This window comes from Pseudomonas sp. 1L-E-NC-VB-C3, from assembly GCF_057291535.1.
This window is the reverse complement of record NZ_JBXAWD010000015.1, coordinates 1-57,273: the sequence shown is the minus strand read 5'-3', so window position 1 is coordinate 57,273 and position 57,273 is coordinate 1. Positions and strand designations below refer to the sequence as shown.

Annotated in this window: 55 protein-coding genes and 1 pseudogene; 41 read left to right on the top strand and 15 right to left on the bottom strand. The window is 58.5% G+C overall.

The annotated features are described in order from the left end of the window. Window positions 1–354 precede the first annotated feature (354 nt). The 5 genes from AC0Z5Z_RS22180 to AC0Z5Z_RS22160 form a co-directional block, all read right to left on the bottom strand. A complete protein-coding gene (locus AC0Z5Z_RS22180) occupies window positions 355–714 on the bottom strand; it encodes a PA0613 family protein (protein WP_485611645.1) in 360 nt (119 codons plus the stop codon). Then, the gene (locus AC0Z5Z_RS22175; RefSeq protein WP_485611644.1) at window positions 707–2,926 is read right to left on the bottom strand and encodes a VapE domain-containing protein; all 2,220 of its coding nucleotides are present in this window, start codon (window positions 2,924–2,926) and stop codon (window positions 707–709) included. Before AC0Z5Z_RS22175 ends, AC0Z5Z_RS22180 begins: the two co-directional genes overlap by 8 nt. Further along, complete coding sequence (locus AC0Z5Z_RS22170; protein WP_008080171.1) at window positions 2,916–3,140, bottom strand: TraR/DksA family transcriptional regulator; 225 nt, start codon at window positions 3,138–3,140, stop codon at window positions 2,916–2,918. The genes AC0Z5Z_RS22175 and AC0Z5Z_RS22170 overlap by 11 nt, the downstream gene beginning before the upstream one ends. Next, window positions 3,133–3,651, bottom strand: coding sequence for a phage regulatory CII family protein (locus AC0Z5Z_RS22165; RefSeq protein WP_108224732.1), 519 nt, complete (start codon window positions 3,649–3,651; stop codon window positions 3,133–3,135). The genes AC0Z5Z_RS22170 and AC0Z5Z_RS22165 overlap by 8 nt, the downstream gene beginning before the upstream one ends. A gap of 319 nt (window positions 3,652–3,970) precedes the next feature. After that, complete coding sequence (locus tag AC0Z5Z_RS22160; RefSeq protein ID WP_485611643.1) at window positions 3,971–4,195, bottom strand: helix-turn-helix transcriptional regulator; 225 nt, start codon at window positions 4,193–4,195, stop codon at window positions 3,971–3,973. A gap of 100 nt (window positions 4,196–4,295) precedes the next feature. Between AC0Z5Z_RS22160 and AC0Z5Z_RS22155 the strand changes: the two genes are divergently transcribed. The 10 genes and pseudogenes from AC0Z5Z_RS22155 (at window position 4,296) to AC0Z5Z_RS22110 (ending at window position 9,867) form a co-directional block, all read left to right on the top strand. Then, window positions 4,296–5,045 (top strand): XRE family transcriptional regulator, encoded by a 750-nt coding sequence (locus AC0Z5Z_RS22155; RefSeq protein ID WP_485611642.1) that lies wholly within the window; start codon window positions 4,296–4,298, stop codon window positions 5,043–5,045. Window positions 5,046–5,122: 77 nt separating this feature from the next. Continuing rightward, window positions 5,123–5,302 (top strand): hypothetical protein, encoded by a 180-nt coding sequence (locus AC0Z5Z_RS22150; protein ID WP_485611641.1) that lies wholly within the window; start codon window positions 5,123–5,125, stop codon window positions 5,300–5,302. Continuing rightward, a complete protein-coding gene (locus AC0Z5Z_RS22145) occupies window positions 5,299–5,889 on the top strand; it encodes a hypothetical protein (protein WP_485611640.1) in 591 nt (196 codons plus the stop codon). The genes AC0Z5Z_RS22150 and AC0Z5Z_RS22145 overlap by 4 nt, the downstream gene beginning before the upstream one ends. A 10-nt stretch (window positions 5,890–5,899) precedes the next feature. Beyond that, window positions 5,900–6,179: pseudogene (locus tag AC0Z5Z_RS22140) on the top strand (phage antirepressor KilAC domain-containing protein). 158 nt (window positions 6,180–6,337) lie between these two features. Next, window positions 6,338–6,718 (top strand): pyocin activator PrtN family protein, encoded by a 381-nt coding sequence (locus tag AC0Z5Z_RS22135; protein WP_485611639.1) that lies wholly within the window; start codon window positions 6,338–6,340, stop codon window positions 6,716–6,718. Continuing rightward, window positions 6,715–7,137 carry a hypothetical protein gene (locus AC0Z5Z_RS22130; RefSeq protein ID WP_485611638.1) on the top strand — a complete coding sequence of 141 codons (423 nt, stop codon included), beginning with the start codon at window positions 6,715–6,717 and terminating at the stop codon, window positions 7,135–7,137. The genes AC0Z5Z_RS22135 and AC0Z5Z_RS22130 overlap by 4 nt, the downstream gene beginning before the upstream one ends. Beyond that, the gene (locus AC0Z5Z_RS22125) at window positions 7,134–7,775 is read left to right on the top strand and encodes a hypothetical protein (protein WP_485611637.1); all 642 of its coding nucleotides are present in this window, start codon (window positions 7,134–7,136) and stop codon (window positions 7,773–7,775) included. Before AC0Z5Z_RS22130 ends, AC0Z5Z_RS22125 begins: the two co-directional genes overlap by 4 nt. Next, window positions 7,676–8,824 carry a tyrosine-type recombinase/integrase gene (locus AC0Z5Z_RS22120; RefSeq protein ID WP_485611667.1) on the top strand — a complete coding sequence of 383 codons (1,149 nt, stop codon included), beginning with the start codon at window positions 7,676–7,678 and terminating at the stop codon, window positions 8,822–8,824. Before AC0Z5Z_RS22125 ends, AC0Z5Z_RS22120 begins: the two co-directional genes overlap by 100 nt. 22 nt (window positions 8,825–8,846) lie before the next feature. Beyond that, window positions 8,847–9,392 carry a GTP cyclohydrolase I FolE gene (gene folE / locus AC0Z5Z_RS22115; protein ID WP_205970537.1) on the top strand — a complete coding sequence of 182 codons (546 nt, stop codon included), beginning with the start codon at window positions 8,847–8,849 and terminating at the stop codon, window positions 9,390–9,392. A gap of 103 nt (window positions 9,393–9,495) precedes the next feature. Further along, window positions 9,496–9,867 carry a glutathione S-transferase N-terminal domain-containing protein gene (locus AC0Z5Z_RS22110; protein WP_076566801.1) on the top strand — a complete coding sequence of 124 codons (372 nt, stop codon included), beginning with the start codon at window positions 9,496–9,498 and terminating at the stop codon, window positions 9,865–9,867. Between the two features lie 167 nt (window positions 9,868–10,034). On the opposite strand, the gene AC0Z5Z_RS22105 is transcribed toward AC0Z5Z_RS22110, so the two are convergent. Continuing rightward, a complete protein-coding gene (locus AC0Z5Z_RS22105) occupies window positions 10,035–11,201 on the bottom strand; it encodes an aminotransferase-like domain-containing protein (RefSeq protein ID WP_485611636.1) in 1,167 nt (388 codons plus the stop codon). Window positions 11,202–11,282: 81 nt separating this feature from the next. Here AC0Z5Z_RS22105 and AC0Z5Z_RS22100 point away from each other — a divergent pair, with 81 nt between their 5' ends. From AC0Z5Z_RS22100 to AC0Z5Z_RS22080, 5 genes are all read left to right on the top strand, one after another. Then, complete coding sequence (locus tag AC0Z5Z_RS22100; RefSeq protein WP_041479388.1) at window positions 11,283–11,729, top strand: MarR family winged helix-turn-helix transcriptional regulator; 447 nt, start codon at window positions 11,283–11,285, stop codon at window positions 11,727–11,729. A 289-nt stretch (window positions 11,730–12,018) separates the two neighbouring features. Next, a complete protein-coding gene (locus AC0Z5Z_RS22095; protein WP_024012217.1) occupies window positions 12,019–13,368 on the top strand; it encodes an NCS2 family permease in 1,350 nt (449 codons plus the stop codon). A gap of 85 nt (window positions 13,369–13,453) precedes the next feature. Next, window positions 13,454–14,083, top strand: coding sequence for a LysE family translocator (locus tag AC0Z5Z_RS22090; protein WP_041479336.1), 630 nt, complete (start codon window positions 13,454–13,456; stop codon window positions 14,081–14,083). A 193-nt stretch (window positions 14,084–14,276) separates the two neighbouring features. After that, window positions 14,277–17,798, top strand: coding sequence for a calcium-binding protein (locus tag AC0Z5Z_RS22085; protein WP_485611635.1), 3,522 nt, complete (start codon window positions 14,277–14,279; stop codon window positions 17,796–17,798). A 96-nt stretch (window positions 17,799–17,894) separates the two neighbouring features. Then, window positions 17,895–19,733 (top strand): hypothetical protein, encoded by a 1,839-nt coding sequence (locus AC0Z5Z_RS22080; RefSeq protein ID WP_485611634.1) that lies wholly within the window; start codon window positions 17,895–17,897, stop codon window positions 19,731–19,733. Between the two features lie 127 nt (window positions 19,734–19,860). On the opposite strand, the gene uraH is transcribed toward AC0Z5Z_RS22080, so the two are convergent. Beyond that, on the bottom strand, window positions 19,861–20,214 hold the full coding sequence (gene uraH / locus AC0Z5Z_RS22075) for a hydroxyisourate hydrolase (protein ID WP_041479332.1): 354 nt from the start codon (window positions 20,212–20,214) through the stop codon (window positions 19,861–19,863). Window positions 20,215–20,634: 420 nt separating this feature from the next. Between uraH and puuE the strand changes: the two genes are divergently transcribed. From puuE to AC0Z5Z_RS22035, 8 genes are all read left to right on the top strand, one after another. Then, window positions 20,635–21,561, top strand: a complete 927-nt coding sequence (puuE, locus tag AC0Z5Z_RS22070; RefSeq protein WP_042608504.1) for an allantoinase PuuE — start codon at window positions 20,635–20,637, stop codon at window positions 21,559–21,561. Next, a complete protein-coding gene (gene uraD / locus AC0Z5Z_RS22065) occupies window positions 21,558–22,073 on the top strand; it encodes a 2-oxo-4-hydroxy-4-carboxy-5-ureidoimidazoline decarboxylase (protein ID WP_016773760.1) in 516 nt (171 codons plus the stop codon). Before puuE ends, uraD begins: the two co-directional genes overlap by 4 nt. Before the next feature lie 87 nt (window positions 22,074–22,160). Next, window positions 22,161–23,162 (top strand): allantoicase, encoded by a 1,002-nt coding sequence (gene alc, locus AC0Z5Z_RS22060; RefSeq protein WP_122611965.1) that lies wholly within the window; start codon window positions 22,161–22,163, stop codon window positions 23,160–23,162. Between the two features lie 120 nt (window positions 23,163–23,282). Then, on the top strand, window positions 23,283–23,786 hold the full coding sequence (locus AC0Z5Z_RS22055) for an ureidoglycolate lyase (RefSeq protein WP_016773758.1): 504 nt from the start codon (window positions 23,283–23,285) through the stop codon (window positions 23,784–23,786). Between the two features lie 51 nt (window positions 23,787–23,837). Then, the gene (locus AC0Z5Z_RS22050; protein ID WP_212615652.1) at window positions 23,838–25,151 is read left to right on the top strand and encodes a urate hydroxylase PuuD; all 1,314 of its coding nucleotides are present in this window, start codon (window positions 23,838–23,840) and stop codon (window positions 25,149–25,151) included. Between the two features lie 168 nt (window positions 25,152–25,319). Next, a complete protein-coding gene (locus AC0Z5Z_RS22045) occupies window positions 25,320–26,672 on the top strand; it encodes a nucleobase:cation symporter-2 family protein (protein WP_095180786.1) in 1,353 nt (450 codons plus the stop codon). A 162-nt stretch (window positions 26,673–26,834) separates the two neighbouring features. Beyond that, a complete protein-coding gene (locus AC0Z5Z_RS22040; protein WP_485611633.1) occupies window positions 26,835–27,620 on the top strand; it encodes an outer membrane protein OmpK in 786 nt (261 codons plus the stop codon). 371 nt (window positions 27,621–27,991) lie between these two features. Then, a complete protein-coding gene (locus AC0Z5Z_RS22035) occupies window positions 27,992–28,777 on the top strand; it encodes an outer membrane protein OmpK (RefSeq protein WP_056784020.1) in 786 nt (261 codons plus the stop codon). A 91-nt stretch (window positions 28,778–28,868) separates the two neighbouring features. Here the strand turns inward: AC0Z5Z_RS22035 and AC0Z5Z_RS22030 are convergent, their stop codons facing one another. Both AC0Z5Z_RS22030 and AC0Z5Z_RS22025 read right to left on the bottom strand, forming a co-directional pair. Next, window positions 28,869–30,041, bottom strand: coding sequence for a patatin-like phospholipase family protein (locus tag AC0Z5Z_RS22030; RefSeq protein ID WP_041479321.1), 1,173 nt, complete (start codon window positions 30,039–30,041; stop codon window positions 28,869–28,871). Window positions 30,042–30,076: 35 nt separating this feature from the next. Next, on the bottom strand, window positions 30,077–31,009 hold the full coding sequence (locus AC0Z5Z_RS22025; protein WP_041479319.1) for a lipid A biosynthesis lauroyl acyltransferase: 933 nt from the start codon (window positions 31,007–31,009) through the stop codon (window positions 30,077–30,079). Between the two features lie 117 nt (window positions 31,010–31,126). On the opposite strand from AC0Z5Z_RS22025, the gene minC reads away from it, so the two are divergent. From minC to AC0Z5Z_RS21980, 9 genes are all read left to right on the top strand, one after another. Then, entirely contained in the window at window positions 31,127–31,864 is a 738-nt protein-coding gene (gene minC, locus AC0Z5Z_RS22020; protein WP_041479318.1) for a septum site-determining protein MinC, read from the top strand. 169 nt (window positions 31,865–32,033) lie between these two features. Beyond that, window positions 32,034–32,846: a septum site-determining protein MinD gene (minD, locus tag AC0Z5Z_RS22015; protein ID WP_007913953.1), complete on the top strand. Its 813-nt coding sequence runs from the start codon at window positions 32,034–32,036 to the stop codon at window positions 32,844–32,846. After that, window positions 32,846–33,100, top strand: a complete 255-nt coding sequence (gene minE, locus AC0Z5Z_RS22010; RefSeq protein ID WP_003223146.1) for a cell division topological specificity factor MinE — start codon at window positions 32,846–32,848, stop codon at window positions 33,098–33,100. Before minD ends, minE begins: the two co-directional genes overlap by 1 nt. 169 nt (window positions 33,101–33,269) lie before the next feature. Beyond that, a complete protein-coding gene (locus tag AC0Z5Z_RS22005; protein ID WP_024012204.1) occupies window positions 33,270–33,905 on the top strand; it encodes an RluA family pseudouridine synthase in 636 nt (211 codons plus the stop codon). 152 nt (window positions 33,906–34,057) lie between these two features. Further along, entirely contained in the window at window positions 34,058–34,900 is an 843-nt protein-coding gene (locus AC0Z5Z_RS22000; RefSeq protein ID WP_252879697.1) for a protein kinase family protein, read from the top strand. A gap of 94 nt (window positions 34,901–34,994) precedes the next feature. Further along, window positions 34,995–36,089, top strand: coding sequence for a hypothetical protein (locus AC0Z5Z_RS21995; protein ID WP_485611632.1), 1,095 nt, complete (start codon window positions 34,995–34,997; stop codon window positions 36,087–36,089). Between the two features lie 78 nt (window positions 36,090–36,167). Further along, entirely contained in the window at window positions 36,168–37,457 is a 1,290-nt protein-coding gene (locus AC0Z5Z_RS21990; RefSeq protein WP_016773748.1) for a M18 family aminopeptidase, read from the top strand. A gap of 192 nt (window positions 37,458–37,649) precedes the next feature. Beyond that, on the top strand, window positions 37,650–37,826 hold the full coding sequence (locus AC0Z5Z_RS21985; RefSeq protein ID WP_016773747.1) for a hypothetical protein: 177 nt from the start codon (window positions 37,650–37,652) through the stop codon (window positions 37,824–37,826). A 74-nt stretch (window positions 37,827–37,900) separates the two neighbouring features. Then, window positions 37,901–40,057 carry a mechanosensitive ion channel family protein gene (locus AC0Z5Z_RS21980; protein WP_041479310.1) on the top strand — a complete coding sequence of 719 codons (2,157 nt, stop codon included), beginning with the start codon at window positions 37,901–37,903 and terminating at the stop codon, window positions 40,055–40,057. 47 nt (window positions 40,058–40,104) lie between these two features. Here the strand turns inward: AC0Z5Z_RS21980 and AC0Z5Z_RS21975 are convergent, their stop codons facing one another. Together AC0Z5Z_RS21975 and AC0Z5Z_RS21970 are read right to left on the bottom strand one after the other, a co-directional pair. After that, a complete protein-coding gene (locus AC0Z5Z_RS21975) occupies window positions 40,105–40,380 on the bottom strand; it encodes a bacteriocin immunity protein (protein WP_290127533.1) in 276 nt (91 codons plus the stop codon). Next, window positions 40,355–42,262 carry an S-type pyocin domain-containing protein gene (locus tag AC0Z5Z_RS21970; RefSeq protein WP_485611631.1) on the bottom strand — a complete coding sequence of 636 codons (1,908 nt, stop codon included), beginning with the start codon at window positions 42,260–42,262 and terminating at the stop codon, window positions 40,355–40,357. Before AC0Z5Z_RS21970 ends, AC0Z5Z_RS21975 begins: the two co-directional genes overlap by 26 nt. Window positions 42,263–42,566: 304 nt before the next feature. Between AC0Z5Z_RS21970 and AC0Z5Z_RS21965 the strand changes: the two genes are divergently transcribed. Continuing rightward, the gene (locus tag AC0Z5Z_RS21965; RefSeq protein ID WP_485611630.1) at window positions 42,567–43,901 is read left to right on the top strand and encodes an amidohydrolase; all 1,335 of its coding nucleotides are present in this window, start codon (window positions 42,567–42,569) and stop codon (window positions 43,899–43,901) included. 529 nt (window positions 43,902–44,430) lie between these two features. Here the strand turns inward: AC0Z5Z_RS21965 and phnR are convergent. Beyond that, window positions 44,431–45,144, bottom strand: a complete 714-nt coding sequence (phnR, locus tag AC0Z5Z_RS21960) for a phosphonate utilization transcriptional regulator PhnR (RefSeq protein WP_016773745.1) — start codon at window positions 45,142–45,144, stop codon at window positions 44,431–44,433. Between the two features lie 349 nt (window positions 45,145–45,493). On the opposite strand from phnR, the gene AC0Z5Z_RS21955 reads away from it, so the two are divergent. The 6 genes from AC0Z5Z_RS21955 to AC0Z5Z_RS21930 all read left to right on the top strand — a co-directional run bounded on the left by AC0Z5Z_RS21955 (window position 45,494) and on the right by AC0Z5Z_RS21930 (window position 50,852). Continuing rightward, a complete protein-coding gene (locus tag AC0Z5Z_RS21955; protein WP_041479304.1) occupies window positions 45,494–46,561 on the top strand; it encodes an ABC transporter substrate-binding protein in 1,068 nt (355 codons plus the stop codon). A gap of 181 nt (window positions 46,562–46,742) precedes the next feature. Next, on the top strand, window positions 46,743–47,549 hold the full coding sequence (locus tag AC0Z5Z_RS21950; protein ID WP_252869047.1) for an alkaline phosphatase family protein: 807 nt from the start codon (window positions 46,743–46,745) through the stop codon (window positions 47,547–47,549). A gap of 5 nt (window positions 47,550–47,554) precedes the next feature. Then, entirely contained in the window at window positions 47,555–48,391 is an 837-nt protein-coding gene (locus tag AC0Z5Z_RS21945) for an ABC transporter permease (RefSeq protein WP_162245414.1), read from the top strand. Further along, window positions 48,378–49,178 (top strand): ABC transporter permease, encoded by an 801-nt coding sequence (locus AC0Z5Z_RS21940; protein WP_460093937.1) that lies wholly within the window; start codon window positions 48,378–48,380, stop codon window positions 49,176–49,178. The genes AC0Z5Z_RS21945 and AC0Z5Z_RS21940 overlap by 14 nt, the downstream gene beginning before the upstream one ends. Then, entirely contained in the window at window positions 49,175–50,164 is a 990-nt protein-coding gene (locus AC0Z5Z_RS21935) for an ABC transporter ATP-binding protein (protein ID WP_150638743.1), read from the top strand. Before AC0Z5Z_RS21940 ends, AC0Z5Z_RS21935 begins: the two co-directional genes overlap by 4 nt. A 34-nt stretch (window positions 50,165–50,198) precedes the next feature. Next, window positions 50,199–50,852: an HAD family hydrolase gene (locus tag AC0Z5Z_RS21930; protein ID WP_485611629.1), complete on the top strand. Its 654-nt coding sequence runs from the start codon at window positions 50,199–50,201 to the stop codon at window positions 50,850–50,852. Window positions 50,853–50,948: 96 nt separating this feature from the next. On the opposite strand, the gene AC0Z5Z_RS21925 is transcribed toward AC0Z5Z_RS21930, so the two are convergent. Next, the gene (locus AC0Z5Z_RS21925) at window positions 50,949–51,911 is read right to left on the bottom strand and encodes a zinc-binding dehydrogenase (protein WP_236169465.1); all 963 of its coding nucleotides are present in this window, start codon (window positions 51,909–51,911) and stop codon (window positions 50,949–50,951) included. Window positions 51,912–52,049: 138 nt separating this feature from the next. Between AC0Z5Z_RS21925 and AC0Z5Z_RS21920 the strand changes: the two genes are divergently transcribed. Together AC0Z5Z_RS21920 and AC0Z5Z_RS21915 are read left to right on the top strand one after the other, a co-directional pair. Continuing rightward, a complete protein-coding gene (locus AC0Z5Z_RS21920) occupies window positions 52,050–54,134 on the top strand; it encodes a carboxy terminal-processing peptidase (RefSeq protein ID WP_177434207.1) in 2,085 nt (694 codons plus the stop codon). Between the two features lie 118 nt (window positions 54,135–54,252). Next, window positions 54,253–56,034 (top strand): bifunctional diguanylate cyclase/phosphodiesterase, encoded by a 1,782-nt coding sequence (locus AC0Z5Z_RS21915; RefSeq protein ID WP_236169464.1) that lies wholly within the window; start codon window positions 54,253–54,255, stop codon window positions 56,032–56,034. A gap of 127 nt (window positions 56,035–56,161) precedes the next feature. On the opposite strand, the gene AC0Z5Z_RS21910 is transcribed toward AC0Z5Z_RS21915, so the two are convergent. After that, window positions 56,162–56,548: a hypothetical protein gene (locus tag AC0Z5Z_RS21910; RefSeq protein WP_263469732.1), complete on the bottom strand. Its 387-nt coding sequence runs from the start codon at window positions 56,546–56,548 to the stop codon at window positions 56,162–56,164. After that, on the bottom strand, window positions 56,545–57,273 hold a 729-nt coding region (locus tag AC0Z5Z_RS21905; protein WP_485611628.1), incomplete at its 5' end, for an RHS repeat-associated core domain-containing protein. The genes AC0Z5Z_RS21910 and AC0Z5Z_RS21905, both read right to left, overlap by 4 nt.

Below are 57,273 nucleotides of genomic sequence, written 5' to 3'. Positions count from 1 at the left end.
TCGGTGAATATCTCAACCCGGCTGGCTTTTGCTTCTGCTGTTTTAGCGCCGTCCCATGCGTCCCACCTCTCCAAAACAAGGTGGGACGTCTGAAAGACCCGCAGATTCGGGCTTTGCCCCACCGTCCTACTTTTATCTCTTCTTTCTCGTGTATAGAAAGAAATTTAAAAAAGCACGCGTGCGCGTAAACGCGCGTACCTATACCCGCTATGCACACACGGGCGGGAGGCATGAAAAAGATGGGACGGTGGGACAGCCCAACAACGACGCGGCCTGCGCCCGTCCCACCACTGCAAAAAGCAGTGGGACGGAGGCAGGCCGGTGGGACGGTGTGAGCCAGAGGGATGCCCACGATCAAGCCGCTTCCCCCAGGAGGAAGTGCTCGACCACGATGTGGGCGTCATGCAGGCGCTGGTAGTAAACGTTGCGTGTGCAGCCACTGCGCGTCAGACGTGCCGCCAAGGGCGCATCAGGCTGGAAGTAATGCACCTGCACCACCATCATCAGCTCGGGGTCGAGGCGTTTCTTGACGATGCGCTCAATGTCCAAAGACGCCTCGAGCGGCACCCGGCTCCCGCGTCTACCGCGCACCAGCTGGCCACCACTCTCCATCATCATCGCGACCATATTGCCGCCCGAGTAACCGGCAGCCACCTCGTCGCTGTGCAGCTCCTGCGCCCATTGTTTGAGGGCCATATCGATTGCCTTAATCATCGAAGCATGGCTCCTCGAACTCGTCCCGTTGCAGCGCAGACGCCCTGCCCCAGTGCTCGGGCTTCTTGTACGCCCATGGCCGCTGACCGCTCTTGTTCAACGCGCCCAGACGGAAGCGTCGCCAGCCGAGCCGGTGCAGGATTGCGCCGACGCGCATCTGCTCGGGCTTGCCCCAATGCCCTGGGTCGAGCTTGAGTGCTTGACTCATTACCTCGCTGCCGGTGGTGGTCTCGCCGATCTGCGACTCTTCGAGCCAGGTCAGGATAGGCGTCTCCCATTCGTCCACCACAAAACGTTCGTCCTGCTCCTCGCTGAACATCGGCGCTTCCTCTCGCGTGACCCACCAGAGGTCGCCGGCCTCGAAGCAGAAAACCGCTTCGGCCCACAGCTGGTCGCGGATCTCGCGCAGCAACGGCACGTCGACCTTGGTACAGGCGACCGGCCAATAGCGGCGGTTGCCGGTGGCGTCCTTGAGGTACTCGTCCTGGTTGGTGGTGCCGACGAAGACACACTGGCGTGGCACGTCCAGGGTTCTGCGGCCATAGCTTTCGCGGTAGGTGTCGGTCGACGCCGAGAAGAACTGCTTGGCCTTGGTGCTCTCGGCCTTATTGAAGCTGTCCAGCTCGCCGAGCTCGACAATCCACTTACCGCGAATCGCCTGAAAGCCATCCTTGTCGCCAAGGGCAAACGGCGTGTCCATGAACCACTCACCGCCGAGCACGCTCATGGCGGTGGACTTACCGGCGCCTTGCACACCTTCGAGGATCATTACCGAGTCCGCCTTGCAGCCGGGTTTCATCACCCGTGCCACGGCCGAGATCAGCCAGCGTTTGCCGACCTTGGAGGTGTAGTCGGTTTCCTTCACCCCCATGACATCCGTCAACCAACGCTCTAGGCGCGGCACACGATCCCATTCGAGTTTTTTCAGGTACTCACGCACCGGGTGAAAGGCGTGGTCGTGTGCGACCACACTCACCGCCTCGATCACGTGCGAGGACTTCACGCGCAGGTTGTACTGCTGCGCGAGCCACTTCATCACGCGCACGTCGTCGATGTCGGCCCACTCGCCGGTGCCACCGCCATAAGGCGCAGCACGCAGCTTGACGATCTTCGAGCTGAAGGCGCAGTAGCTGATCACCCCGGCCCAGCGTTCGTCGTGAGCGAGGATCAATTCGACGTTCTGCATGTGCGCGATCAGGGCGCCGCTCTCGCTGCGGGCGAGTTGATCTTTCCAGCCACCGGCAGCGGGTGGACGGACCACGGCCAGCACCTGACGACGCACGGCCTCCAAACCTTCGGCGACGTGCAGGTCGTTGAAGTCGGTCCACTTGTCGTGACGTTCAATCGAGAAGATCGGCGCAACGACCTGGGCACCGACTATCAGCGCGGCGTTGCTAGCCTTCTCTTCACCCGGGTTCCACGCATCGCCGTTGAGCTTGGTGGTCTTCCAGTCATCATCGCGACAGATGATCAGCGGGCAACCGGCGAAGCGCTCGCGCATGACCTTGCACACGGCCAACAGGTTGCCCGCATCGAAGGCTACGGCCACAGCGAGCGAGGTCGCCATGTGCAGGCTGGCGCCGGTGGCGTAACCCTCACAAACCAGCACCGGTTCGCCCGGTACCGGGTGCGGACCAAGCAGGTGGAAGGTGCCCTCCTTCGCCATGCCGTAAGGCCAGTAGGATTTGTCGCGGCCGGTGTCTTCCTGCTTGTTCGGGAAGATCACCTGCAGGCCCATGATCTGATCACGAGCATTGTTCATCGGGACCAGTACCGCACCGGTGCGCGGCGCGTAACGCACCTTGATACCGACGATCTGCTTGCGGTCTAGGTATTCGCTGCGCCCGGTGGTCGGCATGCGCTCAAACAAACCCTGCGCCCTTTTCGCGGCCCGCCGCGCAGCGTTACTCGCGATTTCGGCGGCGCGGCGCTTGGCTTCTTCCTGGCGAGCGCGCATCACTTCGCGCTCTTCCGGCGACATGCGACCGGCCTTGACCTTGACCTTCTGCGTCTCACCCGAACGCCAATCACCGAAGGCGCCGAAGATCAGCGTGTCGCCCTTCTCCGAGCGCTGCTCGTGAACCACGTACCAGCCGTTCTTTTCCTTGCCCTTGTCCTGCGATGTCTTGCAGCGGGTCAGCTTGCCGAACACCAGCGGTTGCGCTGGCTCCAGACCGTAATCGGCGAATTGGCCCAATACCTCATCGAGCATGCTGAATCCCCCGCTCAGAGAGGGACTGGCAGCTGATGCACTGAGAGCAACCCGGCTGAGCCAAACGACGAGCTTCCGGAATCGGATCGTCACACGCTTCACAGAACAGCAAGGAATGGGCAGCACTCTCTGCTTTGGCAGCGCTGCGCGCCGCCATGGCCTGATCGATGCGTTCCTGCACCAGATCGTTGGCGAAATCGGCGATGTCAGCCACGGTCAGCACCTCGCGTCGTCTGGTTGACGTAGGTGGCGCGGTTGAACAACCCGAGCAGCCCTTGAATGCCCCGGAACACCTGCAGGCGAATCGCCGCGAGTTCCTGATCGGTGACGACACCGTCGCCGATGCTCTTGGCCCAGGTCTCGGCCAGATCAGCGACTTGGCGGAAGTATTCGGCGATACCCGTAGTGAGGGTCTCGGGCATGTCGTTGGTGTAGGTGTCGGCTAGCTCCTGCCAGATCGTGTCGCCGACCAGCGCATGCACCGCATCTAGAATGCGGCGATCCTTGGTCAGTTCGAGGATCTCGCCAAACTCCTGAATGTTGATGGAGTGACTCGGGTGGGTCGGCGACAGTTTGTGCTGCAGCGTGGTCGAGTTACGACCGGTCGTCGCCGCGATGGCGGCGGCACCGCCCGGGTAATCGCGAGCGGCGTGGTACAGCGCTAAATCGAGCGGCAGGATTTCCCGCTGCGCCCGTTCCAGAGAACTGAGAGCAATTCGGCTCATGGCATTAATCCTAAAAGTTGCCAGTGCCGCGCGACAGAAGTTGGTGATACATTTGCCGCGTGGTCTGGAGAGGCCCAAAGCCGGCTAGGTTCGTAAGACCAACACCGGCACCGTGCCGGGGCGAACAATCCGTTGTTCCCCCCTGGCGCAACAGCTGCCAGCTCTGTGGTAAGAACGGCAGCAACACCAAGGCTTCCGAGCCTTGGAAACGTGATGAAAGTCGGCGGCATGTGGTGTGCGCACCTACTGACATCGCGACCCGATAGCATTGTGGTGATGCTGTCGGGAGAAACTGGGCGACCCTTGGGTCGCCTTTTTTCTATGCGGCTTGAGACTCTTCCATTTCCGGAGGAAATACGTCATCAAGACTGCACGGCGCTCCTAACTTATTGAGCGCTCTGACTATGGCTCTGCACTCCGTAAGCCCTGCGATTCGACGTCCTGCTTCGTAATTGCTTATACGTGCCTGAGTCCATTCAAGAGCTACAACGAGTTCCTTTTGCTTGATCCCAGCCTTCTCTCGATGTTCAGCGATCAGATTCATGATGCCCTCCAATTAGCCGGAGCCATCTTAATCACGAATTGTAGATATTTCAACACGCAAAGTGATGATAAATAATTTCATAGCGTGGTAAAAAAAGCACATGAACACACTCGGCGAGCGTATTAAGCAATACCGCAAAGCCAAGGGCATGAGCCAACAAGCCCTTGCCTTCGCTTGCGGTTGGGAATCCCAGTCACGTATAGGTAATTACGAGAACGGGGCTCGCCAGCCCAATCTCCACGACTTGCAAAAGATAGCGACAGCACTGGGAGTATCTTTTCCAGACTTGGTAGCAGGAAAAAATCGTTCCGACGTTGAGTCGTACTCAGACGCCATTCAAGGTCGGATTCGGTCTGAAGACCGTCTTGTGAGGGACTACGGAAGATCAAAAGACAAAGACCAACCTGTTAGCAGCCTTGTAGGCTGGGCTAAGGATGGAAAGGTGCCTGTGCTTTCAAACGCGCAGCTTGGGAATGAGGGCTACTTCGACACGGTAGAACCGCCACTAGGGCAAGGTGAAGGCTACCTAAACATACATAGCGATGACCCAGATGCCTATGGCATAAGAGTCATGGGCGATAGCCTGATGCCCCGCATAAAAAATGGCGAGTTCGTTCTTATAGAGCCGAACAAACGCTTCAGTAGCGGTGACGAGGTCATAGTTCGAACGTCCTCCGGCAAAGCGATGATCAAAGAATTTATTTATCTCCGAGACGGAATGTACCGGTTGGATAGCGTCAATACCGATCACGATACTCTTCACATTGCAGAACAAGAGGTGGAGGAAATACATCTCGTAGGCGGAATATTGAAGTCATCACGCTTTCTACACAGTGCTGCGCTATTTTAATCACATTATGTGTTGACACATACAAGCACAGTACGTGATATTTGCCTCACTCTTTACCACAGAGCGAGGCAATACCTATGCGCACCACCGCAACCTTGCATGTCCATCCGGCATGCGTCAGCAATCGCAAACTGATCGAACAGCTGCAGCTCATCACGGGCTGTCTGGTCATCATTCATAACAGCAAACCCAAGCTTGTCGCCAAGTCCTGCCAGCCCTCTCCTAGCGATCCAAACGGTGGAGGGCACGCGGCATGATCAAGTACAAGATCGACAACCGCACCCTGCAGTTGCTCAACGCCCAGGTCAACCTGACCGAGACCTTCAACCATATTCTGCGCACAGCACCGAAGCGTGAATGCCTGGCATTCCGCCTGAAGGCTGAACGCGGCACCGTGGAAAGCACTTTTGTCGTCGAACTGGGCAGCGAACGCCACACTCTGACCCTGCCAAACGCCAAGAAGATGCACCTCAAGCTGGCCGACTTCATTGAAGAGATCGCCAACGGTCCGTTCGACACGAGCAACTCCAGCGATCTGGTGCATCTCCCGCATGCCGATCGTCAATACGGCCGTTTTGATGTCCAGGACAAGCAGCGCGTGTTCGAACTGGTGCACACCGGCGGCGTGCTGAGCCTCGACATGGGTTTTGAACTTCCCCTGCATGTGGCGCTGCATCGCACTCATACACGCCGCGGCGTCACCGCCATCTTGAGCATCGGCAACAAGAGTCCGCATACGCGCTGCTTCACCCTGTACGACCCCGATGCCGAGATCTACGCAAGGCTCATTGAGTCCATCAACCACCTTGCTGCAGCGGCCACTCCTGCTGCGCACGCGGCATGAGGAGGACGATATGGAACGCACCCTCGCCCAAGCAGCCACACAACTCGGCCTCACTCGCCCCAAACTGATCGCTCTCATGCGGGAAAAAGGTTTGCTCAAGGGAAACCTGCCGGCGGACCCGAAGCGCGACAAAGCCTACCTGCGGGTCAAGGACAGCCCCTGGTATGACGAAAAATGCGGAATGCAGTACAGCCAGTCGACCCGCGTCATGCAAGCCGGCATTCACTGGCTGGCAGAGCAATTGGACATCGATCCCTGCCATCCCGGCAGATCGCCGTGACGTGGCCTAGGGAGTACGCCCGCCAGATCGTTGCCATGCGCACACGCGAGGAGCGCAACGCAGCGCTCCTCGAAGTGCCCGAACATCTGCGCGAGCTGACCAGACGACACTGCCTTAACGCCTGGAACCACCCGGCACGACAACAACGCAAGGAGGCTCGACAAGGCCATGAGTAACGCTGCACAGAATCCGCTTCGCCTGCATCCGGCGCCCGAATCAGCCACCGTTGAACTGCTCTACCGAATCTTCGGTGACGTTCTGATCCCGCTGGAAAAAGTCCGCGAGCAGTACTTTCGCAACCTCAACGAGCAGTCGTTCGTGACGGAGATCAACAGCGGGCGGATCCAGCTTCCGATCACTACGCTGGACACCAGCCGCAAGGCCCTGAAGTACGCGCACATCCGTCACGTCGCCTCGCTGATCGACATCCGCGCCTACAAGGCTGATGAAGACATGCAGCGACAGCAGGACGGCCAACGCCATGCCGCCCCCACACCACTGACGGCTGTCACCACCAGCCAACGACAATCCCCGGAGCACACCACATGATTACCCCAATACAAATCGGTGCACTCATCACCCTGATCGCTTTCGCCGGACTACTTATTTGGGCTGGTTACAAGATGGGCCACTGCGACGGCAAATTTGCAGGCCTGAAAGAAAGGGACGAAATTCAGCGCGCCGAAAGCGCCAAGCCCATTCATGAACTACGAGCAAAGCTCGATTTCACCCAGGCAGACCATCAGCGCCTGGTACAGCGATGCAATCAAAAGGATCAGGATCCGCGCCTCGGCGAATTAGAGCGTCAAAAACTGCTGGATATCGCCGAGAAGCTCAGGATCGCAGCCGAGACATTCGCCGCACTCCGTACCGGAAAAAAACTGGAACGCGAAACCAGAGACTTGCGCGAACGAGCTCTCGCCATGGCCTGCCGTCTGCACGCAGCAAGTGAAGGAGAAGCAGCATGAACGGCACGCTTTCGTACTTTGGACCGACTCACTATCGGATCTCACAGCAAAGCGGCGAGCAGACTCGAATAAGAGCGCAATTATCGACCGCTTTGTTCTGCGACAACACTCGTGTCGACACTCCAAAAACAGGCTCTGCTGCGCAGCAGCAGGCATTGCTGCTTCTCCTCAAGCCGCTGCCGAACCACTTCCCCCCCCACCAACACAAGCCGCGCCGCGCAGCGACTCCTCTTGCAGCGCTTACCGCTCATGGACGCCCGCCCGCGCAGCTTGCTGAGGGGGATACGAACCTTGAGGAAGCTGCCGATTCATCACTACCCACCTATCACTTGGACAAGATTCCCGAAGACAAGATGGCCGAATTGGTCGGCACCACCCGCCGAGCGCTGCAAGGCAAGCGCGCTAGGGGCGTCATTCCCAAAGGTGTCTGGAACACCATCGATAGCCGCATTTACTATAGCCTGAGGAGATACGAAGCATGGCTCGAGAGCCAATGGGATTGCCCACCGGAGTTGAATTTGCTGGACAGTCCGTCCGCATTCGCTTCACATGGAACGGGCAACGCCGTTGCGAAACCCTCCCCTATCCCCAAACGCCGAAGGGGATTAAGGCTGCCGCCGACCTACGCGCTAACGTAACCAGCCTGATCAAGCATGGCGTGCTGGATGATCAGCGATACGCTGAACTGTTCCCCAACTCCACCTATGCCAACTACTCGGCGACTCCCCGTTTCGGGGAGTACGCCCAAGAGTGGCTCAACAGTCGCGAGATCGTGGCCGGGACACGCAAGAACTACCTCGGCTCGCTCAATCTGTACTGGATGCCGTATCTGGCAATGCTGCCCATCGACAGCATCACATCGGTGATGCTGCGCAAGGTTGTGGCCAATACCGAATGGCCTACGCCGGGTGTGAAGCGCGCGGCGATCCAGCGCTTGACCACAGTGTTCGGTACCGCGGTAAAAGATGGCCTGATCAACCGTAACCCGGTGGAGTCTATCGAGCTACCGGTAAAAGCCAAAAAGCCCATCGATCCGTTCACGGTTGGCGAGGCCAACCAGATCATTGATCACCTATATAAGACGCTGACCCATTCGATGCGGATCTACGCGGCGTACTTTGAGTTCGCCTTCTACACCGGCATGCGCCCCAGTGAGATCGCGGCGCTGCGCTGGGAAGAGGTCGACAAGGAAAAGCGGCTGGTCAACGTGTGTCGAATCGTCGCGGACTACAAGATCGAGGAGCGTACCAAAACCCGCAATGGGCGCCAGGTCATGCTCAACAGTCGCGCACTGCATGCTATCGAGCAAGCCGAGCTAGTGGCGCAACAACGTGCCTCGCAGAGCCGGCGCAAACGCACCGAATCAGCCTACGTATTCCCACCAACCAAGAACTTCGAGTTCATTCAACAATCGAGCGTGACCGACAAACACTTCCAGGCTGCACTGACCGAATTGGGGATTCGCGCCCGCCGGCAATACAACTGCCGACACACATACGCTACCATGTGCCTCATGGCGGGTATGAACCCTGCGTTTATTGCCACTCAGCTCGGTCATAGCGTTCAGATGTTGCTATCGACTTACGCCCGATGGATCAATTCCAGCACTGACTGGGGTGAACTCGGTAAGCTCGAAAACAGCTTGATTGGTACAAAATTGGTACAGACAGAAACAGTACCCCTCTGAAACCCTTATGGAATCAGCCCCTGTGACACTGGAACAGAACTACACCGCGATTCTCGGCCAATTGGGCGAGGACGTCTCCCGCGAGGGCCTGCTCGACACGCCAAAGCGTGCCGCCAAAGCCATGCAGTACCTCTGCCGCGGTTATGCACAGACGCTCGAAGAGGTCACCAATGGTGCCCTGTTCAGCTCCGACAACAGCGAGATGGTGCTGGTCAAGGACATCGAGCTGTATTCGTTGTGCGAACACCACTTGCTGCCGTTCATCGGCAAGGCGCATGTCGCCTATATCCCGAGCGGCAAAGTGCTGGGCCTGTCGAAGGTTGCGCGGATCGTCGATATGTACGCCCGTCGCCTGCAGATTCAGGAAAACCTCAGCCGCCAGATCGCCGATGCGGTGCAGCAAGTCACCGGCGCGCTGGGCGTGGCCGTGGTGATCGAAGCCAAGCACATGTGCATGATGATGCGCGGCGTCGAAAAGCAGAATTCGTCGATGATCACTTCGGTGATGCTCGGTGAATTCCGTGAAAACGCGGCAACCCGTAGCGAATTCCTCAGCCTCATCAAGTAATTCGCAACAGAAAAGAGCCGGCGTTGATCGCCGGTTTTTTTTCGCCCGTGAAAAATCGGGTAAGCTGCGCGCCTTTCTTCATTTGCACCGTGAGGCTTTCAACGTGTTCGTCAAAGCGCTTCGTGTCGGCCTCGGCCAACTGGTTATCTTCATCGATTTCATCACCCGCCCGGGCAAGACAAAACGCCCCGCTGCTGCTCAGGCACAAGTCGACGCTGCCGCGAAAGATCTGACCCTGTACCAATTTCACGCCTGCCCGTTCTGCGTGAAAACCCGCCGCGCCCTGCATCGCCTGAATGTGCCGGTGGCGCTGAAAGACGCGAAGAACAACGAGCAGGATCGCCAGACCCTGCTGGAACAGGGTGGCCGAATCAAAGTGCCTTGCCTGCGAATTGATGAGAATGGGCAGACAACCTGGATGTATGAATCCAAGGTGATTATTGATTATCTGGATAAGCGGTTTGCTGCAGTCTGACATTGATGTGCTGTGGCTGATGGCGCCATCGCTGGCAAGCCAGCTCCCACATTGATCTCAGGTTGTAGACAAGAATTGTGGGAGCTGGCTTGCCAGCGATGAGGCCCGTCAAATCATCACAAAACTCAGACAATGATAAACCGGCCCTCCAGCCGGTTTATTGCTTATCAGGCCGCCCTCTCCATCTGCGCCCGCCGCACCACCGCCGCCAATCTCTTCAACCCTTCATCCAGCCTCGCCGGATCGATGTGGCTGAAATTCAGGCGCAAATGCCCATGATGCTTGTCCGGCTCGGGAAAGAACGGCTCACCGGGCATGAACGCCACATCATTGGCCAACGCCTCATTGAGCAAAGTGCGCGTATCCAGCGGTTGCTTCAGCGTCAGCCAGAAGAACAGTCCGCCTTGCGGCATGTCCCAGTCAGCCAGATCGGCAAAATGGCTTTCCAGCCCCAATTGAAACGCATCTCGCCGCAGCCGATAGAAATCCCGCAACTCACTTAAATGCTGTTGATACTTTTCCGAGCCGATCCATTGCAGCGCCTGCCACTGACCGATGCGATTGGTGTGCAGATCCGCCGATTGCTTGAGCTTGAGCAGGTGCGGGAACAGATCCGCACTGGCGATCAAGTAGCCAACACGTAAACCCGGGAGCAAGGTTTTCGACACGGTGCCGGTGTAGATCCAGCTGGCTTTGTTCAGGCGCGCCGCAATCGATTTTGCGCTGCCACCATCGAAAGTCAGTTCGCGGTATGGCTCGTCTTCGATCAGGGTGACGCCAAATTCATCGAGCAATGCCGCAACCGCTGCGCGCTTGGCCTCGCTGTAGCGCACGGCGGATGGATTCTGGAACGTCGGGATCAGGTAGATAAACGCCGGGCGATGCTGTTCTAAACGATTACGCAATTGCGCGAGGTTGGGGCCGTCCGCTTCCTGCGGCACGGTCAGGCAGTCGGCGCCGAACAGCTGGAAAATTTGCAGCGCGGCCAGATAAGTCGGCGCCTCCAGCAAAATTTCCGTGCCCTTGTCGATATACAGTTTTGCCGCCAGATCCAGAGTTTGCTGGGAACCACTGACCACCAGCACCTGACTCGCATCGCACTCGAGGCCCAGCGCCCTCGCCTCTGCCGCCAAAGCTTCGCGCAAGGCCGGCTCGCCTTCGCTCATGCCGTACTGACCCAGCGATAACGGCATCTCGTCCCACTCCACCTTCGGCAACATCGCCTCAGCGGGCAAACCGCCGGCGAACGACATGACCTCCGGACGCTGGGCCGCCGCGAGGATTTCTCGGATCAAAGAACTTTTCAGGCGCGAGACACGTTCGGAAAAAGCCATAGAGATCACCGTAGCAAGGCATGCAGGAAATGAGTCAAACTTGTTGACTGAAATTACGACAGCTTGAGCGAGTACGTCAATATGCTTGACCTTAAGAACCCCTCTACTCAGCAACAGGCCATGGAAGCGTTTTTCTTCGGCTATCAGGCATTCACTGCCAAGGCTGATGAAATGCTCGAGCGTCGCGGCCTCTCGCGGGTGCATCAGCGCATCGTGTTTTTCATCGCGCGCTATCCGAACCTCAGCGTGAAAGAGTTGCTCGCTTTACTCGGCGTGAGCAAACAGGCGCTGAACATGCCACTGCGCCAGTTGCAGGAGATGCACCTGGTCGACAGCGTCGCTTCGCAGACGGACAAGCGTAAGCGCCTGCTTGAGTTGACGGCGGAAGGCGCGAAGTTCGAGCAAGCGCTGCGCCGTGAGCAGGTGAAATTGCTCGAGCGGGTATTTGCCGAGGCTGGGGAAGCGGCGGTGAATGGGTGGTTGGCGGTGAATCTGGCGCTTGGGGGGAATCAGCCGCATCTGGATTGACAGGACCGCCCTCTTCGCGAGCAGGCTCGCTCCCACATTGGAACGCATTCTCCTGTGTGAGCGAGCCTGCTCGCGAAGCCATCCTGATAGTCATATATCCCTATCGGCAAAAAAATCGGCAACAAAAACCAAAACAATATTTGCTTTATTTGTACACAAAAGCATAATCCACTGCGTGCGAGTTCCTGACTATACGGTCAACAAATTCGCGTATGCCTCAAAGGGCCGCTGCCACCCCTCATGGGTCCGGCCCTGGAAATAACAATAAAACTCTTGAGGAGTACTCGCTGTGGAAAGCCGCAAATCCGAAGCACCGCCGCTCGAGCTCACGCCGCCATTACGCAATGGCCTGCTGGAGCGTCTGTTCAAACTCAGCTTGCATGGCACCACGGTGAAGACCGAGCTGATTGCCGGTCTGACAACCTTCATCACCATGGCTTACATCATTTTCGTCAACCCGAACATCATGGCCGATGCCGGCATCGACCACGGTGCGGCCTTCGTCGCCACCTGCATCGCCGCCGCGCTCGGTTGCCTGTTGATGGGGCTCTATGCCAATTGGCCGGTCGGCCTGGCGCCGGGCATGGGCCTCAACGCCTTCTTCACCTACACCGTGGTCGGCACCATGGGCTACAACTGGGAAACCGCCCTCGGCGCGGTGTTTGTCTCGGGCGTGCTGTTCATGTTCCTGACCTTTTCGCGGATCCGCGAGTGGCTGCTCAACAGTATCCCGGTCAGCCTGCGGTTCGCGATGGGCGCCGGTGTCGGTCTGTTTCTGGGCCTGATCGGTCTGAAGACGGCCGGTATCGTCGTCGACAGCCCGGCGACGCTGATCAAGCTGGGTTCGCTGCGTGAACCTGGCCCGCTGCTCGCTGCGATCTGCTTCCTGATGATCGCGATCCTCAGTTACCACCGCGTGTTCGGTGCGATCCTGATCAGCATCATCACCGTCACCCTCGCCGGCTGGGGCCTGGGTCTGGTGCACTACGAGGGCATCATGTCCGCGCCGCCGAGCCTGGCACCGACCTGGATGGCAATGAACGTCGCCGGCGTGTTCAACGTCAGCATGATCAGCGTGGTGCTCGCGTTCCTCTTCGTGCACATGTTCGACACCGCCGGTACGCTGATGGGCGTGGCCCAGCGCGCCAACCTTGTCGCCGCTGACGGTCGCATCGAGAATCTTTCCCGAGCCATGAAGGCTGACAGCGCATCCAGCGTATTTGGCGCCGTGGTGGGGGTTCCACCCGTGACAAGTTACGTGGAAAGTGCCGCCGGCGTAGCCGCTGGTGGTCGGACTGGTCTTACCGCCGTCACCGTGGGTGTGCTATTTATAGCGGCCATGTTTTTCGCACCGCTGGCTGGCATGATTCCCGCTTATGCCACGGCAGGTGCACTGATCTACGTGGCGATGTTGATGATGGGCGGTATGGCCCACATCGAATGGGACGAAGCGACCGACGCCATTCCGGCGATCGTCACGGCGATCATGATGCCGCTGACCTTTTCGGTCGCCGACGGCATCGCGCTGGGCTTCATCACTTACGTCGCGTTGAAGGCTGGCACCGGCAAGTACAAGGAAATTTCCGTCAGCCTGTGGGTGCTCTGCGCGATCTTCATCGCCAAGTTCATCTTCCTGTAAACGCTGCGCGGTTCAGGCTTCAAACCAGCCTCACCCTCACCGGTGGGGCTTTTGCACATCCCGATAACAACAAAGGAGCAATACGATGAGTCTGGAAACCTGGCTGCTGTTCAGTGGCGCTGCGCTGGTGGTGATCCTGATCCCGGGACCGCTGTCATTGCTGATGATCAGCAACAGTCTGAATTACGGTTTGCGCCGGTCGTACCCCGCGTTCCTGGGTGGCGTGATCGCCTCGATCTGCCTGCTCAGCGCGTCGGCACTTGGCCTCGGCGCATTGCTAATGGCTTCGGAGCAGTTGTTCAGCGCACTGAAAATAGTCGGTGCGCTGTACCTGTTCTACCTCGCCTGGCAGAGCTGGCAGCAGTCGCGGCAGCCATCGACGGGCGCCGAAGTACCTGAGGCTGCACCGGTGCCGCGCTTTCGCACATTGTTCGGACGCGCCTTTGTACTGGGTGCGAGCAATCCGAAGGACATCCTGTTTTTCGCCGCGTTTCTGCCGCAGTTCCTCCGCGCTGAGCAACCTTTTCTGCCGCAATTGCTGATCATGATCGCGACCTGGGTAGTGCTCGATCTGTGCTGCAAGCTGGCCTATGGCCTGGGCGCCCATGGCGCCGCACGTTATCTGCGCAGCGGCAAGGGCCAGAGTTGGTTCAATCGGGTCAGTGCCGGACTATTTGGTGGTGCTGGCGCCGCGTCGTTGCTTGGCAGCCACTGAAAAGCGCCACTATTGATCATCCTGCCGGAACGGACCTCGGGCGGGATGATGTGTTGTTTTGAATCAATTCAACTCGAACAACATTCAATCTTTGATATGCAATAGATAGCAACAACCCCCCGATATACAGCTCTGGAAAAGCCAACGTAATATTCTTCGCCTTAACGACAATTGCCGGAACAAGGAAGTTCTAATGGCCACACTGATAAGCGAAGCAACAGCACAAACCGACCCTTCAATACATGCGGACCTGCAACCTGTTTCCGATACCGTAATAATCATGGATCTGGGCTATGAAGCCAACGAATACAAGCCCTCAACCATTGATCAGAGCCGAACTAACGAAAAATCGAGTCAGTTGCAAATGGTGGACGAAGTGTTCGGCCCTTTCGAAATTGGCGACATTTCGATTACCCGTACTGCACTCGACGGATTAGGCGCGACCATTGATGGTCATCCGTTGAATGGCGAGAACAGTTTCTTTCGCCGCCCCAAACGCTCTTTTATCAATAGCCTGCAGTTCGACGCCAATAAAGTTGAACACTACCTGAAAACTTCAACGGGCAGCGATAGCTACTTGTTGCCCACGCTCCTGTTTGAAATGGCCAGCCAGCGCCCGCTCACCGCTCCCCGGCTCTTGAGGGAGAGTGCTGCAGATACTGTATCCGGCAATTACCGCGACAAACTTGTCAAACTTCTGAGTGCCGCACAGTCGCTTGATCTGCAACACGTGCACGTCCCCAAACATCATCCCCGCTGGGCCGCATTGACCAAAAGTTACGCGACGCTGGGCTCCAGCGTGGGCATCCAGGGCTTCGGCATCTTTATGGGAATTCGCGGCGTTGTCGATGCGATCAAAGCCGAAAACACTGCTGAAATAGCGATAAACAGCGCAGGCATTGTATCGGAGCTGGGCTCCATCGCGGCCGATGTCGCGGTGAGCAAGATAGCCACGCAGATGCTCACAGCCGGGCAAAGTGCTTATCGGGACTTCGCCAAAACCCGCTTTGCACTCAGATTGGGTCGATCGGGAGGGTTGGTCGGCGGCATGCTGACGCTGCCCTTCGACATCTTTACCGCCGTGAGGTCGATGAACGCCGCTCAGAATGCCACCGGCAAAGAAGCGATGGATCATTACGTCAGCGCTGGCCTGAGCATTACCAGTGCAGCCATGACTGTCATCCTCGGGTCCGCCGCGATGGCCGGGTTCTCGTTTGCCGGCCCTGTCGGACTTGCAGCCGGCGCGATCCTCGCCATCGGCTCACAGGTCTACGGTGCGGTGCGTATCGTTGACGATATAGATGACTACATTGAATTGACTGTCGATGAACGGTGGCGTAGCGGTTGGTTTTCGTTCTGCATGATGGAGGTCGATCAAAGCGTTCAAAACCGCTATATCAAGGCAAAGACGCTGTTGCAGCACTCTCTGCAACTGAAAAAGTCCGCCAGAACGCTGCTCGATGGCCCCTTGAAAGAGACCACCGAAGCCATCGTCAACGGCAAGTTCGATGTGCGCCTGAAACCAACTCGGGCCTGGAAACGAAACTGGTGGACCAAACAGGATGCATGGGAATCGGTCAATGTCCCTGAAGTGGTAGGCACTGATGACATCATTGATGCACGCGCAGGGGTTACAAAAGATACACCCGGCGCGGAGTTGGGGGTCGCCGCAGAGGGCAAGAACGTTCTCTGGTTTATCAGCGAGGGCAACGACTCGATCAGAGGGGTAGAAAAAAAACCCAACACCTTCCATTACAAGTCAGGAAAAAAACAACTTTCGGGCGGCGAAGAAAATGACCAGTTCCTGTTTGAGAACGCAGCGGACTTCCTTGAAAGGGGTCGCCATGTCGCAGATCATTCGACGCTGAGCGGCGGCGCAGGAAATGACACACTGGTACTCGGCGGCAGCTACTCCTCCCGAAATACCAACAGAACTGGCTATGACGTAGATCTGCTGGCTGGAACATTGCAGATCATCACGAGCGATGTCGATGCCGACAATAACCGGATATCTATCCTGCACAGTTTGCTGGACAGCATCGAAAACGTTGAGACAGTCCATCGCGCGGCAAGCGTGGTAACGGGCTCCGCGCAAAACAACATCATCAAATCCCGGGGCAGCGACAGCATTGAAGCTGGCGCTGGGGACGACCAGATATTTCTCTCTCACGAAAGAGCAAAAGCGTCGGGAGGCGCCGGCACCGATCAATATTACATTGCGCATGTGGCTGGCCGTTTTTCCATTGTCGATGATGGTGAACAGACCAGCTACATCGTCATGAACTGGCGCAAGGAGTTGATTGAATCCTTTGATATCGAGGGTAACGACCTGGTCATCCGCTCAGGTTTCGAAACGTCTGACCACCTCAAAAACGTGTTGACCATTCATGACGTTTATACGAACACCGAACACACTAGAAAGCTGAGCAACAAAAACCTGGTTTTCGTAACCAGCGATGATTTCCATTTCAGACTTGATCTGCCAGACACAATCCCGGACGGCCACACCGTAGAAATAACCGAAATTTTCCTCAAACGAGGAAAACCGGTAAACCCGATCATTATTTATGCAGCGGAATGCTGGATCCGCCACCGCAAACCCGCTGCCTATTACGTCCCGAGAACCGGCAAGACAACCACTTTTTACGCAGTTTTACGTTCTGATGTAATCACCCGGATATATCTGGATTTCCGCAGCGACGAGCTGACAAAAGCGGAGGCGCATTTTTTCTCGGACAAACCCAAGTCATATCACCTGACTGTTGGTTGCCATCTCGTCTATCACTTCGGCGCGAAAAGCATCAAGCTCAATTATTACTCCGCTGCGCGTAACGAAGACGATCACGACAATATTACGAAGATCCTGCGCACCATGGCTGTTCGTCCGTTCAGCCGTTACGTATTGATTTTCAAGGACGGTGTCGTTGCAGATGCCGAGCTTACAGCGCAAACCGAAATCGCACCTGCCTTTACGGATTTCACGGTATCGCGGGATTGGGTGACCCAGATGAAACTGCCGCTCGAGGTTCGCTCTCAGCGTTACTTTCACAATCTGGCTGAAAAAGCAGCTGAACCGATGGGCCGTACAAGAGTTTGCGCAACGCCGATTCGACTGGCCGTGCAAACCGACATGGACAACTACGAAGGAGAAGGTTCGAGTTATCTCATCCACGTACTCCCGGACATGACCATCAAACTCTCGACTCCCGGCGCACTTGCCGATGCCAAAGTTCGCCTGCCCTATTCATCCACTTGGGAACTTGATGCAACGCAGCTCGGCAAGGTCGAAATAAGGCTGGAAGAAAACCGACTCTCCATCGGCACAACCACTTTTTATCTGCCGGTCTATGGAAGCGAAGATCTGATAGATCAAATCCGCGTTATTACCACCGGTGGAGTTGTGCACACGGTCGATCTGGTCTTTGATCGCATTTATCTGGATGGGCTTGATGCACGTTTTTTCGAAGAGCCCGACGCCTCAAAAGCGCTCCCGCCATATCTTGCCGCATTGGCCAACGACGAAGTCAAAGTCTGGAACGTTATCTGCGTCAACGACGAAACCGCGCGCGTGGGCTACAACCTGGCCGCCCATGGCTGGGTATTGCGTGCCGACAAATCCCGCATCGAAAAGTCTGCGTTAAGAGTAGTGAATCGCTGCAGTCACCAGACCAACATTTTCCGCCCTGTTTCGCTGATGAAAGTGCCTCCCGCGTAATTCGCGGTAACCCGTCAACAAACACCCTTTTTTTATCAGCGTACTGTCTACGCGGCACCCGCACGCGTCTGCGCGCTCTTTTTCCGAGTATTTCCCATGGCCAAATCACCCAAAAAAATCCCGACCATAAAATCGCCCGATTCGCCCGATGCCACACATCCCGGATCACCGCCCCTCGTCAAAAATGTGGGCCTGGACATGCCTGACGCCCTGCTCCTGGGCATCGATTCGCCGGCGATCAGCCAAGCGCCAGCCACCTCTGCTGCTGCCAACACAATGCCCACGGTCAGCCTTCAAGCGTTGCCAGATGCAGCGCATGATTTCAGCGCCACTCGGAACGCAATCGCCTGGCCGCAAGAGCGTTTCCACGAATTGGTGCCGGTGACGCAGAACGATGGCTTGTTCACTGGACCGGATCAGCGCACCTACGCTCAAATCGCCAATGAAGGCCAGTTTGTCGTCGAGCAGGACGGGCAAGGCAACTACCATGTGCCACTGACCTTCGCGCCCGGCGTGCCCGGCCTGCCTCTGACGCGAACCGAGGGTCAGGCGATCTGGCAAATCCAGCGGCCCGAGAGGCCCTCCAACCGGCCTGCGTCCTCCACACCACACTTGCCCTCATACATATCGCCGGCCGACGCCATGACGTTGACCAAGCCGGAAATGGCGACAGAAGGCCTCCGTTACAACAGACTCAGGCAGACCTTCGTAACCACGGTAGACGGCACAGTCATGGTGCGCAAAAACCAGGACGGTGAATATCAACAAGCGTTTGCCTCAACGACCAATGCACCCGACGTTTTCTTCGAGCAAATCCCCGGCACCGTTTTCTGGCGGCGAAAAACACCCGGGGCGAAGCCATCAGGTACCAAGCCCGAAGCCAGCCAGTCCGACAACGCAGTCCCCGGCCCGAGCAAGCGTCCACGACTTGCCGAGGACACAGAAACGCTACCCGCGTCGAAAGCCACGACTCCGCCTGAGGAGCTGACCCCGTATTTCTGGCTGCCCTGGGGTCACCTGAACAAACCTGTGCACATCGAATCGGTACAGCTTGGCTGGCTGCATTATCCAATCGTCCCTGTCGGCTCGAACACGACACCCAAAGTGTATTTCGTATGTCATCCCGAGTTTGTCCCGACAGATTTCAATACTTTCGAAAGCATGCTGATAAACATGCCCGAGCGACAGCCGGTAGCGACTTTTCGCATCGGCAGTGATCCGGGTGAGGTCCATCCGGGCAAACGCTTTTTTGAAGAGCCGATATCAACGTCCGTCGCTCGCGCGTTCCCCGATTTCTCTGAAGCAACAGCAAGGGCCGTCGCCCGCAGGTTGTTCGAACTCGCCGATCACTCCGAGACGATTACCGGCACCGGATTGATCAATGTCCAGGCCGTTCTGCATCAGTGGAAACAACTGCCGTTTTCCACAGCTCCAGATTTTGCCGACCCGCTGAACATGCTGGCCGTTGCACCGGACATCGACCTGGGAAGCAAACGGCTTATTCCGATGCCTTCCCAGACCGACAGCGAATTGCAACGCCTGAGCTTCGATCCGCAGCATTTCCCCTCTGCCTGGAATCATTACAAGACCTATCCCTCGGATCTGAATCTGCGGCGATTGCTCGGCGCGTTGCTGGTCGGCTGTGGTTACGAGCTGTTTCCACTGACTTATGAGCACAGAATGCCGACGCTGGTCTTCAAACGAGCCGGTCACGATCAGATCTTCTTTTTGAAACTGGGCGCGATCAGTCAGGCCGGCCTGACTCATGTGCCTGGCAACGAACTGGCGGAACCGGGCTTGCCCGCCAGAATCGGTCAGGACGCCTTCAAGGCACTGACCGATGCAGCCGCGCAGAACAAAGTGGTATGGCTGATCGGGGGCGTATTGAAGGTCGCGTCCACGCCAGATTCGGTATTCATTATCCGCGAGCGCTGAGCCGCTACCCGCCTGCACCGGCAGATGAGCTGTAAACAGGCATAAAAAAAGCCCGCAGTGTGAGCGGGCGAAAGACCAAAGAAGCTATATGCGCAGTCGCTTCCCGGTGGGGGCAGCTGCTTGGGGGTCAGCTGCCCCGATACGTGGAATAGCTGTAAGGCGAAATCAGCAGGGGCACGTGATAGTGCTCCTGCTCGGCGGAGATGCCGAAACGCAGCACCACCACGTCCAGGAAGGCCGGCTCGGGCAGTTGCACGCCCCGGGCGCGGTAGTAATCGCCGGCATGGAACTGCACCTGATAAACCCCGGTGCGGTAATCATCGCCTTGCAGCAGCGGCGCATCGACCCGGCCATCACTGTTGGTTGTCGCACTGGCGACCAATTCCAGGTGCGACCCTTCAACGCGGTACAGCTCGACCTTGATCGAGCTGCCCGGGCAACCGTGTGCAGCGTCCAAAACGTGTGTTGTCAAACGTCCCATTGATTCTGCGCGCCTGGCCGCAACAAGCGGTCAGACCTCGCGCCTCCCGAAGTCAGTTGAAAAGGAGACCGCACCGATTCGGAGCACGAAACGCTGCGGCGAGCGACTGATTAAGACACTTTTCAAAAAAATTGTACACAATAAAAACGACATTTTTCGCTTCCCCCCCGCCATCCGGGCCTTAATCGCCAATTCGCAGGCAAAGCGCCTGATCATTGAACCTTCTATTCATTAGCTGACTGGTCAGGCAGGTTTCTTGCAGGCCGGAACCATTAACAGCAAAAGATGACAGCCGGTGAAAAATGCGAAAATTCAGGCTTACAAAATGCAAATAAAGTTGTATACAATCAGCCCATCGCTGTGACGCCAGCCTGCCAGGCCGCCACACCAATCTGTCAACGTACAAGAAGGAAGACTGCAGTGAGCGCTGACTACCCACGCGACCTGATCGGTTACGGCAGTAACCCTCCTCACCCACACTGGCCGGGCAATGCCCGGATCGCCCTGTCCTTCGTGCTCAATTACGAAGAAGGTGGCGAGCGCAATATTCTGCACGGCGACAAGGAATCCGAAGCCTTCCTCTCCGAGATGGTCGCTGCGCAGCCGCTGCAGGGCGCGCGCAACATGAGCATGGAATCGCTTTACGAGTATGGCAGCCGCGCCGGCGTCTGGCGCATTCTGAAGCTGTTCAAGGAATTCGACATTCCGTTGACCATCTTCGCCGTGGCCATGGCCGCCCAGCGTCACCCGGACGTGATCCGTGCGATGGTCGAGGCCGGCCACGAAATCTGCAGCCACGGCTACCGCTGGATCGACTACCAGTACATGGACGAAGCGCAGGAACGCGAGCACATGCTCGAAGCGATCCGCATCCTCACCGAACTGACTGGCGAGCGTCCGCTGGGCTGGTACACCGGCCGTACCGGGCCGAACACCCGTCGCCTGGTCATGGAAGAAGGCGGTTTCCTCTACGACTGCGATACGTACGACGACGACCTGCCCTACTGGGAACCGAACAACCCGACCGGCAAGCCGCATCTGGTGATCCCCTACACCCTCGACACCAACGACATGCGTTTCACGCAAGTGCAGGGTTTCAACAAGGGTGACGATTTCTTCGAATACCTCAAAGACGCGTTCGACGTGCTCTACGCCGAAGGTGCCGAGGCGCCGAAAATGCTTTCGATCGGTCTGCACTGCCGCCTGATCGGCCGTCCTGGTCGCCTCGCTTCGCTCAAGCGCTTTATCGAATACGCCAAAAGTCATGAACAGGTGTGGTTCAGCCGTCGCGTCGACATCGCACGCCACTGGCAGCAAACCCACCCGTACCAAGGGACTGCAAAATGAGCCGCTTTCAAACCCTGCAACCGTCGACCCTGAGCCGCGACGCTTTCGTCAAAGCCTTCGCCGACATCTACGAACATTCGCCATGGGTGGCCGAAAAGGCCTACGACCTCGGTGCGGACGCTTCGATCGACGAGATCGAAACCCTGCACCAGCGCATGAGCGATATCCTGTTGAGCGCCGATCATGCCAGCCAGCTGGCCCTGATCAACGCTCACCCGGACCTGGCCGGCAAAGCTGCCGTCCAGGGCCAACTGACCGAAGCCAGCACCAATGAACAGGCTGGCGCCGGTATTCACCAATGCACGGCCGAAGAGTTCCAGCGCTTCACCGAGCTGAACGACGCCTACAAAGCCAAGTTCAAGTTTCCCTTCATCATGGCGGTAAAAGGCAGCAACCGGCATCAGATCCTCGCGGCGTTCGAAACGCGCATCAACAATTCGGTGGAAGCCGAGTTCAAATGCGCGCTGGCGGAGATCAACAAGATTGCCCTGTTCCGTTTACTGACTCTTTAGCAAGCCTGGCCCGAGCGTGAATGAACGCGCAAACGCCCAGGGCCCTGCGAGCATCCCCAGCCAACTTATCAAAGGCAGACAAGAAGAATGAAAGCTTACGCCGTACCTTTCGAAAAATACGTCAACCTGGCCGACGCCCGTCTGGGCACCAAAATCATCTCGGTCACCGATGACTGGTTCGCAGACGCCAATCGTCTGTTCCAACCGACCCCGGCCGTATGGAAGGAGGGCGTGTTCGATGACAACGGCAAGTGGATGGACGGCTGGGAGTCGCGCCGCAAGCGCTTCGAAGGTTACGACAGCGCGGTGATCCGTCTGGGCGTACCGGGCTCGATCAAAGGCGTGGACATCGACACTTCATTCTTCACCGGCAACTACCCGCCATCGGCCTCGCTGGAAGCGTGCTTCCTGGCCTCGGGCGAGCCGGATGAAAACACCCAGTGGACCGAAGTGCTGTCGGCCGTCGAGTTGCAGGGCAACAGCCACCACTACCACGAAATCAGCAACGACAAAGCGTTCAGCCACCTGCGCTTCAACATCTACCCGGACGGCGGTGTTGCCCGCCTGCGCGTGTACGGCATTCCGTTCCGCGACTGGTCCGCTGTGGGCGACAACGAGCAAGTGGACTTGGCCGCAGCCCTCAATGGTGGCCGCGCCCTCGCCTGCTCCGACGAACACTTCGGCCGCATGAGCAACATCCTCAACCCGGGCCGTGGCATCAACATGGGCGACGGCTGGGAAACCGCGCGTCGTCGCACGCCGGGCAATGACTGGGTGATCGTCGCGCTGGGTCATCCGGGCGAGATCGAGAAGATCGTCGTCGACACCCTGCACTTCAAAGGCAACTACCCGGACACTTGCTCGATCCAGGGCGCGTTCGTCAAGGGCGGCACCGACAGCCAGATCGAAACCCAGTCGCTGTTCTGGCGCGAACTGCTGCCAAGCCAGAAGCTGGAAATGCACGCCGAACACACCTTCGTCGAGCAGATCAAGGCACTCGGCCCGATCACCCACATCCGCCTGAACGTGTTCCCGGATGGTGGCGTGAGTCGCCTGCGTGTATTGGGCAAGGTCGCTAAACAAGGTTGAACCCAATCGCTGGCAAGCCAGCTCCCACAGGTTTTGTGAACGCCACAGTCCACTGTGGGAGCGGGCTTGCCCGCGATGGCGATAGATCTAACAACACAGAATCCGGATAAGAAGAACAGCATGCGCACACTGACGATTGAACCGCTGACCAAAGAAGCCTTCGCCCCTTTCGGTGACGTGATCGAAACCGACGGCAGCGATCACTTCATGATCAACAACGGTTCGACCATGCGCTTCCACAAACTGGCGACGGTCGAAACCGCTACGCCTGAGGACAACGCGATCATCAGCATTTTCCGCGCCGACGCGCAGGACATGCCGCTGACCGTTTGCATGCTGGAACGCCATCCGCTGGGCAGCCAGGCTTTCATACCGCTGCTCGGCAACCCCTTTCTGATCGTGGTCGCGCCAGTTGGCGATGAACCTGTATCAGGCTTGGTCCGCGCCTTCGTCACCAACGGCAGGCAGGGCATTAATTACCATCGCGGCGTTTGGCACCACCCGGTGCTGACGATCGAAAAGCGGGATGACTTCCTGGTGGTTGATCGCAGTGGCACAGGCAATAACTGCGATGAGCATTTTTTCAAAGAGGATGAGCGGTTGATCCTCGCCCCCCACCAATAAGAGAAGGTCTGATCACTCGACAACAAGAGTGACAGGCGAGAGGTAAAGACTGTGGAAGCACATCTGTTGGAATGGCTGAACCTGAGCGTGCGCTGGGTTCACATGATCACCGGCGTGGCCTGGATCGGCGCGTCGTTCTACTTCGTCTGGCTGGAGAACAACCTCAACCGCGTCAACCCGAAAACCGGTCTGGCCGGTGATCTGTGGGCGATCCACGGCGGCGGCATCTACCACCTGGAAAAATACAAACTGGCCCCACCGTCCATGCCGGACAACCTGCACTGGTTCAAGTGGGAAGCCTACTTCACCTGGATGTCGGGGATCGCGCTGCTGTGCGTGGTGTTCTACTCCAATCCGGTGCTCTACCTCGTGGCACCCGGCAGTGGCCTCAGCGGTCCTGAAGGCGTGGCCATCGGTATCGGCTCGCTGATCGTCGGCTGGTTTGTCTACGACTTCCTCTGCGATTCGGCCCTGGGCAAGAAACCCGCCCTGCTCGGCTTCATCTTGTTCGTGCTGATCATTGCCGCCGCCTATGGCTTCAGCAAAGTGTTCAGCGGTCGTGGTGCGTACCTGCACGTTGGCGCGATCATCGGCACCATCATGGTCGGTAACGTGTTCCGCATCATCATGCCGGCGCAACGGGCACTGGTCGCGGCGATCGCCGAGAACCGCACGCCGGATCCGGCGCTGCCGGCCAAAGGCTTGCTGCGTTCGCGACACAACAACTACTTCACCCTGCCAGTGCTGTTCATCATGATCAGCAACCACTTCCCGAGCACTTACGGCAGCCAGTACAACTGGTTGATCCTCGCCGGGATCGCAGTGTTGGCGGTGTTGGTGCGTCACTACTTCAACACCCGTCACGACAGCCACAAGTTTGCCTGGACCCTGCCGGTGGCAGCGGTGGGCATGATCTGTCTGGCCTACGTCACCGGCCCGGCGCCGATGTCGACTGCACCTGAAGTGGCCAAGGCGCCAGCGAAAATCGAGTACCAACCGCTGCCGGAAACGGCGCTGGGCGGTGGCGCGAAACCGGCCGAAGCAGCGCAACCTGCGGCACCCGCAGCTCCTGCGGCGGCACCCGCGCAAGCCTCGAATGCCGGCCCCGGTTTCGACAAGGTGCACAACGTGATTCAAGAGCGTTGCACGGTGTGCCACTCGTCCAAGCCGACCAGCCCGTTGTTCAGCGCAGCCCCGGCCGGTGTGATGTTCGACACCCCCGAGCAGATCCGCCAGAACGCCGCGCGCATTCAGGCGCAAGCCATCACCACGCAGATCATGCCACTGGGCAACATCACCCAGATGACCCAGCAGGAACGTGACCTGATCGGTGCCTGGATTGCCCAGGGAGCACAAACCAATTAATCGTTAAAAGCATCGCTGGCAAGCCAGCTCCCACAGGGTTTTGCATAGCCTGTGTGGGAGCGGGCTTGCCCGCGAATGGCCGCTCCGCGGTCTGCCTGATGCAAAGAAACAGCTGCAAGCAACCCGGCAGCTGTTAATCACAAGAATAAAAAAGATCCGAGGTGTTGCATGTCCGAGCTGTCCAAAGCGCGCATCCCCGACGCACCCGCCATTCAGCGTTTGCCCCTTTTGCAACTGATCCTGGTCGGTCTGCAACATGTTCTGCTGATGTACGGCGGTGCCATCGCGGTGCCGCTGATCATTGGACAGGCCGCTGGCCTGAGTCGTGAAGAAATCGCCTTCCTGATCAACGCCGACCTGCTGGTCGCCGGCATCGCCACCATCGTGCAGTCGCTCGGCATCGGTCCGATGGGCATTCGCATGCCGGTGATGATGGGCGCCAGTTTCGCTGCGGTCGGCAGCATGGTGGCCATGGCCGGCATGCCCGGCATCGGTCTGCAAGGCATCTTCGGTGCGACGATAGCTGCCGGTTTCTTCGGCATGCTGATCGCGCCGTTCATGTCCAAGGTCGTGCGTTTCTTCCCGCCACTGGTGACCGGCACGGTCATCACCTCGATCGGTTTATCGCTGTTCCCCGTGGCCGTGAACTGGGCCGGTGGCGGTGTCGACGCCGCGCAATTCGGTTCGCCGATTTATCTGGCCATCGCTGCGCTGGTGCTGGCGACCATTCTGTTGGTTCACCGCTTCATGCGCGGATTCTGGGTCAATATTTCGGTACTGATCGGCATGTGTCTGGGCTACGTACTGTGCGGCGCGATCGGCATGGTCGACCTCAGCGGCATGGCCAGCGCACCGTGGATTCAGTTCGTCACCCCGCTGCATTTCGGCATGCCGAAATTCGAGCTGGCACCGATTCTGTCGATGTGTCTGGTGGTGGTGATCATCTTCGTCGAGTCCACCGGGATGTTTCTCGCGCTGGGCAAGATCACCGGCCAGGAAGTCTGCCCGCGCATGCTCCGTCGTGGCTTGTTGTGCGATGCCGGCGCGTCGTTCTTCGCCGGTTTCTTCAACACCTTCACCCACTCCTCGTTCGCGCAGAACATCGGCCTGGTGCAGATGACCGGTGTGCGCTGCCGTTCGGTGACCATCGTTGCCGGCGGTCTGCTGATCGTCCTCAGCCTGTTGCCGAAAGCGGCGTTTCTGGTGGCATCGATTCCACCGGCAGTGCTGGGCGGTGCGGCGATTGCGATGTTCGGCATGGTCGCGGCCACTGGCATCAAGATCCTCCAAGAGGCCGACATCGGTGACCGCCGCAATCAGTTGCTGGTCGCGGTAAGCATCGGCATGGGCCTGATCCCGGTGGTACGTCCGGAATTCTTCGCCCACTTGCCCATGTGGATGAGCCCGATCACCCACAGCGGCATCGCCATGGCCACCCTCAGCGCGCTGACGCTGAACCTGCTGTTCAACATCCTCGGCGGCAAGGAGCGTGCGGCGATCAATGATTGCCATGCGCACTGATTGAAACCACCACGCCACCTGTGGGAGCGAGCCTGCTCGCGAAAGCGCTGTGTCATTCAACATTGATGGCGACTGACACAACCGCTTCGCGAGCAGGCTCGCTCCCACAGGGACTACGCAACTGCTTGTGCCTCAAACAATAAAAACAACAGGGAGCAACAGATGATCCGCACGCAAAGCAACGTTCTGTTGAGTGGCGGCCTGCTGGCCGCGAGTCAGGCCATGGCCGGCGATCTGCTGCTGTGGCAGAGCAACAGCCTCAGCTATCTGTACGGCAAGAATTTCGCGATCAACCCCTCGTATCAGCAGACGGTCACCTTCGAGCACGCCGACAAGTGGAAGTACGGCGACAACTTTCTGTTCGTCGACAAGATCTTCTACAACGGCAAGGAAGACCCGAACAAAGGGCCGCATACTTTCTACGGCGAGTTCACCCCGCGTCTGTCCTTCGGCAAGATCCTCGACCGCAAGATCGAGTTCGGCCCGATCAAGGATGTGCTGTTGGCGATGACCTACGAGTACGGCGAAGGCGAAACCGAGGCCTATCTGATCGGCCCCGGCTTCGACCTGAAAGTGCACGGCTTCAACTACGTCACCCTGAACATTTTCCGCCGCCAGACCGAAGGCCCGCGGCCCGGCGATGGTGTCTGGCAGATCACCCCCGCATGGTCCTACAGCTTTCCGTTGGGCAATTCCGATGTGCTGATCGACGGCTACCTCGACTGGGTCGTCGACAACGACGAAAACTCGCGCGGCACCTACCACGCCAACCTGCACATCAATCCGCAGATCAAATACGACCTCGGCAAAGCCATGGGCTGGAGCCAGAAACAGCTGTACGTCGGCACCGAGTACAGCTACTGGAAGAACAAATACGGCATCGAAAACAGCCACGCGTTCGATACCAACCAGAACACCGCCAGCCTGCTGCTGAAGGTGCACTTCTGAGATGGCTCGCAACCGTGCGCCATGCCTGCTGTCGGTGCTCTGTTGCGGGGCACTTGAGCGTTGGCCGAGGAGTCAGTATTCTCCGCGGCCTTCCGAATTCGCTCTAAAAAAAAGCCTGAATTCAATTTCTGACCGAAAAGCCAACTTATCCCGGCTGCGGTCAGTCCTGAGGCATCCCGAAAACACGCTCGTCGACTGTTTTTCAGCAGCCGAACGGGCGTTTTTTGGTTTTTCAAAAGCCTTGGCGCAGCTTTTGCTACCAGCATTCAAAGCTGACCGATCGGATGAAATTTGCGGTACGAAAAAAGGCGCCACATCAGAGCGCCGATCTTAAAAAAATAACGTGGAACACCTACTTTGGGAGCAACCGAATGAAACGTATGTGCACCAGCCTGATGCTGGCCGGATCGATGTTCGCCGGCGGCCAGGCGATGGCCGAAGGCCTGCTGCAGTGGCAGAACAACAGCCTGACCTACCTGTATGGCAAGGACTTCCAGGTCAACCCGCGCATTCAGCAGACCGTGACCTTCGAGCACGCCGATGCCTGGAAGTATGGGGACAACTTCCTGTTCATCGACAAGATCTTCTACAACGGCAAGGATGATGGCGGCGTCGGCTCCAACACCTACTACGGCGAGCTCAGCCCGCGCCTGTCGTTCGGCAAGATCTTCGATCAGAAACTGGCCTTTGGTCCGGTGACTGACGTGCTGCTGGCCATGACCTACGAGTTCGGTGAAGGCGATACCGAGTCGTACCTGATCGGTCCGGGCTTCGACCTGGCGATTCCTGGCTTCGACTACTTCCAGCTGAACTTCTACCAGCGTCACACCCAGGGCGCACGCGCCGGTGACAATGTCTGGCAGATCACCCCGGTGTGGTCCTACACCATCCCGGTGGGCAAATCGAACATCCTCATCGACGGCTTCATGGACTGGGTGGTCGACAACGACTCCAATTCCAAGGGCGACTACCACGCCAACCTGCACTTCAACCCGCAGGTCAAATACGACCTGGGCAAGGCGCTGAATTTCGGCGAGAAGCAGTTGTATGTCGGTGTCGAGTACGACTACTGGTCGGACAAGTACGGGATCAAGGACAGCCAGTACTTCAAGACCGATCAGAGCACCACAAGCTTCCTGGTCAAGTTCCACTTCTGACCCTGAAAGCTTCGCGAGCAGGCTCGCTCCCACATTCAGACCGAGTTCCAATGTGGGAGCGAGCCTGCTCGCGAAGGCCTCACCGCAGATTTCAGGCAGGAGCCACCGCTTCAGATATCCGCAAAAACCGGCACAGCTCCTCGCGCTTGGCCAACGCATCCCGCCGTCCCAACTCGATCAACTCGCTGCAATACCCAGCCTCGAACAGCAGATAACTGAGCACCCCCGCCCCGCTCGTCTTCGTCGCCCCCGGCCCGCGCAGAAACAGGCGCAACGCCGCCGGTAACTCCTGGCGATGCCGCGCGGCGATTTCGTCGATCGGCTGACTCGGCGCAATCACCAGCACTTCCACGGGCGCCACACCCAGCGCGCGAGTGGGTGTGCCGGCCGGGAGCAAATGACTGAACTGATTCAGACGCTGCAGCAACTCGATATCGCTCTCCAGACTGTCGATGAACGTGCTGTTGAGCATGTGCCCGCCAATCTGCGCCAACGTCGGTTGCTGGCCGCTGTAGGCGCGCTCCAGCGGCTGCTGCGGATCGACGCCGCGCGGGTTGCCGCTGACGCCCACCACCAGCACGCGACTGGCCCCCAGATGCAGCGCCGGGCTGATCGGCGCCGACTGGCGCACTGCGCCGTCACCGAAATATTCCTCACCGATTTTCACTGGCGCGAACAACAGCGGAATCGCCGAACTGGCCAACAGGTGATCGACCGACAATTGCGTCGGCACGCCAATACGGCGGTGCCGCAGCCAGGCGTCGATGGTGCCGCCGCCCTGATAGAACGTCACCGCTTGCCCCGATTCGTAGCCAAACGCGGTCACCGCTACCGCGTGCAATTGCTTGCGCGCGATGGATTCGGCGATGCCAGGCAGGTGCAGTTTTTCCTCGAGCAGCTCGCGCAGCGGCGAACTGTTGAGCAACGCCACCGGCATCTGCCGACCGAGGCCGAGCAGGCTGTGGCTGACGAAACGGCTGGCCTGATGGATCACGCCCGGCCAGTCGCTGCGCAACACGCGGTGGCTGCGAAAGCCCTGCCAGAACTGGGTCAGGCGTTCGATGGCAGCGCGAAAATCCATGGCACCACTGGCCAGGCTGACCGCATTGATCGCCCCGGCCGAGGTGCCGACGATCACCGGAAACGGATTGTCCGCGCCGACCGGCAGCAACTCGGCAATCGCCGCCAGCACCCCGACCTGATAAGCCGCCCGAGCCCCGCCGCCGGAAAGAATCAAACCTGTGACCGGTTCAGCAGGACTCATCGCAACACTCCACAGTGCTTGTCAGTACGGGTGAATCAACGACGCTTGGGATAAAGCTTCGGCTCGCCCGGTGGGCGACTCTTGAAGCGCCGATGCGCCCACAGATACTGCTCGGGGCAGGCACGCAAAGCACTCTCGACCCACTGATTGATGCGGATGCAATCGGCCTCCTCGCTCTCGCCGGGGAAATCTTCCAGCGGCGGATGAATCACCAGACGATAACCACTGCCGTCGGCCAGACGTTCCTGAGTGAACGGCACCACCAGCGCTTTGCCCAGCCGTGCAAACTTGGTCGTCGCAGTGACGGTGGCGGCCTGAATGCCGAACAGCGGCACGAAGATGCTCTGCTTGGCGCCGTAATCCTGATCCGGCGCATACCAGATCGCCCGTCCCGAGCGCAGCAGTTTGAGCATGCCGCGCACGTCATCGCGCTCCACCGCCAGCGAATCCAGATTGTGCCGCTCGCGGCCACGGCGCTGGACGAAGTCGAACAAGGGGTTTTTGTGTTCGCGGTACATGCCGTCGATGGTGTGCTGCTGGCCGAGCAGCGCCGCGCCGATTTCCAGGGTGGTGAAATGCGCGGCCATGAGAATCACGCCTTTGCCTTCGCGCTGGGCCTTCTGCAGATGTTCAAGGCCTTCGACGTGGGCCAGTTTCGCCAGACGCTCGCGCGACCACCACCAGCTCATCGCCATCTCGAAGAAGGCGATGCCGGTGGAGGCGAAGTTTTCCTTGAGCAGGCGTTTGCGCTCAGCGGCGGATTTTTCCGGAAAGCACAATTCCAGATTGCGCCGGGCGATGGTTCGCCGGTCGCTGGCGACGCGATACATCAACGCGCCCAAAACTCGACCGATGGTCAGCAGCGCCGGATACGGCAACTGCACGATCAGCCACAAAAGCCCCAGGCCGCACCAGAGCGGCCAGAAGCGCGGAGCAAGATATGCTTTTCGAAAACGCGGGCGATCCATTAAAGCTTCCGTAAATACAGTGGCCGCGCATTCTACATCGTTCGACCCGGCTTGCGGCTCGCGGGCGTTCTCGTTATAAGTCTCGGCACTTTTAGTGACAAGCCGTTGTATGCCGACATGAGCCAAACCGACCCGTTAGACCAAGATCCCGTATTCCAGCTCAAGGGCAGCATGCTGGCCATCACTGTGCTGGAACTGGCCCGTAACGACCTCGAAAGCCTCGATCGGCAATTGGCCGCCAAAGTCGCCCAGGCGCCGAATTTTTTCAGCAATGCACCGCTGGTTCTGGCGCTGGACAAACTGCCGCCGAACCAGGGCGCGGTTGACCTGCCGGGGCTGATGCGCGTCTGCCGTCAGCACGGTCTGCGTACCCTGGCCATTCGTGCCAGCCGCATCGAAGACATCGCCGCCGCCATCGCCATCGACATCCCCGTGCTACCGCCCTCCGGCGCCCGCGAGCGTCCGCTGGAGACGCCGGAAGCCGAAGTCAAAAAGAAGCCGGAAAAGCCGCCTGAGCCGACCGTCAAACCGACCCGCGTAATCACCACGCCAGTACGTGGTGGCCAGCAGATATATGCCCAGGGTGGCGATCTGGTCGTGGTCTCATCGGTCAGTCCGGGGGCGGAACTTCTCGCCGATGGCAACATCCATGTATACGGCCCGATGCGCGGCCGTGCGCTGGCCGGCGTCAAAGGTGACACCAAGGCACGGATTTTCTGTCAGCAATTGAGCGCTGAACTGATCTCCATCGCCGGTCATTACAAGGTCTCCGAGGATTTGCGTCGTGATCCGATGTGGGGCTCGGGCGTCCAGGTCAGCCTGTCAGGCGACGTGTTGAACATCATTCGGCTTTAACGGATACTGCCGCATTTTCCAAGCATCTCTAAAACGTAGCGAAAACGGCTCAAACGAAGTAGGAAAAAGGCTCAAAGCCAAATTCCAGCCAAGGCTGTCCGACTGCAGTAGTTTTCAAGAGATGTTTTTCAGGGGCTGAACAGTCCTTCTTCCTTAGGGGTGAAACACCTTGGCCAAGATTCTCGTGGTTACATCCGGCAAGGGTGGTGTGGGTAAGACCACCACCAGCGCCGCTATCGGTACCGGTCTCGCTCTGCGCGGCCACAAAACAGTGATCGTCGACTTCGACGTGGGCTTGCGTAACCTCGACCTGATCATGGGTTGCGAGCGCCGCGTGGTGTATGACTTCGTCAACGTGGTAAACGGCGAAGCCAACCTGCAACAGGCACTGATCAAAGACAAGCGCCTGGAAAACCTCTACGTACTGGCGGCCAGCCAGACCCGCGACAAAGACGCGCTGACCGTCGAAGGCGTGGAAAAAGTCCTGATGGAGCTCAAGGAACAATTCGAGTTCGTCGTCTGCGATTCCCCGGCGGGCATCGAGAAAGGTGCGCACCTGGCCATGTATTTCGCCGATGAAGCGATCGTCGTGACCAACCCGGAAGTCTCCTCGGTACGTGACTCGGACCGCATGCTCGGCCTGCTGGCGAGCAAATCGCGCCGCGCCGAACGTGGCGAAGACCCGATCAAGGAACACCTGCTGATCACCCGCTACCACCCGGAGCGTGTTGAAAAGGGCGAGATGCTCGGCGTTGAAGACGTCAAGGAAATCCTCTCGGTGACCCTGCTCGGCGTCATCCCGGAATCCCAGGCGGTGCTCAAGGCTTCCAACCAGGGCGTGCCGGTGATTCTCGACGACCAGAGCGATGCCGGTCAGGCTTACAGCGATACCGTCGACCGCCTGCTGGGCAAAGAAAAAGCCCACCGATTCCTCGATGTCGAGAAGAAGGGATTCTTCGAGCGCCTGTTTGGAGGTAGGTAATGAACCTTTTTGACTTCTTTCGTGCCAACAAAAAGCCAAGTACCGCCTCGGTAGCGAAAGAGCGTCTACAGATCATCGTGGCGCATGAGCGCGGCCAGCGCAGCACGCCGGATTACCTGCCAGCCTTGCAGAAGGAACTGGTCGACGTGATCCGCAAGTACGTCAACATCGGCAACGACGACGTACATGTTGCACTGGAAAGCCAGGGCAGTTGCTCGATTCTGGAACTCAACATCACCCTGCCCGATCGCTGAGTCGATTTGGCAGTCGCTACGGCGGCTCGGGCTGTTGATGCTCGTGTAGGAGCTGCCGAAGGCTGCGATCTTTTGATCTTCAAAGTCAAAAGATCGCAGCCTTCGGCAGCTCCTACAGAGTTATCAGCAGTCCCGAGCCGCCGTTGGCATTTGTTACGAGGCTGTTTTAATGCCGCTGTCCAACATCCGCATCATCCATGAGGACGCCGCCGTACTGGTGGTCGACAAACCGACCCTGCTGCTCTCGGTGCCCGGTCGCGCTGACGACAACAAGGACTGCCTGATTACCCGCTTGCAGGAAAACGGCTACCCGGAAGCGCGCATCGTTCATCGCCTGGACTGGGAAACCTCCGGCATCATCCTGCTGGCCCGTGACGCCGACACTCATCGCGAACTGTCGCGGCAGTTTCACGACCGCGAAACCGAAAAAGCCTACACCGCTTTGGCCTGGGGTCAGCCTGAGCTGGACAGCGGCAGCATCGATCTGCCCCTGCGCTACGACCCACCGACCAAGCCGCGACACGTGGTCGATCACGAATTCGGCAAACACGCGCTGACCTTCTGGAAGGTGCTGGAACGTTGCGGCGACTGGTGCCGTGTCGAACTGACACCGATTACCGGCCGCTCGCATCAACTGCGCGTACACATGTTGTCGATCGGCCACCCGCTACTCGGTGACGGGCTCTACGCCCACGAGCAAGCGCTGGCGGCTTGGCCGCGTCTGTGCCTGCACGCGAGCATGCTCAGCTTCACTCATCCGCAGACCGGCGAGCGCCTGCGCTTCGAGTGCCCGGCTCCGTTCTGAATTGCGTGAATACTTTGGAAGCCCTTCCTGGTGAAGGGCTTTTTTTGTCCTGCCAAAAATCCACCGGCAATAGATTGACGTAAAGAACTGTCATAAAATTGTAATCAAATATAAAATCATGGCACTTCGATATCAGGCAGGAGGCCTTTTCCGTGTTCTGCAGCAAAACACTTCAATCCGAATACCCGATCATCTACGCATTCGGTAACACGACCCTGCACTTGAGCGAAGCACCCAGCATCCAGGCACGCCAGGCCCTGGAGCAGCTCATTAAAAAACGCCGCGCGCACAAACTGACCCGGGCCAGCGCACCGTTGTCGTCCTGTGAAACACCACTATTTGCCAAGGTCCAGCCATTGGACACGTTCAAGGCAAAGGTGCGGGTGAGCCTGAACAAACCGCAACGCAACGGGCGCTTCGACTGGCCTCTCGAAGAGCTGATGAATTCCCTCGAAGCTCAGCGCCGGGGCGTGGAGATGCCTCCACTGAAGGGCTATGGCTATACCCGCAGCAGACTCGGCCTGACCGAGGAGTTCTTCCTGCTGACTCACCTGCTCGAAGGCCATATTGATGGGGCCGAGTGCATCAGACGCAATCCCGAAAACATCGAAGCCTTTATCCTCGACGCGTTTCAACTGCTCAGCTCGCTCGCCAGCAAGAACATCACCCACATGGATTTCTGGGTGGGCAACATCATGGTGCCCGAGCAAACGCAAAGGCCACTCAAAGCCATCGACTTTGAAAACTGCTTCGCAGGCCCGACCGCGCACGCAAGTGAAACACTCGGTTTTCAACTCGGCTTCTTCTATCGTCGGGATATCTACAAATTCATCACCGAAGCCGCCTACGATCGCCTGGTAGATCAATACCTCAGTGCATTGCCTGGCTTATCGAGAGACAGGTTCGAGGCTGTCTATCAGTTGAGCAAACATGAGTACGTCGGTCGCAAGCAACGCCGTGAAGTCTTCCTCTCTGGCAGATTGATCACCGGTTGACGCCCTCCCTGGCAACACTTTGAAGCAAGTGTCCGGCCTGCAAATCAGCGGAGCAATACGGTAAACTCGCGCCCCCCGCCGTATGGAGCCGCTTATGCGCGAAGCCTTCCCCCCCCTGGAAAAAGTACCGCACCAGCTGCTCTACCTGATCTATGGCGACAAAGACGTTTATCGGCGCGAGGCGAAATTCAGCATCCTCACCGCCCTGGCACAACTGCAGCCAGGTGAATCATTGTGCATCCGAGTCCTGACCGATCGTCCGCAGGACTATGCCGGCTGGCCGGTCGAGACCGTCCCTTTGAGCGAGCAGACCCTGATCCAGTGGCAGGGCGAGAACGGCTACCACCACCGCCGCAAAGCGTGCGCCATTGCACTGGGCCTGACACTCGCCGAAAAAACCCTGTTCGTCGACACCGACACGCTGTTTCTCGATTCGCCGCACCGGCTGTTCAGCATGATCACGCCCGGCCGTTACGTGATGGACCGCTTCGAATATGACTGGAGTTACGTCTGTAACCGGGCGGACTACGAAAAACTCGCGCGCTGCCTGCAAGTCCACGGCATCTCGTCGACGAACAGCTTCAAGCTCTACAACAGCGGCTTGTGCGGCGTCACCGATGGCGATGCAGCGCTGCTGGAGAAATCGGTCCGGCTGATCGATGAGTGGACGCAGGACCCGTTCGACATCCATACGATCGAACAGATTGCACTGTCGTTTGCCATGCGCGACCAGCCGATCCAGGAAGCGAAGAAATTCGTCTATCACTACTTCGCCGACAAAAACTTCTTCCACGCCATGCAGAAACATTTTTTCGCCCGTTACGGCGAGGCCTTCCACCCCGAACTGCCAGAGCTGTGCAACGAGGTTCCGCGCAGCAAACCCGTTCCCTCAACCTGGGACCGTCTGCGCATCAAGTGGAAACTGCGCAAAAAGCGCGGCGGCATGAAGAAAGTCGGCCGGGCGTTGCTGTTCGGCAGTGCTGCACCTGCCCACCCGTATTACGAGATCTGCCGTCACGAATGGTGGGAATCGGCGTCGCGGGAAATCCTGCGTTGGGACAGCGTCACGCAAAAGGCCTTCTTCGGCAGCGGCAAGGGCTGGCCGAAGCACCTGCCGAAACCTGCCAGAAAGGATGATCAACAAGCCATCATTGCCTACCTGCGCAAGCGCATCGATCAGCACTCCTGAGCGTGCTTGCGCAAACCACTTGCCCAATGGCGCTGAGTGATGCGTTAAACTGCCGCCCATTGCTGTCTGGAGTTTCTTATGCGCGCAGAGTTGAACCAGGGCCTGATCGACTTTCTCAAGGCCTCCCCTACCCCGTTCCACGCCACCGCCAGCCTCGTTCAGCGTCTGGAGGCCGCCGGTTATGTACGCCTCGACGAGCGCGAGCCATGGTCCACCGAGGCCAACGGCCGCTATTACGTCACCCGTAACGACTCCTCGATCGTCGCGATCAAAATGGGCCGCAACTCGCCACTGCACGACGGTATCCGTCTGGTCGGCGCTCACACCGACAGCCCGTGTCTGCGGGTCAAGCCGCAACCGGAACTGCAACGTCAGGGCTTCTGGCAACTGGGCGTCGAAGTCTACGGCGGCGCGCTGCTGGCGCCATGGTTCGACCGCGATCTGTCGCTGGCCGGCCGCGTGACCTTCCGCCGTGACGGCAAGGTCGAGAGTCAGTTGATCGACTTCAAGGCACCCATCGCGATCATTCCCAACCTGGCCATTCACCTCAACCGTGAAGCCAACCAGGGCTGGGCGATCAACGCGCAGACCGAACTACCGCCGATCCTGGCGCAATTCGCCGGTGACGAGCGCGTCGATTTCCGCGCCGTGCTCACCGACCAACTGGCCCGCGAACACGGTTTGAACGCCGACGTGGTCCTGGATTACGAGCTGAGTTTCTACGACACGCAAAGCGCTGCGGTGATCGGCCTGAACGGCGATTTCATTGCCGGTGCGCGTCTGGACAACCTGCTGTCGTGCTACGCCGGCCTGCAAGCGTTGCTCACCGCCGAAACCGACGAGACCTGCGTGCTGGTCTGTAACGACCACGAAGAAGTCGGCTCGTGCTCGGCGTGCGGTGCCGACGGCCCGATGCTCGAACAGACTCTGCGCCGCCTGCTGCCAGAAGGCGACGAGTTCGTCCGCACCATTCAGAAATCCCTGCTCGTGTCGGCCGACAACGCCCACGGCGTGCATCCCAACTATGCAGACAAGCACGACGCCAATCACGGCCCGAAACTCAACGCCGGCCCGGTGATCAAGGTCAACAGCAACCAGCGCTACGCCACCAATAGCGAAACTGCCGGTTTCTTCCGCCACCTGTGCATGGCCGAAGAAGTCCCGGTGCAAAGCTTCGTGGTGCGCAGCGACATGGGCTGCGGCTCGACCATCGGCCCGATCACCGCCAGCCATCTGGGCGTGCGCACCGTCGACATCGGCCTGCCGACCTTCGCCATGCATTCGATTCGCGAGCTGTGCGGCAGCCATGACCTGGCGCATCTGGTCAAAGTGCTCAGTGCGTTCTATGCCAGCCGTGAATTGCCGTAACGGCTGACAAGCTTCGCGAGCAGGCTCGCTCCCACAATGGAATGCCATTCACCTGTGGGAGCGAGCCTGCTCGCGAAATCGCCTGTGCAGACAGCAGAATCCTCCCGGCCTGATGCATTCCTGAGCCACATCACACCCCGCCTCGAAAACCCGCCTAGACTGCAAACATCCCCCACAGACAAGGCAGTCTTCATGATCTCGATGTCCTCCTTCCACGCCATGCTCATTCCCATCCTCAGCGGAATGATCCTGCTGGCCATCGGCTTCAACTTCCGCGACAAGAACGCCGGGGTGTTCGCCATGTGGATCGGCATGCTGATGATCCTCGCCACGGTGGTCTACAAGATCCTCGCCAAACTCAACGAATGACCGCGCCCGGCTCGCATTGAGCCAAAGGGCCTCGTACACTCCAGCGCATCCGCCTATCGCGAGGTTGTCTTCTGGTGTTCGCTCGTCTTTTTGCTTTGCCCGGTCTGCTGCTTGTCTGCCTGATGACGCTGCTGCCGCTGGCGCCCGCCCAAGCGGTCGGTCTGCCCGGCCTGCTCAACACTTCCAAACCGCAGCCTGAAGCCGTGGAACCCCTCGGCCAGTCACTGGACGAGGTGATCAAGTCGCTGGAAAACGACAAGCAACGCGCGCAGTTGCTCAGCGATCTGAAGAAGCTGCGCGACGCTACGAAGAAAGCTCAAGCCACCCCGGAAGAAGGCGTGCTGGGCCTGATCGGCGGCACCCTCGCCAGCTTCGAAAAACAGTTTTCCGGCGCCGACAGCCCGCTCACCCGCTGGTCCAACGAATTCGACCTGGCCAAGGACGAACTGACCAGCAAGCTGCTGCCGGCCAATGAATGGCTGCCGATCATTTTCGGTTTCGCGGTGATCCTGATGGTCTGGAGCCTGCTCGCCGCCGCGCTGATCTGGCTCAGCCACCGCGTGCGTCTGCGCTTCGGCCTCACCGAAGAACTGCCGCAACACCCCAAGGCCCTCGACATGCTGCGCTTTGCCCTGCGCAAGCTCGGGCCGTGGCTGATCGCATTGGTGATGACGGTGTACATGAGCTACGTGCTGCCGTCTTCGCTGGGCAAAAGCCTGGCGATGGTGCTGGCCTATGCCTTGGTGGTCGGCACCTGTTTCTCGGCGATCTGCGTGATCGCCTTCTCCCTGCTCGACGGCCCGCATCGCCATCGCGCGCTGTACATCCTGCGTCATCAGGCGTTTCGGCCGCTGTGGCTGATCGGCAGCTTCGCCGCGTTCGGTGAAGCGCTGAGCGATCCGCGTCTGGTCGAGAGCCTGGGCGTACATCTGGCGCACACCGCCGCGACCACGGCCAATGTGCTTGCGGCGCTGTCGACCGGCCTGTTCATTCTGCGATTCCGCCGACCGATCGCGCACCTGATCCGCAACCAACCGCTGTCACGCCGCCTGACCCGCCGCGCCCTCAGCGACACCATCGAGATCCTCGGCACCTTCTGGTACGTGCCGGCACTGGTGCTGGTCGGCATCTCGCTGTTCGCCACGTTTGTCTCCGCCGGCGACACCAGCACCGCGCTGCGCCAGTCGCTGATCTGCACGGTGCTGCTGGTGTTGTGCATGGTTATCAACGGCCTCGTGCGCCGCCATTCGCTGAAACCGCAACGCGGGCCGAAACGCCATGCGCTGTATTCGGAGCGACTGAAAAACTTCTTCTACACCCTGACGCATTTGCTGGTGTGGCTGATCTTCATCGAACTGGGCCTGCGCGTCTGGGGCCATTCGCTGATCGCGTTCGCCGAAGGCGATGGCCATGACATCAGCGTCAAACTGTTCAGCCTGATCGGCACGCTGATTTTCTCCTGGCTGATCTGGATCCTCGCCGACACCGCCGTGCACCACGCCCTCACCCGCTCGCGCAAAGGCCTGGCGAATGCACGGGCGCAGACGATGATGCCGTTGATCCGCAACGTGCTGTTCGTGGCGATTTTCATCATCGCGCTGATCGTCGCGTTGGCGAACATGGGCATGAACGTCACACCGCTGCTGGCCGGTGCCGGCGTGATCGGTCTGGCCATCGGCTTCGGCGCGCAGTCGCTCGTCGCTGACCTGATCACCGGCCTGTTCATCATCATCGAAGACTCGCTGGCCATCGACGACTACGTCGACGTTGGCGGCCACCTCGGCACCGTCGAAGGTCTGACCATCCGCACCGTACGCCTGCGCGACATCGACGGCATCGTCCACACCATCCCGTTCAGCGAAATCAAAAGCATCAAGAACTACTCGCGGGAATTCGGCTACGCGATCTTCCGCGTCGCCGTGCCATACAACATGGAAATCGACGACGCGATCAAACTGATGCGCGACGTCGGCCAGAAGATGCGCAGCGATCCGTTGCAGCGCCGCAATATTTGGTCGCCGCTGGAGATTCAGGGTGTGGAAAGTTTCGAGTCCGGCAGCGCGATTCTGCGCGCACGGTTCAAGACTGCGCCGATCAAGCAGTGGGAAGTTTCCCGGGCGTTCAATTTGTCGCTGAAAAGGCAACTGGATGAGGCGGGGCTGGATCTGGCGACACCAAGGATGAGTGTGCAGGTGATTACGCCTGGGGTGGAAATCAAAAAGGAAAGCTGAACAGAGATGGCCCCCTATTGGCAGGTAATACCAATAGGGGGTTGCTTTTATTTATCTTTGAAACCGGGTTTACCATTAGCGGAACGCCAGTTTTTCACCTCCAATACAACATTTTCAGGCCCATCCTTACCTTCCTCCGGGTAGTAAATCAAATCGTAACCAGATGGATGTTCAACTAGCCGAGAGAACTCAAGAATGGCAGCAATTTGTTGCTTCTCTGTTGTAAACCCGGAATCATATATTTTCCTGACAAACTCAAGAAAATCTTCCTCTCTCATATCCTGTATCGACCTCATATCAAAGCCCTTTATGAATTTCAACATGCGCTTTCGGGGTAACGATATTTATGTTGTCAGCATTATATAAATCCCCTCCCTCGGCCAAGCCGACCTTATGATGCAGTTCGTATTTCACTCTTGCTCCTGCTGAATCGTTCATTCTAACTATCGGGGCTTTGCCCTTTTTCATTTCGTTCAAACTTGTTTCATTAAATAAGTCAGCCAGTTTTTCGTCATTGAAAACAGCTTTCCAGAATGTTTCTCTGAATGCTCTGAAACTGTTGAACTGACGACCCCGTAACTGATCAGCAATGTGCGATGGGATTGGCGCCCCATCACCCTGCGCAGCAGCCCCTAGCCATCCACCCGCAACCGGCGCTCCATGACCACTCGCCACCCCTGGATCATTGCGTCGATCCCGGAACATGACGTACTGCGGTGGCAGGCCCGATTCCGACGGGAAGACCAGAATGAAGTCGTCGAAACGAATGCTGCCCCGCCCTGGGTGAGCGTCGATCCGTCCTTCAATCGGCACGAGGTTGCCGCCGATATATCGAGGTGGGGACGGATTCTCGATGGGGAACAGCGTTGAACTGTCTGCCGGCGTTACTGCGGGAGTCCAGACCGCGGTTGTCGACGGGATGTCAGTGAGGGTCGCGCTGTAAGTGTTGTTCCCTGCGTTGAAATCAGCTGCAACCACGCGAACGCCGGAAGGCCGTTTTGTCCCCGCTACCGGAACGACAAGCAGTTCGGCGAGAGAGCCCGTCAGCGGCCGGGCGCTCAAACGTACCGGCAGATTCAGTCGTGCTCTTTCGCTTGCCAGCCTGTCCAGATCAGGCAGTTGACCGGGCAGCAGATCTGCCAGTGGGAGGCTGAGCAGAAAGCGTTCAGGCAACTCTCCATTGCCCAACACCGGGGAATAGACAAACGCACTCACCCCCACCATCAGCCCGGACGCCGCGCCGGCAGCCACCTCCGATAAACCGGCCACCGCCGCGCGAATCGAAGCGGCAAAACCCGCCATCAGGTTGTCGGCAATCGCGACCGCACCAGCGGACGTCGCAAATACCAGTTGGGCGTGGCTGGTATTGCCCTGAAAGCGCAACAGGCTACTGTGCCCACCGGAGGTGTCCTGCCGGCGCTTTTCCTCAGCAACCCTGCGTGCTTCGGCCTCAGCCTCAAGCGCTGCCTGTTCCTCGGCACGCTTGCGCTCTAGTGCCTCAGCCGCCAAACGGGCCTGTTCCTCTTCGAGCCGCCTGATTTCATCGGCCGCGGCCTGCCGCGCCAGCTCCTCCGCCTGCCGCCGCGCCTGCTCCTGAGCGACGCGGGCCTGTTCCTGTGCAACCTGCCTGGCGTATTCCGCCGCCAACCGCGCCTGCTCCTGAGCGATCCGCTCGGCTTCCTGCGCTTGCACCACGGCAATCATGCCCTTGACCGTGGCCGACTGGCTGTTCAACACGCCAATGCCTTCAACCAGTAACTTGGCGTTGAACAGAGCGCTATAAGCCTGCCGTACGCTGACGCTGGCGCTTCGCCGATTGACTTGCGGTAAGCGGCCTCCGTTGAAAAAGGTTTCAACCTGGGCGTGGCCGAAACGTTCGATGGCCACGTCCTTGGCCACCAAAAGCGCACCAAACTTCCTGGCGATCAGGGAATCCCTGAATTGCATCTCCCGCGCCAGCGCATCCATAGGCGGCAAGACACTTTGATCACCTGCTGCCCGCGCTTCTGCCAGTTCCTTTTCAATGACCTGAGCAATATTCCTGGAAGTATCTTTATAGATACTTTCCATATCGAGTATTTCACCCAACGGCGCAAAGTTAATGCCTGGTCCCGAGCCGTCCCCGGCACCTAAATAATGTAAATATTCATCTTGTTTATCCGGACGCACAACAATCGGCGGAAGCGTTATTCCATTACGCTGCATTTATAAGTCCTCCATGGACAATAGTTTTGTCGCACTGACCCGTTATCCTCAAACAGCCAATAACGTGACCGGCACCTGGAGAAATTTATGGAAATAGATGTTGTGCGGTGCGGTACATGGTTATCGCCCGCGTTTTATCTGTCACGCCGGACGGAACTGATAAAGCGGTAGGAGTTTTCGCTGATAAATTATGCTCAAACGTAAATCTGTCGGAGCGCATAGCGCTTTCCGGACCCGATCGCACTTGCGTGCAAAGCCTTTGTCACAGGCAAGGAAGCCAACAACAATAATCAAGGAGAAGCCCATGCAACTGACGCGCATTGCCCAGACCCTTTTGCTCACCCTGGTCGCCAGCCACGCCAGTGCCGCGACGATGGACAGCGCCCGCACGCGCATCGCCGAGCAGGCGCAGAAGCTCGAGCCGGAGCTGCTGGAAACCCGCCGCGACCTTCACGCTCATCCAGAACTTGGCAACACTGAAAAACGCACCGCTGAACTGGTCGCCAAACAGCTGCAAGCCATGGGCCTGGAAGTGAAAACCGGCGTCGCCCGCACCGGCGTTGTCGCCATTCTCAAAGGCGCCCTGCCCGGCCCGACCGTCGCCCTGCGCGCCGACATGGACGCGCTGCCGGTCAAGGAAGTCTCCGACTTGCCGTTCGCTTCGAAAGCCAAAGGCACGTATCTGGACAAGGAAGTCGACGTCATGCACGCCTGCGGCCACGACGCCCACACCGCCATCCTGCTCAGCGCAGCGAAAATTCTGACGGGCATGCGCGACACCCTGCCCGGCACCGTCGTCTTCTACTTCCAGCCCGCCGAAGAAGGCCCGAGCGACTTCATTCCCGACGGCAAAAACACCTGGGGCGCGAAGATGATGGTCGAGGAAGGCGTAATGAAATCGCCGAAACCAGACGCGGTGTTCGGGCTGCATGTCTGGGCCGGCGTCCCCGCCGGCCAGATCGCCTACCGCCCCGGCCCGACCCTGGCCAGCTCCGACGACCTGCGCATCAAGATCCACGGCAAACAAACCCACGCCGGCCGCCCCTGGGATGGCATCGACCCAATCACCGTCGGCGCGCAAACCATCGTCGGCCTGCAAACCGTGGTCAGCCGCCGCACCGACATTTCCTCTTACCCGTCGGTGGTCAGCATCGGCACCATCAACGGCGGCACCCGCTACAACATCATCCCCGAATCACTCGACATGACCGGCACCATCCGCTCCTACGACTACGGCATCCGCCAGAAACTGCACAGCGACGTACGCCAGACCATCGAGAAAATCGCCGAAAGCGGCGGCGCCAAAGCCGACGTCACCATCATCGAAAAATACGACCCGACGATTAACAACCCGGCACTGACCGAGAAAATGCTGCCGACATTGAAGTGGGCGGCCAAGGATGATGTGGTGCAGGGACCGATGGTGGGTGGGGCGGAAGATTTCTCGTTCTTCGCCAAGGAAGCGCCGGGACTGTTTGTGTTTCTTGGAGTGACCCCGAGGGACCAGGACATGAGCAAAGCCGCGCCGAATCACAATCCGGGGTTCTTTGTGGATGAGTCGGCGTTGGTGGTTGGGGTGAGGACATTGGCGTCATTGGCGACGGATTATCTGTATGGGAATGCGAGGGTGGGCAAGTAGAGAGGGGTTGACTGTGGGGGCGCTTTCGCGAGCAGGCTCGCTCCCACAGGGATTAAGTACATCCGACAGAGATTGGTCGGCTGACAGGCCGCCTTCGCGAGCAGGCTCGCTTCCCACAGAAAAGCGAAAGCAAAAACAAAAGATCGCAGCCTTCGGCAGCTCCTACACACGATGAGCGTTAGCTCGAGCACCGCTTTTGATCTTGATCTCGGAGCCCGTCGGCAGGCTGAGTGGAGGGATTGAACCGGGCGTGGGAGCGCAGCGACCGTACGACGCAGTCGTACACAGCGAGTGTAGGTGCAGCGAAGCAAACCGGAGCCGCTGCGCCAGGATCGATCCCGCAGCGAAGGAACCCCGAGCCCCAGCGAGCGGGCCGAACGTCAGGGCGCAGCCTTTTGGTTACTTTTTGGCGTTTGAAAAAGTGACCCGCCGTAAGGGCGGAACCATAAGAAGCCGTTACCGCAGCAACGGATATTCACCCAAACCCCCAAAACCTGGTCGGCCCAAAGGCCGCCAAGGTCAAAAAAGATCAAACCACATCAACCCCTACGTGAATCGCATCATGCCGCCAAAACTCCAGATCACAATCAATCAGCCGCCCATGCTGATCATAATTGACCCGAGCAATCCTCAATCCCGGACTCCCCACCGACACCCGCAAAGCCGCCGCCGCATCGACAGATAAAGACGTAGGCACAATCTCAAACCGCACCCGCCCATAGTGCAAATCGAAATGCCGCGCATACAACTCAGTGATCGACTGATTCAAATCGAACTCAAGAATCCCCGGAAAAAACTGCGGATTCAGATAGTGCTCCACATACAACACCAGTCGCCCATCAATGCGCCGCGAGCGGCAAATCTGAATCACGCTCGACAAAGCCGGCAGCTGCAACCACGCACACACCGCCGCCGAAGCCGGCTGCAACCGCGCCGAAATCACCTCGGTTGACGGCTCACGCCCCTGCGCACTGACCATCGCGTGAAAATGACTGCGCTGCATCAGGTTGTACGCCAGACGCGGCGGCGACACGAACCAGCCGCGCCGCTCCTCACGATAAATCTGCCCTTGCGCCTCCAATTGCAACAGCGCTTCACGCACAGTGATCCGCGTCGTCCCGAACAACTCGCTGAGCTTGCGTTCAGCGGGCAACTTGCTCCCGGCCGCCAGCAAACCATGATCGATCTGCTCCTGCAGCACCTGGCCAATCGCTGTCACCGCTTTCGTTGCCTCATCGCGCATCAACGTTACCTATCTGGACTAGACCAGCACTGTTTCAGGGCAAATCCGGGCGCTGCTCAGAGCGCTTTCGTGTGTTGCAAGCCTAGGCAGTGCAGATGACCGACAGATGACAAAACTACCCAACGGTCGTTTTCACGGCTTGCAATACATCGGCCAAGTCCCTTGCGTATCGGGCCTGCGTCATGGTCTACGCTTGTTTGGCAACGGCCAATCCCGGGCGGAGAAAAGATCAGCCACAAGGCCATCGACATCAAAATGTCATCCAGCCCGCCTAAATTGGCTCAGGTATTGCTGACCTAGACCAACCCAACCGCAATCGCAGCGTTGAACACGACCAAGGAGCTTCGGAATGAAACAGCTTTTCCTGGCAACACTGTTAGGCTCGACCATTGCAATGTGCAGCGCCGCCATGGCGGCCGACACCGATCTGAAAACCCTCGAAGCCGCTGCGAAAGCGGAAGGCGCCGTCAATAGCGTCGGCATGCCCGACAACTGGGCCAACTGGAAAGGCACCTGGGATGATCTGGCTGCGAATTACGGCTTGAAACACATCGACACCGATATGAGTTCGGCTCAGGAAATCGCCAAGTTCGCCGCTGAAAAAGACAACGCCACCGCCGATATCGGCGACGTCGGTGCTGCCTTCGGCCCGATCGCGGTCAAGCAAGGCGTGGTGCAACCGTACAAGCCAAGCACCTGGGATCAGATTCCGGACTGGGCCAAGGACAAGGACGGCAACTGGGCACTGGCCTACACCGGCACCATCGCCTTCATCGTCAACAAGAAGCTGCTGAACGGCTCCGACGTGCCGACCAAATGGGCTGACCTGAAAACCGGTAAATACAAAGTCTCCATCGGCGACGTGAGCACTGCTGCCCAGGCCGCCAACGGTGTCCTCGCTGCCGCACTGGCCAATGGCGGTGACGAGAAAAACATCAAGCCTGCACTGCTGTTGTTCGCCGACCTCGCCAAACAGGGTCGTCTGTCGATGGCCAACCCGACCATCGCCACTATGGAAAAAGGCGAGATTGAAGTCGGCGTGGTCTGGGACTTCAATGGCCTGAGCTACAAAGCCAAGATGGCCAACCCGGATGATTACGTAGTGCTGATTCCATCCGACGGCTCGGTGATTTCCGGCTACACCACGATCATCAACAAGTACGCGAAAAACCCCAATGCCGCCAAGCTGACGCGCGAATACATCTTCAGCGACGCCGGCCAGACCAACCTCGCCCGCGGCAACGCCCGGCCGATCCGCGCCGAACACCTGCAACTGCCGGAAGACGTGAAAGCCAAACTGCTGCCGAACGAGCAATACAAAAACGTTACGCCAGTCAAGGACGCCGACGCGTGGGAAAAGACCTCCAAAGCCCTGCCGCAGCAGTGGAACGAAGAAGTCATCGTAGAGATGAAGTAATCCTGTGATCCCCCTGTTCGGGATCCGCTGAAGATCCGAATGTGGGAGCGAGCCTGCTCGCGAAGGCGGCGCGTCAGTCGACATCACTGTTGAATGATGTATTGCATTCGCGAGCGGGTTCGCTCCCACAGGGGATCGGGTTGATTTCGGAATATCTGAATTTCGCGGAGTTCTTGCCCCTATGAAGCACAACGTCATCCTTGTCGTGCTCGACGGCCTCAACTACGAGGTTGCGTGTCACGCCATGGGGCATCTGCAGGCTTATGTTGGCGCAGGACGCGCGGCGCTCTATCAACTGGAGTGCGAATTGCCCGCCCTGTCCCGACCGCTTTACGAATGTATCCTCACCGGCGTGCCACCGATCGACAGCGGCATCGTTCACAACAATGTCTCGCGCCTGTCAAACCAGCGCAGCATCTATCACTACGCCCGCGATGCCGGGCTGAAAACCGCCGCTGCGGCGTATCACTGGGTCAGCGAGTTGTATAACCGCTCACCGTTCGTGGCCGCGCGCGACCGCCACACCGACGATCCGACATTGCCGATCCAGCACGGGCATTTCTACTGGAACGACCATTATCCGGATTCGCACCTGTTCGCCGACGCGGAGAACCTGCGCCTGCGTCATGCGCCGGATTTCCTCCTGATCCACCCGATGAATATCGACGACGCCGGCCACAAGCACGGCCTCGACAGCGCGCAATACCGCAACAGCGCGCGCTCGGCTGACGTCATCCTCGCCGACTATCTGCAGACCTGGCTCGACGCAGGTTATCAGGTGCTGGTGACCGCCGACCACGGCATGAACAACGATCGCTCGCACAACGGCCTGCTGGCGGAAGAACGTCAGGTGCCGCTGTTCGTCCTCGGCGAGGCGTTCAGCCTCAACCCTGATGTCACACCGAAGCAGACCGAGCTCTGCGGCACGGTTTGCGAGCTGCTCGGCGTGCCCCACGACAAACCTGTGTGCCGGGAGCTGCTCAAGTGAATGCCATGACTCGCGGCAAATGGCTCGCGGCGCTGTGTCTGGTGCCTTTCGCGCTGTTCTTTATCGTCTTCGAAATCGCCCCGCTGGTCTGGGTGATGATCAACAGCCTGCAATCGGAAGAGTCCGGCTGGGGCCTGGCCAATTTCAGCAAGATCTTCGGTTCGAAGTTCTATCGGCAGGCAATCCAGTACAGCCTGGAGATCAGTTTCTGGTCGAGCGTATTCGGCATCATCATCGCCGTGCTTGGTGCGTATTCACTACGCCGCGTCGATTCGAAGCTGCGCAACTTCGTGAATGCCTTCGCCAACATGACCAGCAATTTTGCCGGCGTGCCGCTGGCGTTCGCGTTCATCATCCTGCTCGGTTTCAACGGCAGCATCACCATCATGCTCAAGCAGTCGGGGATCATTCAGGACTTCAACCTGTATTCGAAAACCGGCCTGATCATCCTCTACACCTACTTCCAGATTCCCCTCGGCGTGCTGCTGCTCTATCCGGCTTTCGACGCTCTGCGTGAAGACTGGCGCGAGTCCGCCGCACTGCTCGGCGCCAACGGCTGGCAGTTCTGGCGGCACATCGGCCTGCCAGTATTGACCCCGGCGTTGCTCGGCACGTTCGTGATCCTGCTGGCCAACGCCCTCGGCGCCTACGCCACGGTTTATGCGCTGACCACCGGCAACTTCAACGTTCTGCCGATCCGTATTGCGGCGATGGTCTCCGGCGACATTTCCCTTGATCCGAACCTGGCCAGCGCGCTGGCCGTGGTGCTCGTGGCGCTGATGACCATCGTCACCGTCGTGCATCAATTGCTGTTGAAGAGGAGCTACCATGTCTCGCGCTGAATCCGGCCCGGCCGGCGTCTACCACCGCGTCGTGGTCTATCTGCTGTTCGCCATTCTGCTGTTGCCGCTGCTGGGCACGCTGCTCTATTCGATCGCCAGCAGTTGGTCGGCGACCATTCTGCCGAGCGGCTTCACCTTCAAGTGGTACATCCAGCTGTGGAGCGATCCGCGCTTTCTCCACGCATTCGGGCAGTCGCTGATCGTCTGCGTCGGCGCGCTGGTGTTATCGGTGGTGCTGATCCTGCCGCTGCTGTTTGTCGTGCATTACTACTTTCCGAAACTCGATGCGCTGATGAACATCCTCATCCTGCTGCCCTTCGCGGTGCCGCCGGTGGTGTCCTCGGTGGGGCTGCTGCAGCTCTACGGTTCCGGGCCGATGGCGATGGTCGGCACACCATGGATTCTGATCGGCTGCTACTTCACCGTGGCGCTGCCGTTCATGTACCGCGCGATCACCAACAACCTGCAAGCGATCAACCTGCGCGACCTGATGGACGCCGCTCAACTGCTTGGCGCCAGCACTTTTCAAGCGGCGTTTCTGGTGGTGCTGCCGAACTTGCGCAAAGGCCTGATGGTGGCGCTGCTACTGTCTTTCTCGTTCCTCTTCGGTGAGTTCGTGTTCGCCAACATCCTCGTCGGCACGCGCTACGAAACCTTGCAGGTGTACCTGAACAACATGCGCAACAGCAGCGGTCACTTCACCAGTGCGCTGGTCATTTCGTATTTCTTTTTCGTGCTGGTCCTGACCTGGATCGCCAACATCTTGAACAAGGACAAAAGCGAATGAGCTACGTCAGCGTCCGACACCTGCAGAAAAGTTATGCCGGCACCACGGTGTTCAGCGACATCGATTGCGAAATCAACAAAGGCGAGTTCGTCACCCTGCTCGGCCCGTCCGGGTGCGGCAAGTCGACTTTGCTGCGTTGCATCGCCGGCCTGACCCCGGTGGATGGCGGCAAGATCCTCCTCGACGGTGTCGACCTCGTGCCGTTGAGCCCACAGAAACGTGGCATCGGTATGGTCTTTCAAAGCTACGCGCTATTCCCCAACATGACCGTCGAACAGAACGTCGCCTTCGGCCTGCGCATGCAAAAGGTCAACGCCGATGACAGCCACAAGCGCGTCTCTGAAGTGTTGAAACTGGTTGAACTGCACGACTTCGCCAGCCGCTATCCGCATCAACTGTCAGGTGGGCAGTGCCAACGTGTCGCCCTCGCCCGGTCGCTGGTGACCCGCCCGCGCTTGTTGCTGCTGGATGAGCCGCTGTCGGCGCTCGACGCACGGATTCGCAAACACCTGCGCGAACAGATTCGTCAGATCCAGCGCGAACTCGGCCTGACCACGATCTTCGTCACCCACGATCAGGAAGAAGCGCTGACCATGTCGGACCGGATTTTCCTGATGAACCAGGGAAAGATCGTCCAGAGCGGCGACGCCGAAACCCTCTACACCGCTCCGGTCGATGTATTCGCCGCCGGCTTCATCGGCAACTACAACCTGCTCGACGCAGATGCCGCCTCGAAGCTGTTGCAACGGCCGGTCAACCATCGCATCGCCATCCGCCCGGAAGCCATCGAACTGAGCCTTGACGGCGAACTCGACGCGCAGATCCGCAGCCACAGCCTGCTCGGCAACGTCATTCGCTATCGCGTCGAAGCGCGCGGGGTGGAACTGGTGGTCGACGTACTCAACCGCTCCGCCGCCGATCTGCATCCCGACGGACAACGCCTGGCACTTTCCATCGATCCGACGGCCCTGTGTGAGGTAGCCTGATGACTTTGCTGACGTTGAAGAGAGAACTGCACTGATGGCCATGGCAATTTTTGATCTGGACGAAACGTTGATCCACGGCGACTGCGCCACCCTCTGGAGCGAGCAGATGGGGCGCCTGGGCTGGGTCGATCCCGAGTCGTTCATGCGCAAGAACAACGAACTGATGGACGCCTACAGCCATGGCAAATTACGCATGGAAGATTACATGGCGTTCAGCCTCGAACCGCTGATCGGCCGTACGCCAGAAGAAGTCGAGCACCTGGTCGGGCCGTGGGTTGAAGACTTTATCGAACCGATCATCTTCAGCGACGCGACCAAAACCATCGCCGCGCACCGCAAGGCCGGCGACCGGATTCTGGTGATCTCGGCGTCGGGCACGCACCTGGTCAGACCGATTGCCGATCGACTCGGCATCGACGAGATTCTAGGGATTGAACTGGAAGTCGCGCACGGCGTTTACAGCGGCCATACCGTGGGCACGTTGACCTACCGCGAAGGCAAGATCACTCGCCTGCTGGAATGGCTGGACGCCGAAGAAGAAAACCTCGAGGGCGCGAGTTTCTATTCCGATTCGCGCAATGACTTGCCGCTGCTGTTGAAAGTGGATTTTCCACACGTGGTCAATCCGGATCCGGTGCTACTCGAGCACGCGGAAAAATCCGGCTGGCCGATCCACCTCTGGAAATAAAAGCAAAAGATCGCAGCCTTCGGCAGCTCCTACTTTTGGAATGCGTGCCTCTGTAGGAGCTGCCGAAGGCTGCGATCTTTTGACCTTGCTTTGCTGTCAGCTCAAACCCTCATTGATCACCAACACCAACTTGCCCGCCACCGTATTGCTCGCCAGTTCGGCAAACGCTGCTTCGGCATCCTTCACCGCAAAGGCTCTGGCCAATTGCGGACGCAAGCGGCCCTCGGCAAACAGCGGCCACACATGCTGGCCCAGATCACTGAGCAGATCGGCCTTGAATTGATCGCTACGGCTGCGCAACGTCGAACCGAGCAGTTGCACACGCTTGGCCAACACCTGCGCCAGATCCATCTTCGCCTCGCGCCCGCCCATCAAACCGATCAGCACCCAACGTCCGTCCAGCGCCATCAGCTTGAGGTTCAGCGCCGCATAATTGCCGCCCACCGGGTCGAGAATCACATCGAACGGCCCGAAGTCGCGCAGGCTTTCAATTTCATCGGTGCGCACCACGCCGCCCTGCGCACCCAACGCTTCGCAGTAAGCCAGGCGTTCGGCGGAACCGACGCTGACCCAGCACGGGTTGCCGAAGGCTTTGCACAGCTGAATGGCGGCTGAACCGATTCCACTTGCGCCGGCGTGCAGGAGAATTTTCTCACCGGGTTTCAGCGCTGCAAGTTGAAACACATTCAGCCAGACGGTGGCGTACACCTCGGGCAATGCCGCCGCCTCGATCAGCGAAATACCTTCGGGCACCGGCAGCACATGCCGTCCGTCGACGACCACCTCTTCAGCCATGCCGCCCCCGGCCAGCAAGGCGCAGACCCGGTCACCGACTTGCCAGGACGAGCCCGCGCCGACCTCGCTGATCACCCCGGAGCACTCAAGACCAAGCACTTGGCTGGCCCCGGCTGGTGGCGGATAAAGCCCTGCTTTCTGTAATAAATCGGCGCGATTGAGGCCGGCTGCCGCCACCCGGATGCGGACTTGTCCTACATCGCACGTCGGACTCGGCTCTTCAACCCATGCCACTTGACCTTCAACGCCTTGCAATGCCTTCACACTGCCTCCATAGTGAGTCTGGACTGAGCCCGAAGCTGTAGCGCCGGGCTTTTTGCATTATGCGACCGGCTCTCAAAGAACCGGCGACTTCAAAGACGGCCTAATATGCGTTATCAATTGTCCCCGCGTCGAATCAGCATGAAGCATCTGCTCCCCAGCACCGCCCTCGCTCTTTTCATCGGTATCGGCCTGTTGCCGGTGTCGGGCACCACATTCGCAGCCAACAGCTGGGACAAGTTGCAGCCTGATCGCGATGAAGTCATCGCCAGCCTGAACGTCGTCGAGTTGCTCAAGCGTCACCACTACAGCAAGCCGCCGCTCGATGATGCGCGCTCGGTGATCATCTACGACAGCTACATCAAGCTGCTCGACCCGTCGCGCAGCTATTTCATGGCCAGCGACATCGCCGAATTCGACAAGTGGAAGACCCAGTTCGACGACTTCCTCAAAAGCGGCGACCTCAACGCCGGGTTCACCATCTACAAGCGCTATCTGGACCGCGTCAAAGCGCGTCTGGACTTCGCCCTTGCCGAGCTGAACAAAGGCGTCGACAAGATGGACTTCAACACCAAGGAGACCTTGCTGATCGATCGCAAGGACGCGCCTTGGCTCAAGTCCACCGCGGAACTCGACGACCTCTGGCGCAAACGCGTCAAGGACGAAGTGCTGCGCCAGAAGATCGCCGGCAAAGACCCGAAGCAGATCCAGGAAACCCTGACCAAGCGCTACAAGAATCAGCTGGCGCGCCTCGACCAGACCCGTGCCGAGGACATTTTCCAGGCGTACATCAACACCTTCGCCATGTCCTACGACCCGCACACCAACTATCTGTCGCCGGATAACGCGGAAAACTTCGACATCAACATGAGTCTGTCCCTCGAGGGCATCGGTGCCGTGTTGCAGAGCGACAACGATCAAGTGAAGGTCGTGCGTCTGGTGCCGGCAGGCCCGGCGGACAAGACCAAGCAGGTCGCTCCGGCCGACAAGATCATCGGCGTTGCCCAGGGCAACAAGGAAATGGTCGACGTGGTCGGCTGGCGTCTGGACGAAGTGGTCAAATTGATTCGCGGTCCGAAAGGCACCGTGGTGCGTCTGGAAGTCATTCCGGCGAGCAATGCGCCGAACGACCAGACCACCAAGATCGTGCCGATCACTCGTGAAGCAGTGAAACTCGAAGATCAGGCCGTGAAGAAGTCGATCCTCAGCCTGAAACAGGACGGCAAGGACTACAAACTTGGCGTGATCGAGATCCCGGCCTTCTACCTCGACTTCAAGGCATTCCGTGCCGGCGATCCGGACTACAAGAGCACCACTCGCGACGTCAAGAAGCTGCTCACCGAGTTGCAGAAGGACAAAGTCGACGGCGTGGTCATCGACCTGCGCAACAACGGCGGCGGCTCCCTGCAGGAAGCCACCGAGCTGACCAGCCTGTTCATCGACAAAGGTCCGACCGTACTCGTGCGTAACGCCGACGGCCGTGTCGACGTGCTCGAAGATGAAAACCCGGGCGCGTTCTACAAAGGCCCGATGGCGCTGTTGGTCAACCGCCTGTCCGCCTCGGCCTCGGAGATCTTCGCCGGCGCCATGCAGGACTACCACCGCGCATTGATCATCGGCGGCCAGACTTTCGGTAAAGGCACTGTGCAAACCATTCAGCCGCTGAACCACGGCGAACTGAAACTGACCCTGGCCAAGTTCTACCGTGTCTCCGGGCAGAGCACCCAGCATCAGGGCGTACTGCCGGACATCGACTACCCGTCGCTGATCGACACCAAGGAAATCGGCGAAAGTGCCCTGCCGGAAGCCATGCCGTGGGACACCATTCGCGCGGCGATCAAACCGGCGGCCGATCCGTTCAAGCCGTTCCTCGCCCAGTTGAAGTCCGAACATGACTCGCGCACCAACAAGGATGCCGAGTTCGTGTTCATCCGCGACAAGCTGGCCCTGGCGCAGAAACTGATGGAAGAAAAAACCGTCAGCCTCAACGAAGCCGATCGTCGTGCCCAGCACGCCGACATCGACGCCAAGCAACTGGCGATGGAGAACATCCGTCGCAAGGCCAAAGGCGAAGAACCGCTCAAAGAGCTGAAGAAAGAAGACGAAGACGCACTGGCCGCTGCCGAGCCGGACAAGGTCAAACCAGAAGACGATGCCTACCTGAGCGAAACCGGGCGCGTGCTGCTGGATTACCTGAAACTGAGCAATCAGGTGGCCAAGAAGTAAGTGATGGCAATTTAGTGCTGACGATCCCCGGATCGTCATCAAACAGTCATCATTCTGTCGTGCAATAAAGGACCGGGAGCAAGCGCTCCCGGTCCTTTTTTTATCGCCAGAGACTGCCATGACCACGACCGAACAGCTGAGCGCCTTGAGCTCGATCCTGACTCAAAGCGGTTTACACAGCCTGTTCCAGCCGATCATCTGTCTTTCCGAACGCCGCATTCTCGGTTACGAAGCCCTCACCCGTGGCCCGTCCAACAGCCCTCTTCACTCTCCGATTGCCCTGTTCGCCGTGGCGCGACAGGCTGGTCGATTGAGTGAACTGGAAATCGCCTGCCGACAAAGCGCCTGCCGACGGTTCAATGAGCAGCAACTGCCGGGCAAGCTGTTCCTTAACGTGTCTCCAGAATCCTTGCTCGAAGCCGCGCACCAACCCGGGCGTACGTTGCAACTGCTGCAGGACTTGGGCATTGCGCCGAGCCAAGTGGTCATCGAGCTCACCGAGCAGACGCCAATCGATGACTTCCAGTTGCTGCAAACCGCCCTGCATCACTACCGGGCGATGGGTTTTTCCATTGCGCTGGACGACTTGGGCGCAGGGTATTCGAGCCTGCGCCTGTGGTCGGAATTGCGTCCGGATTACGTGAAGATCGACCGGCACTTCATTGATGGCATTCATCAGGATGCGTTGAAAAGAGAGTTTGTCGGTTCGATTCTGCAAATTGCCAAAGCCTCGCGCGCGCAAGTCATCGCCGAGGGCATCGAGCTACCGGAAGAACTCGCGGTGCTGACTGAAATGGGCGTCGACCTGGTGCAGGGCTACCTGCTCGGCCGCCCTCAGGAACATCCGTCCCGCGACGCTCGCGCGATGATGCCCAAACACGACAGCAGCGCCGTCGCACTGAATGACGAAGGCAGCGACCTCAGCGCCCTGCTCAACGACCAGCCCGCCGTGCAACGCGATACGCCCACCGCGACGGTACTGGAAGCCTTTCGCCGCCAGGCCAACCTCAATTCGCTCGCGGTGCTCGACGAACAAGGCCAGCCTTGTGGCATCGTCCATCGCCATTCCCTGTCCGACGCACTGCTCAAACCGTTTGCCACGGACTTGTTTGCACGTAAACCGATCAGCCGCCTGATGAACGATGATTTCCTCGCCGTGGAAATCAGCCAGTCGCTGCAGCAAGTCAGCCGCCTGATCACCAGCCGCGCCCGCCAGCGCATCGAAGAAGACTTCATCATCACCCTCAACGGCGGTTATCTAGGCCTCGGCCGAGTGATCGACGTGCTGAAACTGATCACCGAACTGAAAATCCAGCAGGCGCGCTACGCCAATCCCCTCACCCTGCTGCCGGGCAACGTACCGATCCAGCAGTGCCTCACCCGCCTGCTGCAACAGGCCCGCGAATCGATCATCTGCTACGTCGACATTGACAGCTTCAAACCCTTCAACGACATCTACGGCTACGGTCGCGGCGACGAAGTCCTGCTCTGCCTCGCCCAATGCCTCAACGAACGCATCGACCCCACCCGCGACTTCGTCGGCCACATCGGCGGCGACGACTTCCTCCTCGTCCTCGGCCCCGAAGACTGGCGCAAACGCCTCAACCAACTGCTCGACGACTTCCAGAGCCAGTGCCGCCGGTTCTATCGGCCCGAGCATCTGGAAGCCGGTTGTTTTGTAGCGCCAAACCGACAGGGTGTGCGGCAAGAATTTGCGTTGTTGTCGTTATCGATCGGGGTGGTGCATTTGCGACCTGAAGCTTGTGCAACGCTTGATGCCAGCCAGCTTGCGGAGATGGCTTCGCAGGCTAAGCATCATGCGAAGGGGGTTGTGGGGTTTAGTGTGTATTTGCTCGATGCTATAGCGCCTCCGGCCCAGACATCACAGCTAGTTGGTTAAACCCCAGCACAGTAGCGCATCATGAACTCCATGTAGTTCACAATCATAATCTAGCGATCACATGCCCCCTCTTAAGACACGCAAGGGTACTAAGTAGTGACTACTAATTCTCAATCTATCGGACTACTCAAATCGGATACCCGCACCGCCATGGAGGGCAGAATAATTCCGGATCGATCGCGAGCCGTTCCAAAACCGTATAGATATCCTCCTCAGAATTAACGGGTACAAAGTTTAATATCACGATATCCCGATCATCAATACCATCGCTGGAGCCAATTTCTTCAATAGCCACAGTAAACACTACAATCGAAAACCTGAACCCTTTCGATTTATGAATAAAATCGTAATATTGATGCGGATCGCCTGAGAAAGAATATTTGTAATTAGCATATATTGAGACCCACTTTCGACTTGAGTGATCTTTGCACGGAAGTTCTTGTGCAATATTGTCGTAGCTCGTCCCTTCGAGTCCATACCATACGCTACGAGCGATTTTCTTCTGCTGTTTCATATTTGACCTGCAAATGAGTTTGGCCAGTAAATTCGGATTACTTTGCCGTCCTTTGGATGTAATTGTAGATGAGGCATGACAGCATGCGGATCGTCAGGACTATGATTTGCCATGTAAACTTTTCGATTCACAACATTAGATACAGCTGTGTCATCCCAGTGATAGTACGATTCTTTCCCAAAGGGCGTTTGGAAATAGTCTTTGGCGGTAACGGAATTGAACTCTTCAGCATTCTTATATCCTTGACCTAAATATTTCCCTCTGAACAATTCTTCAGCTTCAGCTCGACTGTTAACAGTAACGTCCTTAGCACCTTGATCCAGCAGCGCAGAAGCTCGTTTAACGCTAGGACTCGACCATTCTATATCCGGTGGAAGAGGTTCTCTGGTATCAACCTTTGCATTCCCGCATGGTGCCGTTGGATTCCCTTTTCCGTCTCCATCTGGCGGGCATCCGTTCAACCCCAACGGATCCACCCACCCCGTCGGATTCGGCACGTACTGATACTGATTCAACCCACCCGCGAGCTTCACCGGATCCGGCGTCAGATACCGCCCAAGCCTCGGGTCGTAATACCGATGCCGGTTGTAATGCAATCCGCTTTCAACATCGAAGTACTGCCCCTGAAAGCGCAGCGGTTGGTCGAGGTAGTCTTCGCCGGCGAGGGTGACGGCGGCGACTTTGCCGTAGGCGTCGTATTGCGCGGACCAGACGATTTCGCCGCT

Bases quoted from the DNA above. Each gene is read 5' to 3' on its own strand.
- AC0Z5Z_RS22180 (WP_485611645.1), bottom strand. From the start codon at position 714: ATGATTAAGGCAATCGATATGGCCCTCAAACAATGGGCGCAGGAGCTG.
- AC0Z5Z_RS22175 (WP_485611644.1), bottom strand. From the start codon at position 2,926: ATGCTCGATGAGGTATTGGGCCAATTCGCCGATTACGGTCTGGAGCCA.
- AC0Z5Z_RS22165 (WP_108224732.1), bottom strand. From the start codon at position 3,651: ATGAGCCGAATTGCTCTCAGTTCTCTGGAACGGGCGCAGCGGGAAATC.
- AC0Z5Z_RS22160 (WP_485611643.1), bottom strand. From the start codon at position 4,195: ATGAATCTGATCGCTGAACATCGAGAGAAGGCTGGGATCAAGCAAAAG.
- AC0Z5Z_RS22155 (WP_485611642.1), top strand. From the start codon at position 4,296: ATGAACACACTCGGCGAGCGTATTAAGCAATACCGCAAAGCCAAGGGC.
- AC0Z5Z_RS22150 (WP_485611641.1), top strand. From the start codon at position 5,123: ATGCGCACCACCGCAACCTTGCATGTCCATCCGGCATGCGTCAGCAAT.
- AC0Z5Z_RS22145 (WP_485611640.1), top strand. From the start codon at position 5,299: ATGATCAAGTACAAGATCGACAACCGCACCCTGCAGTTGCTCAACGCC.
- AC0Z5Z_RS22135 (WP_485611639.1), top strand. From the start codon at position 6,338: ATGAGTAACGCTGCACAGAATCCGCTTCGCCTGCATCCGGCGCCCGAA.
- AC0Z5Z_RS22130 (WP_485611638.1), top strand. From the start codon at position 6,715: ATGATTACCCCAATACAAATCGGTGCACTCATCACCCTGATCGCTTTC.
- AC0Z5Z_RS22125 (WP_485611637.1), top strand. From the start codon at position 7,134: ATGAACGGCACGCTTTCGTACTTTGGACCGACTCACTATCGGATCTCA.
- AC0Z5Z_RS22105 (WP_485611636.1), bottom strand. From the start codon at position 11,201: ATGGCTTTTTCCGAACGTGTCTCGCGCCTGAAAAGTTCTTTGATCCGA.
- AC0Z5Z_RS22100 (WP_041479388.1), top strand. From the start codon at position 11,283: ATGCTTGACCTTAAGAACCCCTCTACTCAGCAACAGGCCATGGAAGCG.
- AC0Z5Z_RS22090 (WP_041479336.1), top strand. From the start codon at position 13,454: ATGAGTCTGGAAACCTGGCTGCTGTTCAGTGGCGCTGCGCTGGTGGTG.
- AC0Z5Z_RS22085 (WP_485611635.1), top strand. From the start codon at position 14,277: ATGGCCACACTGATAAGCGAAGCAACAGCACAAACCGACCCTTCAATA.
- AC0Z5Z_RS22080 (WP_485611634.1), top strand. From the start codon at position 17,895: ATGGCCAAATCACCCAAAAAAATCCCGACCATAAAATCGCCCGATTCG.
- uraH (WP_041479332.1), bottom strand. From the start codon at position 20,214: ATGGGACGTTTGACAACACACGTTTTGGACGCTGCACACGGTTGCCCG.
- uraD (WP_016773760.1), top strand. From the start codon at position 21,558: ATGAGCCGCTTTCAAACCCTGCAACCGTCGACCCTGAGCCGCGACGCT.
- alc (WP_122611965.1), top strand. From the start codon at position 22,161: ATGAAAGCTTACGCCGTACCTTTCGAAAAATACGTCAACCTGGCCGAC.
- AC0Z5Z_RS22055 (WP_016773758.1), top strand. From the start codon at position 23,283: ATGCGCACACTGACGATTGAACCGCTGACCAAAGAAGCCTTCGCCCCT.
- AC0Z5Z_RS22045 (WP_095180786.1), top strand. From the start codon at position 25,320: ATGTCCGAGCTGTCCAAAGCGCGCATCCCCGACGCACCCGCCATTCAG.
- AC0Z5Z_RS22040 (WP_485611633.1), top strand. From the start codon at position 26,835: ATGATCCGCACGCAAAGCAACGTTCTGTTGAGTGGCGGCCTGCTGGCC.
- AC0Z5Z_RS22035 (WP_056784020.1), top strand. From the start codon at position 27,992: ATGAAACGTATGTGCACCAGCCTGATGCTGGCCGGATCGATGTTCGCC.
- AC0Z5Z_RS22030 (WP_041479321.1), bottom strand. From the start codon at position 30,041: ATGAGTCCTGCTGAACCGGTCACAGGTTTGATTCTTTCCGGCGGCGGG.
- AC0Z5Z_RS22025 (WP_041479319.1), bottom strand. From the start codon at position 31,009: ATGGATCGCCCGCGTTTTCGAAAAGCATATCTTGCTCCGCGCTTCTGG.
- minC (WP_041479318.1), top strand. From the start codon at position 31,127: ATGAGCCAAACCGACCCGTTAGACCAAGATCCCGTATTCCAGCTCAAG.
- minE (WP_003223146.1), top strand. From the start codon at position 32,846: ATGAACCTTTTTGACTTCTTTCGTGCCAACAAAAAGCCAAGTACCGCC.
- AC0Z5Z_RS22005 (WP_024012204.1), top strand. From the start codon at position 33,270: ATGCCGCTGTCCAACATCCGCATCATCCATGAGGACGCCGCCGTACTG.
- AC0Z5Z_RS21995 (WP_485611632.1), top strand. From the start codon at position 34,995: ATGCGCGAAGCCTTCCCCCCCCTGGAAAAAGTACCGCACCAGCTGCTC.
- AC0Z5Z_RS21990 (WP_016773748.1), top strand. From the start codon at position 36,168: ATGCGCGCAGAGTTGAACCAGGGCCTGATCGACTTTCTCAAGGCCTCC.
- AC0Z5Z_RS21985 (WP_016773747.1), top strand. From the start codon at position 37,650: ATGATCTCGATGTCCTCCTTCCACGCCATGCTCATTCCCATCCTCAGC.
- AC0Z5Z_RS21975 (WP_290127533.1), bottom strand. From the start codon at position 40,380: ATGTTGAAATTCATAAAGGGCTTTGATATGAGGTCGATACAGGATATG.
- AC0Z5Z_RS21970 (WP_485611631.1), bottom strand. From the start codon at position 42,262: ATGCAGCGTAATGGAATAACGCTTCCGCCGATTGTTGTGCGTCCGGAT.
- AC0Z5Z_RS21965 (WP_485611630.1), top strand. From the start codon at position 42,567: ATGCAACTGACGCGCATTGCCCAGACCCTTTTGCTCACCCTGGTCGCC.
- phnR (WP_016773745.1), bottom strand. From the start codon at position 45,144: ATGCGCGATGAGGCAACGAAAGCGGTGACAGCGATTGGCCAGGTGCTG.
- AC0Z5Z_RS21955 (WP_041479304.1), top strand. From the start codon at position 45,494: ATGAAACAGCTTTTCCTGGCAACACTGTTAGGCTCGACCATTGCAATG.
- AC0Z5Z_RS21950 (WP_252869047.1), top strand. From the start codon at position 46,743: ATGAAGCACAACGTCATCCTTGTCGTGCTCGACGGCCTCAACTACGAG.
- AC0Z5Z_RS21945 (WP_162245414.1), top strand. From the start codon at position 47,555: ATGACTCGCGGCAAATGGCTCGCGGCGCTGTGTCTGGTGCCTTTCGCG.
- AC0Z5Z_RS21940 (WP_460093937.1), top strand. From the start codon at position 48,378: ATGTCTCGCGCTGAATCCGGCCCGGCCGGCGTCTACCACCGCGTCGTG.
- AC0Z5Z_RS21935 (WP_150638743.1), top strand. From the start codon at position 49,175: ATGAGCTACGTCAGCGTCCGACACCTGCAGAAAAGTTATGCCGGCACC.
- AC0Z5Z_RS21930 (WP_485611629.1), top strand. From the start codon at position 50,199: ATGGCCATGGCAATTTTTGATCTGGACGAAACGTTGATCCACGGCGAC.
- AC0Z5Z_RS21920 (WP_177434207.1), top strand. From the start codon at position 52,050: ATGAAGCATCTGCTCCCCAGCACCGCCCTCGCTCTTTTCATCGGTATC.
- AC0Z5Z_RS21915 (WP_236169464.1), top strand. From the start codon at position 54,253: ATGACCACGACCGAACAGCTGAGCGCCTTGAGCTCGATCCTGACTCAA.
- AC0Z5Z_RS21910 (WP_263469732.1), bottom strand. From the start codon at position 56,548: ATGAAACAGCAGAAGAAAATCGCTCGTAGCGTATGGTATGGACTCGAA.